This is a genomic window from Gluconobacter thailandicus F149-1 = NBRC 100600 (assembly GCF_000964465.1).
Lineage (GTDB): Bacteria > Pseudomonadota > Alphaproteobacteria > Acetobacterales > Acetobacteraceae > Gluconobacter > Gluconobacter thailandicus.
This window is the reverse complement of the sequence record NZ_BANH01000003.1, coordinates 1-57,671: the sequence shown is the minus strand read 5'-3', so window position 1 is coordinate 57,671 and position 57,671 is coordinate 1. Positions and strand designations below refer to the sequence as shown.

Genomic DNA, 57,671 nt, shown 5'->3' with positions numbered 1-57,671 from the left:
CAAAGGCACGTGCCGCCTTTGTGTCGGAACGGTTAAGACATTCGTCAGAGTGATCGAGCATGGCCTCGATCGGGATGCCTTGTCCTACCAGGCAGGCAAGACGAGACAGGTGATAAGCCCATCCTCTTCCTTCAATATAATCTACGTATCCCCGACAGTCCGCTGATCCGCGTGCGTCGGATGGCCGAGTTCGACCAGCGCACAGGCCACACACGGTCATGTTACCCCCTAGAGGGATAGTGTGACCCTATATCAGAGAAACCTTCTTTACCGGGAAACGTATCTCCCCGGTACATGCCTCGCCCCTTCAAAAATATGATGAAGGGGAGCGTAAACCGTCATAACACCACTCATCTACAAGTCTTCGTGCGGATCAAATGACGTAACCGAAAGACCTTCGAATGATGGATTTTTCCGATCTCGGGTTTCTGTCCGTTTATGGGTTTGCAATCGCTGTTCTCATAGTCTGCATGCTTCTTCTCGCTGCAGTGACCGGAACACGATCGGCTCGTTCCGCACGCCGACGCTCCCTCTTTATGCCATTTGAATCGGGTATCATTCCCACGGGATCGGCACATCTCCGCCTTCCGGTTCAATATTACCTGATCGCAATGTTTTTCGTCATTTTTGATGTTGAGGCAGCTTTTGTCTTCGCCTGGGCAACAGTTGTTACGAAGACGGGGTGGGTAGGGTACTGGTCCGTCGTGACGTTTCTGGCATTTCTGGCACTTTCTCTTGCCTATCTATGGCGGTCTGGTGCGCTCGAATGGGGGCCACATCCGCGTCAGATCTCGCCCAACTCAACTATTGAGGAGCAAGTGCAATGACGTGGTCCCTTTCGTCCAGTTCCGGGAAAACCCTATCCAAATCTTCTCTGAACGCACCGTCATTTACCGAGACCGTTCGGCGTAACCTCGTGATGGGACGTCTTCAGGATTTTGTATCCTGGGGGCAAAAACACTCTGTCTGGCCGCTCAATTTCGGCTTGTCCTGCTGTTATGTTGAAATGGCAACGGCTTTCACAAGCAAGTTCGATATTGCCAGGTTCGGATCCGAGGTTTTACGGGCCACACCGCGCGAAGCAGATCTTATTGTTATTTCCGGAACTGTATTTGTGAAAATGGCACCAATCATTCAGCATCTGTACGATCAGATGCTGGAGCCGCGTTGGGTCATTTCGATGGGTTCCTGTGCCAATTCTGGCGGAATGTACGATATTTACAGTGTTGTTCAGGGCGTTGACAGCTTTCTGCCGGTAGACGTCTATGTTCCCGGCTGCCCTCCCCGCCCCGAAGCTCTCCTCGAAGGGTTGATGCTTTTGCAGCAGTCCATCGGGACCACACGACGCCCACTGAGTTGGATGATGGGACCTCAGGGCCCAGAGCCTGTTACGCCGCCAAGTCTCCGGGATATGAAGCGGGAAGAGCGTCAGGGCGTGAAAACTCTCCGTTCTCCGGACGGAATCTGAACCCATGACATTCCCTCTCCCCGTGGAAACCACATCCCCCAAGGCAGAGGATTTTCCGGGGAGAATTCTTGGGCTGCTGCGCCATTCCGACGAGTTTTCTGCCGTTATTCAGTCGGTCCAGATCACGCGTGATAACGTGCCGACGGTTTGGCTCAAGCGTGCGGAACTGCATCACGTTCTGGCAGCGCTTAAAAACGCCGCAACCGCGCCACTCATGCTTTTCGATCTGACAGCAATTGACGAACGGGAGCGGACTTATCGCGAAGGCCAACCCGATGCTCCTTTTACGGTTCTGTATCATCTGATGCTGCTGGATCGGAATGCAGAGGAAGCACGGGTCAAGGTTGCGCTTTCCGCCGAGGACCTCAGCCTTCCGACGATTACCGACCTATGGTGCAACGCCAACTGGTACGAACGCGAAGTCTGGGATCTGTTCGGCATCCGGTTTGAGGGTCATCCCTTTCTGCGGCGTATTCTGACCCCCCCGACCTGGACAGGTCATCCCTTACGCAAGGATCATCATGCGCGCGCTACCGAAATGCCGCCATACAGCCTGACGGAAGATCAGGAAGAACATGAGCAAGCTGCCATGCGCTTTGATCCGTCCGTCTGGGGGATGAAACGACATAACGATCATAGCGATTTCATGTTTTTGAATCTTGGCCCCAATCATCCGAGCGTTCACGGCGTTTTTCGCATCGTTCTTCAGCTTGAAGGCGAACTGATTGTCGATGCGGTGCCAGATATCGGTTTCCATCACCGAGGCGCCGAGAAAATGGGGGAACGCCAGTCCTGGCATACTTATATTCCTTACACTGATCGCGTTGATTACCTCGGCGGGGTGATGAACAACTTCCCCTATGTCATGGCGGTCGAAACCCTGGGCGGCATCACCGTACCTCCAAGGGCACAGATGATCCGTGTGATGCTGGCCGAACTGTTCCGTATCGCCAGCCACCTCGTGTTCTACGGAACGATGGTTCAGGATGTTGGCCAGCTTTCTCCGGTCTTTTACATGTTCACTGACCGTGAACGTGTTTTCGGAATCATTGAGGCAATCTGCGGTTTCCGCATGCACCCTGCCTGGTTCCGGATCGGAGGTGTCGCCATGGATCTGCCAAAGGGCTGGGAAGGATTAATCCGCTCTTTTCTGGATGACCTGCCCAAGCGTCTGGACGAGTATGACGCGATGGTCATGCGCAATCCGATTTTCCAGGCGCGAACCAGAGGCGTGGGTGCCTACACGACTGCCGAAGCCGTGGAATGGGGTGTGACAGGTCCCGGGCTACGTGCCACCGGGCTGGAATGGGACTATCGCAGGCAGGCGCCATATGCCTGCTACGATCAGCTTGAATTCGATATTCCAACGGGAAACCGCGGTGACTGTTACGACCGGATTGCCGTCCATATCGAAGAGATCCGTCAAAGCCTGCGCATCATCCGCCAGTGTGTCGACAACATGCCGGAAGGCCCCATCAAAGCCGCCCATCCGCTCACCACACCGCCGCCCAAGGCCCGGACGATGCAGGACATCGAAACCCTGATCCACCATTTCCTCAGTGTGAGTTGGGGGCCGGTTCTTCCGCCCGGTGAAGCCCGCGCCTGCGTCGAGGGGACGAAAGGACTGAACAGCTATTTTCTGATCAGTGATGGAGAGACGATGTCTTACCGTACCCGCATCCGCACACCCTCGTTCGCGCATCTCCAGATGATCCCACTTCTCAGCCGCGGGATCATGATCGCCGATCTGATTGCCATCCTGGGCAGCATTGACTTCGTGATGGCTGATGTCGACCGCTGACCTCCCCCTCCCGGATGATCTGCGGCAGGAGATTTTGACTCTTGCTGGTAGCGAGCATCGTCCGCGTGCTGCCAGCGTTTCAGCACTGCGACTGGTTCAGGCCCGGTTCCGCTGGATCAGCGACAGACATCTGGCCGAAGTGGCACAGCTTCTCAACATGTCCACTGCCGATCTGGATGGTGTCGCGACATACTTCAATCTGCTGTTCCGCAAGCCGGTTGGACAGCATGTTTTCATGATATGCGACAGTGTCTGCTGCTGGATCATGGGGTGTAAAGACCTCTCCGACCATCTCTGCAAAAAACTCAATATCCGCCCCGGAGAAACCACACCTGACGGCGCCATCACACTGCTGCCCATTGTCTGTCTTGGTCACTGTGACCGCGCGCCCGTCATGCTGTTTGACGAAACCGTCCATGAAGATGTCGACACGGCAGCCCTCGACCGGCTGATCGCCGAAGCGCAGGAGACACCGCGATGAACAGCCTCTCCGAACGTCCCTTGACCGCCATGATAGACCTTGCGGGACCGCCCCCAGACTGCGCGGCTTACGGTAATGCCGGGGGATGGCAAGGCACGCGTAAGGCATTGAAAACCCTTACGCCGGATGAGGTTATTTCCATGGTGACGCGGTCCCGTCTGCGCGGTCGCGGAGGAGCCGGTTTTCCAACTGGGCTGAAATGGAGCACCGTTCCCAAAGACCCTGCATCGAAAAGGCGGAAATATCTGGTCGCGAACGCCGACGAAATGGAACCGGGAACATTCAAAGACCGGATCCTCATGGAAGGAAATCCGCTTCAGCTTGTCGAGGGGATGCTTCTGGCGGGTTACGCCATTCAGGCCTCACACGGAATTATTTTCCTGCGGGGAGAATATTTTCTTGCCCACCAGAGACTGCAACACGCCATTGACGAAGCGCGGCATCTCGGCTGGCTGGGAGAAAACATCCTCGGCACCGGTTTCAGTTTTGATATCGATCTGCATTCCAGTGGTGGTCGCTATATCTGCGGGGAAGCAACAGCACTGCTGACCGCACTGGAAGGCAGCAGGGCCGTCCCCCGCGGCAAACTCCCCCCGTCCCAGATCAGCGGCCTGTGGGGAGCACCCAGCGTAGTGAACAATGTCGAGACGCTCTGCAATATTTCCCACATCGTCACCCATGGCCCGGAATGGTTTGACGGACTGGGAACTGGAGCCGATAGCGGAACGAAGCTGTATGGGGTCAGCGGCCGTGTCTGCCGTCCCGGATTTTGGGAACTGCCAATGGGCACCCCGCTGCGTGACCTCATTGAGGTCCATGCAGGCGGCATGAAATCCGGTTACGCATTACGCGCACTGCTCCCGGGAGGGGCCTCCACCCCGTTCGTGGATGCCGCAGATATCGATATTCCGATGGATTATGATTCCATCAAGAAAGTTGGCGGCCGGCTGGGCACCGGTATGGCCATCCTTCTCGATGATCGAACCTGCCCTGTGGGAATGCTCCGCAATCTGGAGCACTTCTTTGCTCAGGAATCGTGTGGATGGTGCACCCCCTGTCGGGACGGGCTGCCATGGGTGGAACGTCTTCTGGATGCTCTGGAGGACGGTACGGGCACGGAGGACGATATTGAGCAGCTCATGCGCCATGCCCGGATCCTCGGTTCGCCAGGGCGGACCTTCTGCGCCCATGCCCCTGGAGCAATGGCTCCTCTCGCCAGTGGCCTTGCACTTTTCCGGGATGATTTCACTGCGCATCTGACCGGGCACGGTTGCCCTTTACACCACGCGGCCTAGAGAGAAGGAACAGGAAATGGTGACTTTCCATCTCGACGGAAAAGCCTGTGAGAGTCGACCCGGCCTCAATCTGCTACAGGCGTGCCTCGAAGCCGGGGCTAACCTTCCCTATTTCTGCTGGCATCCTGAACTCGGATCGGTGGGAGCCTGTCGGCAATGCGCAGTCAGGCAATTTAGCAGCCCTGAGGACCAAACGGGACGCGTCGTCATGGCATGCATGATGCCCGTAACGGAAGGGACGCGCATATCGATCAGTGATCCCGAAGCGGCAGAGCTTCGTGAAAGCGTGGTTGAATGGATGATGATCAATCATCCCCATGATTGCCCGGTCTGTGAAGAAGGTGGGGAATGCCATCTTCAGGACATGACGGTCATGACCGGCCATCACACCCGTCGTTATAGGTTTACGAAGCGCACTCACCGCAATCAGGATCTGGGTCCATTCGTAAAACATGAAATGAACCGGTGTATCGCCTGTTATCGCTGCGTAAGATTTTACCGTGACTATGCAGGGGGAAAGGACCTTGCTGCCTTTGGCTCACATGACAGTGTCTATTTTGGGCGTGCCGAAGATGGAACCCTGGAGAATGCGTTTAGCGGCAATCTGGTGGAAATCTGCCCGACAGGAGTCTTTACCGATAAACCTTTTTCGGAAGTCTATACCCGCAAATGGGATATGCGAGGCGCACCCTCTGTGTGCGTCCATTGCGCTGTAGGGTGCAACATCATTGTCAATTCACGCCAGGAAACGGTTCGCCGCGTGCTCAACCGGTATAATGGTGAAGTCAATCGATACATGCTGTGTGACCGGGGCCGGTTTGGATATGGGTTCGTCAATGCCCCGTCCCGTATCCGAACCCCTTTGCTCCGCGTGGACGGGCAACACGTGTCCGTTTCAGAACAGGATGCCATGGCTGCATTCGCCCGGTTTGTCGGTGACGGGAAAATTTTTGGAATTGCCTCTTCCCGTGCATCTCTGGAAAGCAGTTTCAGCCTGCGTGAACTGGTAGGGGAAGAGCAGTTTTCAACGGGGGAAACTCAACAGGCACAGAACTGTATGGATCTGGCCCGGACTCTTTTGCAGAGCCATCCGGGTCATATTCCCACTCTTCACAATATGGAAAGTGCGGACGCAGTCCTCGTTCTGGGCGAAGATGTCTGCGCCACAGCGCCCCGCCTGGGGCTGGCGTTACGGCAGTCCGTCAGACAGGCCTCCTTCCATGCTGCCGACGAAGCAAACGTACCTCGCTGGCTTGATGAGGCCGTTCGTACGCTGGGAACTGACTGTCCCTCCGCCCTGTATATTCTTACACCCGCACCTACCGATCTGGATGAAATTGCACTGGAAAGCTCTCGAGCTGCACCCGACACTATCGCCCGTATCGGATTTGCCGTCGCTCACCTGATTGATCCAACAGCGCCAGCCGTTCCTGATCTTTCCACATCAGATACAGGCCTGGCGCAGCGGATCGCTACCCTGCTGGGTACCGCTGAACGTCCTCTTGTCATATCGGGAATGCAATACGGCTCACCTGCACTAATGCAGGCCGCTGCCAACATTGCCGCAGCACTTGCCAGAACAAAACCCCAGGCTGGCCTGTCCCTGAGTCTGCCTGACTGTAACAGCATGGGGCTGGCGATGATCGGAGGAGTGCCCCTTGAAGCTGTAATAGACAAAGCTGTGGCAGGCGAGATTTCAACTCTTGTCATTATGGAGAATGACCTCGCCCGCCATCTTGACCCGGTATCCCTCTCAGAACTGATGAACGCAGTGCCGAATGTCGTCGTCATTGATCATACGGCTTCTTCCTGTTCCGAAAGAGCCGATCTCGTTTTGCCGGCCGCCGCCTTTACGGAATGTGTGGGCACGCTGGTGAATCAGGAGGGTAGAGCGCAGCGTTTCTTTCCTGCCGTTGTTGCAACTCCCCCGGTACGTCCTGCCTGGCGGTGGATGACCGCCATTGCACCTCATTGCGCAGAGCAGAAGCCCCGCCAGGACCTTGTAAACTGGGAGCATGAGGATGATATCATGGCCGCAATGGGGAGAGGCATTCCTGCCCTTGCGGGCGCTGTAAATGCAGCACCAGGGTCGTCCTACCGTTTCCACTCCGGGAAGATCCGCAACGAAACGTCCCGAATGAGCGGACGCACGGTCATACGCTCCCATGTCAGCGTTCGGGATCAGCCCCCTCCCCCTAGCCCGGAAACCCCATTCCGCAATTCGATGGAGGGTACCTACGGACCGGATTTGCCTGGTGCCCTGATCCCCTATTTCCGTGCCCCAGCCTGGAATTCCGTGCAGTCCCTGACGCGTTTTCAGCAGGAAATTGCCGGCCCTCTGCGTGGCGGTGACGGCGGTGTGCGTCTCCTTCGCGATCATTCGCCCAGTCAGCCCGGGATCACGGAAGACGTCACCACAGTCTATCATTACGGTGCAGACATTCCTCCCCCTTTCCTGCCAAGAAACGGTGAAATTCTTCTACTTCCGGAAACCCGACTGTTTGGAAGCGAAGAACTCAGTATGCACTCTCCTCCGGTGGTCGCGCGATCCTCTCCCGCTGTGCTGCGCCTGCCCGAGACAGATGTCAGACCTGACCGGATAGAGCTTCGCATACAGGACGTTTCTTATCTCCTGCCCGTTCAGTCCATGCCAGGGCTTGCCCATGGGGTCGCTGTGTATCCGGCGCATATGACGATACCAGCCTTCGCGTTCCCAAGGCTCGTACCATTGAACGCCATCAAGCCGGACCACACCGATGGAGGCGCATCATGACGCTTCTGGCCCTCGTGGGCATCGTCATTACGCCGCTGGTGATCCTCGGTCTTGCCACGCTTCTGACATGGGTCGAGCGGCGGCTCCTTGGGGTGTGGCAGAACCGATGTGGTCCAAACCGTGTCGGGCCGGGAGGCGTATTGCAGGCTGCGGCTGACGGCATCAAGATCCTGTTCAAGGAAGACTGGACCCCACCCTTTGCAGACAAGGGCGTATTCGTTCTTGCACCTGCAATCGGCATGATGACGGTTCTCCTGTCCTTCGCGGTCATTCCCCTCACCTTCAGTTCCAGCATAGCGGCTGGACTGAACGTCGGTCTTCTGTTTGTTCTCGCCATGATGGGGCTGGGCGTTTACGCCGTTGTGCTTGCCGGATGGGCCTCAAATAGCAAATTTGCGCTGCTTGGCGGCATGAGGGCCGCGGCCCAGATGATCAGCTACGAAGTTTTCATGGGCCTTGCGCTTATGGGTGTGGTCATGATGACCGGCTCGTTCAGCCTGCGAGACATTGTGATGGCACAGTCTGGCCTCTGGTTCGTTCTTCCCCAGTGCGTCGGATTTGTAGTGTTTCTTCTGGCCGGAATTGCCGAAACGCATCGGCTCCCTTTCGATCTTCCAGAAGGGGAAAATGAACTTGGAGCGGGCTTTCATACCGAATATTCGGGCATGAAATTCGGCATGTTTTTTATCGCGGAATATGCGGGCATCGTTCTCGTATCCGCTCTTATAACCACGCTTTATCTGGGAGGATGGCAAGGACCAATTCTTCCGGCACCGATATGGTTTACCCTTAAGACCACGGTCCTGATCGGATTTTTCATCCTGCTCCGGGCCGCTCTGCCAAGACCCCGTTACGACCAGCTCATGGCCCTTGGCTGGAAAATACTTCTGCCGCTTTCACTTCTCAATATCGTTGTGACTGGGGCCGTCCTGTTGCTTCACACGGCTGGATAGCGCCAAAAAACGAAAAGGCACATGTCATGTTAGGTAACGTCCGTACCCTGATCCTGACTTTCCTTCATGCCTTTCAATCGCGCGTAACGGTGCAATATCCGGAAGAGCGCCCTTATCTGCCGCCGCGTTACCGCGGGCGCATCATCCTGTCCCGCGATCCGGATGGAGAAGAGCGCTGCGTCGCATGCAATTTATGTGCAGTCGCCTGCCCCGTTGACTGTATCAGTCTCCAGAAAACAGAAGAGCAAGGGCGATGGTATCCGGAATATTTCCGGATCAATTTCTCGCGCTGCATTTTCTGCGGGTTCTGTGAGGAAGCATGTCCAACCTATGCCATCCAGCTCACACCTGATTTCGAGATGAGTGAATATAACCGCCAGAACCTCGTTTATGAAAAAGAGGATCTACTGATCAGCGGGACCGGGAAATATCCTGATTACAGTTTTTACCACGTTGCAGGTGTGGGCATCCCTGGCAAGGAACGCGGTACATCCGAACATGAGCGCCCTCCCGTTGATCTTCATACGCTGCTGCCGTGACGCCATGCACATCCTGGCCCTCACCTCTGCCTGTATCAGCATTCTCGGTGCCTTCATGGTTATCACGCGCCGGGTCGCTGTCCATGCTGTGCTTTATCTCGTAGTGACCCTGCTTGCCCTTGCATGCGTTCTCGCCCTTCTCGGTGCTCCGTTCGCGGCAGCGCTGGAGGTCATCATCTATGCGGGCGCCATTATGGTCTTGTTTGTTTTCGTGATCATGATGCTCAATCTTGGAAAGCCGGATCGAGACCGTGAAACGGAATGGCTCCGGCCCAGGGCCTGGGTGGGACCTGCCGCTCTGGCAAGCATTCTGGGTATGGAACTCCTATTCGGTCTTCGTACGCTCTCCGGCACGGGCATCACATTTCAGATCACCCCGAGGGAGGTCGGGTTGAGCCTGTTCGGTCCATACGTTCTCATGGTCGAACTGGCCTCATTCCTGCTCCTCACCGGGCTTGTTACAGCCTTCCATATCGGACGCCATTGGCCCGGGGAACATTGATCATGACAGTGTTTTCACTGAACGAAACGCTCCTGCTGGCCGTGCTACTTTTCGTAGTGGGCCTGGCTGGCATACTCGTCCGCCGAAATCTACTGTTCATGCTGATGTCACTCGACATCATGCTGAATGCTGCGGCGCTGGTTTTCGTCGCCGCCGGGGCAAAATGGCACGATGCGTCCGGACAGGTCATGTTCCTGATGATCCTTGCACTTGCTGCTGTAGAAACAGCAGTAGGGCTCGCTGTCATTCTCCGTCTGCACGCCAGCGGACGTCCCACCCTTGATGCCGATAGCGGCAATCTCCTGAGAGGATGAGGTCATGGCCGAGATCCTCCTTTCCCTGGTAGTTGTCATTCCACTCGCAGCTTCAGTGATCCTGTTCCTGTCTGCGGGGCGGCTTTCCGGTTTTCTGATCGGTGCGATTGCATGTGGCGCGATCAGCCTGTCCGCAATCTTCAGTGCCATTCTGGCCGGTCTGCTTCATTCCCAGCTTTCTCCATCGCTTCACGTTTTCTTCTGGGAGTGGATGCGGACTGCAGACTTCTCAACCGGGATCGGCTTCACGCTTGATCCGCTTTCTCTGGTGATGATCCTGATTGTCACCTGGGTCGGGCTGCTCATCCATCTCTATGCCACACGCTATATGGCGGGAGATCCAGGCCTTGCGCGCTTCTTTGGATGCATGACCCTTTTTGTCGCCTCCATGCTGCTACTGGTGCTGTCATCCGATCTTCTGTGCATGTTTATCGGCTGGGAGGGGGTCGGACTATGCTCTTATCTGCTCATAGGGTTCTGGTACACAGAGCCCGCAAACCTGGCTGCCGCCCGCAAAGCCTTTATCATTACAAGGGTCGGAGACGCTGCCATGCTTTGCGGCCTTCTTCTCCTTGCGACAGAAGCGTCTTCTCTACAGGTCGATACCCTTCTGCAAACCGTCACCGCGGCAAAAATTTCACAAAGTGCCCTCACTTTTTCGACCCTGCTGATCCTCGTCGGTACACTTGCCAAATCGGCGCAGCTTCCATTCCAGTCCTGGCTGCCTGACGCCATGGCAGGCCCGACGCCAACCTCCGCGCTGATTCATGCTGCTACAATGGTCACGGCCGGCATCTATCTCATTGCCCGGCTGCATGTCCTGTTCACAGCAACCCCACTCGTCCTGACCATCATGGCGGTCGTCGGTACGCTGACCCTGTTTCTGGCAGCCTGCAATGCACTGGTTCAGAGTGATCTGAAACGTATTCTTGCCTGGTCCACTGTCAGTCAACTTGGCTACATGTTTCTCGCGCTTGGAACGGGCTTATGGCAGGTCGCCCTCTTCCATTTAATGACACACGCCTTTTTCAAGGCGCTTCTGTTTCTCTGCGCGGGCGCTATCATCACACGCGTCCATCACGAACAGGATATTTTCAGGATGGGAGGATTATTCCGCACCATGCCTGGCATCGCCCTGGCCTTTCTGGCCGGAGCGACATCCCTTGCGGGGTTTCCGCTTCTGACAGCCGGTTTCTACAGTAAGGAACTCATCCTCTCGAGTGTCTGGAACGCCAGCTTCTTTCTGGCGCCCGACCTTATACTGTCAGGGCACGTCTTCTGGGTCGTGGCGCTGGCAGGCGCTTTTCTCACATCTCTTTATATCTCCCGCTGCTTTCTGCTCGTCTTTATGGGTAAAGCGAAAACCCATGAATCCGGTCAGACCCCCCTCTTGATGGCCATTCCCCTGGGCTGCCTTTCTTTTCTCGCCCTGTTCGGAGGCATGATGGAAATGCCTGATGCTCTTGCGCATGTGCATCTCTTTACCGAAATGGTTGATCCCGCTCATGCTCTTCCGTCTGCCGACGAACCGCTCTGGCTTCTTCTGGTCGGAGGTGGAATACCCGTTCTGGGCGCTTTGCTCGCATGGATTTTCTGGGGCCAGCGCAATCCTGTCCTTCATGAGACCTCAGACGAGCCGGCTCCTCCTCAGACGTCTCAACCTGTTCCGATTTTGGCAGCCTGCCTCCTACCCCTTTTCCGTATTCCAAGCTGGCTGGGCAGGTACGATTTTCCCGCTCGTCTAAGCAAAGGCGTATCCATCCTCATCAACGGTATGAATACGTTCGCACTGCAGTTCAGAGCCTGCATTTTCATGAATGTATCCCACCAAACACTCATGACGCTTCGTCAAGGCAACCTGCTTATGGCCTATACTCAGAATGGACGCGTCCGCTGGTACGCGGCCTGGATTGCCGGAGGCCTCTGTGCCTCCCTTGCGCTCGCAGGTCTGACATGAACGCTCTTCCTGCCCTTGTGTGCGTGCCCCTGGCGGGAGCCAGTATTATCTGGCTTACCGACCGGCTGCCTGCCACAAGACGGAGCGGCCCATGGGCAATTACACTCATGACACTTACTCTGGAACTACTTCTGCTTTTGTGGGCAAGCTTTCAGGGTACTTCACACCAAGGGCCGTGGCTGAACCATTTCTCGATACCCTGGGTTCCTCCATTGGGCATTGTATTTCGGCTCGACATGGATGGGCTCTCCCTCTCCATGCTCTGGCTGACCATTCTCCTGTCGCTCGCCTGCGTTCTTCTCACGACACGCCATATCCGGGACAGTTCAGGAACGTTTCATGCCCTGCTACTGGCCACGATAAGCGGGACTGTCGGGACTTTTCTTGCGACCGATCTTTTCCTGTTTTTCTTTTTCTGGGAACTCATGCTCGTCCCCGTTTTCTTTCTACTTTGCGGCTGGGGACATGAGAACAGATATCGTGCCGCGATCAAATTCTTCCTTTTTACCCAAGGAAGCGGACTTCTGATGCTGCTATCCATACTGGGTCTCGTCATTATAAATTTTCAGGAAACCGGCATCCTGACATTCGATTACTTCGTACTAGCGAACACTCCTCTGTCGCCTCTTCTATCCATGCTTCTGATGTTAGGGTTTTTCATACCATTTGCCGTGAAACTCCCAGTTGTCCCGGTGCATGTGTGGTTGCCCGATACACACACGCAGGCCCCCACAGCGGGAAGCGTCATTCTTGCCGGGATCCTTCTCAAGACCGGCGGCTACGGTATGATACGCTTTAACCTCATGCTTTTCCCGGAAGCTGTGGAACGCTTTGCGCCCTATGCAACGCTCCTTGGTCTCATCGGCATTCTGTATGGAGCCTGGCTGGCCTGCGCCCAGAGCGATATCAAACGTCTTATTGCCTATAGCAGCATCAGTCATCTTGGTTTCGTAATGCTGGGGATCTTCAGCGTATCTCCTGTCGGCCTGCAGGGTGCCATCATTCAGATGCTGGCCCACGGCCTTAGCACCGGTGGCCTTTTTATCATTGCCGGGGCCATCCAGGATCGACTGCATACGCGGGATATTGTCACGATCGGTGGCCTCTGGGAAAGCATGCCGCGTCTGTCGAGTGTAGGCCTGTTTTTTGCCATAGCGTCTCTAGGCATCCCGGGATTGGGGAATTTCGCCGGAGAATTTCTGGTCCTGTTCGCGACATGGAGCGTCAGCCCCTTTATTGCCATTCTGGCAACTGGCGGACTGATACTGGCATCAGTCTACTCGCTGAAGTTGGTCAACGGCGTGTTTCTCGCCCCTTCCTCTTCCAGGGCAGAACCGGTCAGTGATTTTCACGCTGGGCAGATGAGCATTCTCGGCATCCTGATGACTCTGCTTGTCATTCTGGGTCTTTATCCGCAACCGATCATGACATTTTCCCTTCCGTCACCAGCCACAATCACCACTTCAAACAGTGGGAAAAACGCATCATGATCATCAATGGGATTTTCCTTCCTTTCCCCCTCTTTGTCCTGTCAGTGGGGACAATGCTTCTGCTTGCATCAGTCACGCTGCATCGATCGTCCAGACTCAGTTTCTCTCTGGGGCTGCTAACGCTCGTTCTTGCAACCGTGATGACCTATTATCCTGCCCCCATCATGCCTCTTGCGGCCACGCAGACACTCTTCTTCGCAGATACATGGGCCAACTACACAGCCGCTCTGATTTTACTCTCCGCATCCTGCATCTTCATTCTTTCCTGGCAGGACGTGACCCAGCGCAGCGCCCGGTCGGCAGACGAATACGCCCTCCTCCTACTCCTTGGTGCGTTGGGGGCTACGGCCATGGTATTCAGTGTAAACTACATGCCGTTTTTCCTTGGGGTGGAAATACTCTCCATTGCATTGATTGGACTGGTGACATTCAGGAGCCGACACACCCAGAAAGGCCTGGAAGCGGCGATGAAATACCTGATCCTGTCAGGTGTTTCATCAGCCATTCTTCTCTTTGGTATCGGGTTGTCCTATTCCGTCACCGGATCCTTGGTTTTCGAATTTTCCACCGCAGGTCATGAAACGGGAACAGGGATTGCTGCCGCTGCAAGCATAATGGTTCTGAGCGGCATTTTCTTTAAGCTCTCCGCTGTACCGTTCCATATGTGGATTCTCGACGTCATGGAGGGGGCATCTGTCCCTATTGCCGGTTTCATAGCCGTCGTTCCCAAGATTGGTATATTTTCTGCGCTGGTGCGGTATTTCGGTTCTGAACCCGTCACGCCTTTCCTGCATAATACAATGTCAGCCATCATTATTCTGACCATTCTGGGTGGAAATCTGCTTGCGCTTTGCCAGACCAGTCTGATCAGACTGATGGCGTGTTCATCCATCGCCCATGTAGGCTATCTGCTCATTGCATTCTATTCACCTGGTCATTTCCAGTCTGATACAATGGTGCTCTATCTGGCTGCCTATACCGCAGCCACACTGGGTACTTTCTCGATTATCCAGGCTTTCGTAAGTCCAGAAGGGCTGCAGCGCAGCACGATTTCTGACTGGAAAGGACTGTTTTTTACCCATCCCTTTCTCGCGGTCGCAATGACTGCCATGCTGCTTTCCCTCGCAGGTATTCCTCCCACAATTGGCTTTTTTGCCAAATTTGAAATTGCCGCCTCAGGTCTGGAGCAAAGACATTATATCCTTCTCACAGCGTTAATTGTCGGAAGCATCATAGCCTTATATTATTATCTCAATATTATAAGATTAATGACAACACCAAACACTTCCTTAAATATTGGACAAAATAAGAAAACAAATTTAACAATTTACAGTACTGTGTTTATTTTAACATTAATCGTGTTTGTAGGAGGAATTTTTCCTTCATTTTTTATGAATTCCATACATCCGGCTCTTCCATCGACAAGAGCTGAATATCTTCAAAGCCACATTCCATTACCTTGAGGCTCTTAAAACGGCAGATTTTCTCCATTGATCGTCTTACGTGGCTGCAGGACACGAAAATAACACCGCCTCTACAGTTCCGGATTTGATTTCACGATGAATACGGATTTGCCCTACATGGCCCTGCACAACTCGCGCCAGCACCTGAAGGGTTCGAAAAACCCCTTTGGTTCTAAGTGGTTAACTTCGCTTCCATCTCTCATAGTTGAATAAAGGAGCCCACTTTCTTTGATGTTGAGAAGTGCATGGCTTGACTGAGTGAGATTGACGAACTGCTCGAAGCGTTTTCCCGATCTGATGTTGTTGGATCGGGTCCCGGATTGTCGGCCTGCTATATAGCGACGCCAAAACAGCGCAATACCAACGCTGAGAAGGTAAATCTACGGGCCAAACTTACTCCCGAAGACTGGAAAGATAGCCGTCAAAGCTGTCCCATAAGGACAGGCTCACTAGACACGACTTTTGGAACCTTCCAGATGTCGTTCTCAATAGCGGTATGAGGTGGCAATCTCTCGCCAGCGGTAATGCGCAGAGTGTTTCAGCGCGGTCACCCTGAAGTATTTCAGGTCAGAGATAATCCCGACACACAGCAGAAAGAAAGACTGACTATATCTTCGGGACTACGGTCGGATTTTTGACCTTCTCGAAAAGATCAACAAGAGAAATATACCGATGCAGACGTGTACAAACAAAGATTATCGCTTCCAGAAGCAGATATGTCTTCCTGATCTCAATACCCTTACCAGGAAAAATTTTATTTCCCTCGAAGAGGTATTCACCACACCACCGATCGAAGGAAGTGCTGCCATGAAAAGCTCCAATTCCTCATCCCGGCCATCGCTGGCTCAGAACTCTTCCGTGAAAAAAATTCTCTACCGCGTGTTACGTAGTGCCCCATGGATGTTTCTGGTAATGTACACGATCTCCTTTATAGTTCTTTCGATCTTCTACGGATTTAACTGATATTTTCAGACTTAATTCGTACACTCACAATATTAAGTGGTCCTATTCGTGACCAAAAGCAGGAGAGGCAAATGCCTCCCCTTTAAAAGCCCCCTTTGCAAAATCAGTTCAGCCAGAAAAAATCATTGTTCCTGTGTTTGGCAAACGACTGGCTCGGGCAAGGGCCATAATTGGGAAAAACTGCCGATAGAGATCATAGCGCAGCATAAACGCCCGGGAGAGTTCCGCTCCCTGCATCAGGCGCTTTGACAACGCGGGGTCATCGAGTTTGATTGTCTGACCGACCCCATATCCAGGAAAACCGGTGCCGGTGAACTCCTCTTCCGTCCAGCTTCCGTCTGCTTGCTGCCGGTCAATCAGATAGCGACACCCTTTGGCGATGGCCTCATAATCCTGAGGACGTGCAGCCGCAATCAGCCCCATCAAGGCCCAAGCTGTCTGGGAAGGTGTTGTTGTCCCACGCCCGATGGATGAAATGTCCATATAGGACGCACAACTCTCACCCCATCCCCCATCGTCCTGCTGGCATGAAATCAGCCAGTCGCAGGCTTTTCCGATGTAAGGCTGCGACATGTCTTCACCGATAGCAGCCAGAGCCGGCAGAACCGCGCCTGTACCATACAGGTAATTCACACCCCACCGGCCAAACCAAGGTCCCTGCGGATCCTGCTCCGCCCGAACGTAGGCAAGTGCCCTCTGAACAGCAGGCAGCTCACGCGACAGCCCCAGAAGACCAAAAGCTTCCAGAATATGCGCGGTAACATCCACCGATGGCGGATCAAGAGCTTCCCCGAAGTCACAGAACGGAATTTTCGAGAGCAGGCTCTTGTTGTTGTCCTTGTCAAACGCTCCCCAGCCTCCGCACGAACTCTGCATGGCGATCAGCCAGTTCACCGCCCGTGCGATGGCCTCATCAACCCCTTTTCGCTTCCATTCTTCACGATGGCGGCAGAATGACAATGCGATCAGTGCAACAGCCGTATCATCGGTATCCGGATATCGGTCATTTGCATATTCAAACGACCAGCCACCCGGTTCGACATCCGGCAACTTGATGGACCAATCCCCTTTAACACGCACCTGTCGATCCAGGAGCCAGCCAAGCCCCTTGTCCATTTCCGGGGTAAAACGCTCCTGGGCATTGGCATCATACAACGCCATCAGAGCCAGCATGGTGTCCCAGACAGGACTGTTCGTCGCCTGAATCCAGGAGGCCTCTCCCTTGTCATAGCGCCAGCCGGGATCATCCAGCGCAGCAAGAGCCTTGGCCATTACCGGGTGATGAAACTGGTAGCCTTCTCCGTGCAACGCCATCAGGCCATAAACCCACGGCGGCTGAATACCACCCCATCCTCCATCAGCATCCTGATGCCGGATAATCCATTCCAGCAGATGCCGGACTGCCGCTTCACGAACGGTATTGCGTTTGAGAAATTTGGACTGAAGCCAGTGTAGACCTTTGTCCGTTGTCCGGAAAAAGCTGGACCATACGTCCCTCCCTTCTTTTTTTGGAAGGGTATAATCGAACCTCTCGCGTCCCTCCGGAAACAACGCATCCAGACGATCCTGTGGACGCAAGGGACGGCTGGGGCGACGGGCAGACAAGATGGCAAGGGGTGCCAGCGTTGCACGTGCCCATTGTGCAAAATTATAAATGGAAAAAACGAAATTATTCGGAAACCAGATGATTTCCGGAGGGAGATTAGGCGTTTTTTCCCAAGGCCATTCGCCAATAAGAGCGAGCCAGTAGCGCGTAAAAACGCGAATGTTTTTCAGTCCGCCTTTTTCGGCAATCCAGGTACTGGCTTTCCGAAGAGCAGGATAATCTTCGGAATAGCCCAGTGACCGTAAAGCCGCATAAGCTTCTACCGTGGCGTTGATATCGCCATTTCCTGCCCCGAAATAAATTCCCCAGGACCCATCTTCGCGCTGCATTTCAAGAAGGGCATTGCCTAGCCGGGGGCGAAGCGGATGATCTTCAAGACCGAGAAACCACAGAGCAAGACACCACTCAGCTTCCATAGACGCATTGGACGCAACAGATCCAACCCAGTGGCCGTCCCCCTTCTGCTGCCCAATCAACCAGTCACAGGCGGAAGACACAGTATGAGCCAGACTATTACTCATACCTTTGAGTATTGGCGCATTCATCCTACAAACACCCATACAGTATATAAAATCATGCTTCTGGCAGCTTATTATCAGCCTCGCCTGAGAGCGTCAGCCTTTGAATATCAGCATAAACAGCATTCCATTCTGCTTCCTGCATATCAATGAAGCCAAAGCTGCGAAGACAGAATGCACCTTCTGCCGCGAAAATCATGGCACGTATCTTTCTGGCTTCGCTGGACTGGCACACATCGGATTTCAGCCACCCTGAATACCAGTCTCTTACTTTCTGCAAATGACCAGGAGACTGTAACAAAGTGATGAGTATTCCCACCATACGGGCGCGTGTTGCATCATCAATCTGGCTGCAGACCTGAACATAAGCCCGCGCACGGTCAACAGCACTTGCATCGGGAGGAACGTGCCTGAGCACCTCGGCATCAAAGGCAGAAATCCAACGATCGATCAACGCAGCAATCAGATCATCCTTACTCCCAAAGCAGTATTGCAAACCGCCCTTGGTAATTCCGGCTTCTTTGGAAACAGCATCAAGAGTAAGCGCCGTGGCACCTCCTTCTCGAACAAGGCGCTCCGCACATTCCATCACCTGCTCGCGATTAATGGTCCTGGGACGCGCCATAAACTTTCCTGCTGGTTTCATTCCGTCTGTATGGAATTAAACCAGCAGTTTTCTGTTGGCAAGACTACCCATGCAGAGGCTTAATGCCGAAGCAGATCACTGATTTTATTTATAGAAAAATTTGGAATCTGGAGACAGGGCAGACAACCTACATGGAGGTATCTGCGAGATCACACCTTTCCAATAAGACAGGGAATGCGCTGTAAAAGCAGCACTGTCGCATCACAGAATATATAGACTTTTTATTTCGTGTTTCAAAAAGAGGAGCCGCCACAAAAGTGGCAAGCTCCTCCTCCGGTAACGTACTTTAAGCTGGCTTGCGCGAATTGGCAGCGGCCACGAATTTACCCCACTTCACAAGTGTCTCGGTGCAATCCGTCCGATCAAGCTTGCATTCGATGAGTGTGGGTCCGCGAGTATTCTTCCGGGCCTTCTCAATAGCCTCAGCGAGTTCTGCGCCTGTGGTAGCATGCAGACCCAAGCCGTATTTCCCGCTTTCCTCACCCGGAACACCCTGGTTGAAGCAGTTGATCAGAGCAGCGTAATCCCAGTTCTGAATATAGTTATAGGGACCGTCATGGATCTTGATCTCAATGACGTAACCGTAATTGTTGATCAGGAAAATAATGACCGGCAATTCATAGCGGATCATCTGCGCCACTTCCTGCGCAGTAAGCTGGAACGACCCATCTCCGACCATCAGCACGTGCTGGCGATCCGGAGCCGCCATGGCATTGCCGAACATGGATGGCACAGACCAGCCAATGTGCCCCCACTGCATTTCAGACTCAACCTTCGCGCCTTCAGGAAGATTCATCCGAATGGCGTTGAACCAGGAATCACCTGTCTCTGCATAAAGCGTCGTATTTCCATCAACCAGGGCATTGATTTGACGCGTCATCTCATCATTGGTGAGTGGAGCGGCTGGATCATTTTCCGGCAGGGTGACGGGCTTGTATGACACCGCCAGCGACGCAGACTTCTTAGGGGCATCCTTTGTCAGAGCAACAACAAACTCTTTCAGACTAAAGCCTTCGAAAGTCTTCCCGGCAACCGTCACACGATGCGGCTCAACTTCCAGCACACGCTCACCGCGAACCAGATCACGCCAACCAACAGATGAGTAGTCGTTCCAGACAGGCGCCAGAGTAATAACCGCATCCGCCTTTTTCACAACGTCTTCGACGCCCGGGCTGCTGACCTCTCCCCAGTACACCCCTCTGAAGCCCGGATGCGTTTCAGGGAAGAAGCTCTTTGCCGCCGCCATGACCGTCACTACGCAGCCGAGCTTGTCAGCAAGGGCGATTGTCTCGTCCAATGCTTCGCTGGCACGCAGCTTGCTTCCCACGAGAATAACCACATTCTCGGCCTTCTCCAGAAAGCCAAGACTTTCCGCGAGTGCAGCCTTCAGGCTTTCCTGATCGGGCGTAAGCTGGGACAGGAGAGAAGAGACCGGCCCCGGACGTACACAGGGCTGGCTCGCTACGTTACAGGCGATCTCAAGATATGCCGGCTTCTTTTCACGCAGGGCCGTGCGAATAACGTGATCGATTTTTTCAGGCGCAGTTTCTGCGGATGTAATGCTCTCAGCGGCGCACGTGACGTGCTTCGCCATTTCCATCTGATAATTGTATTCTGTGGTTCCGATCGTGTGATGCAGAACACGTCCGGAGCCATGGTCGTTGGAATTCGGAGCCCCTGAAATCAGAATAACCGGCAGGTTTTCCGCATACGATCCTCCCAGACCGTTCATGGCGGAAATGGCTCCCACGCTGAACGTCACAACGGCAGCAGCTGCCCCATTGGCACGCGCATAACCTTCAGCGGCAAAACTGCAGTTCAGCTCATTACAGTCATAGATCTGCTTCATCCCGCCATGCTCAATCAACTGATCGAGCAGGATCAGATTATAGTCACCCGCAACAGCAAAGTGATGCTTGAGGCCAATCTGGGTCAGCCGTTCAGCAAGGTAATGTCCAACAGTAAAAGCCATGATCCGGTCCTCAGAAATTTTCTGAGGCCTAGAGTGCGCGACCTTTCTTCTGCCGTCCAATATATAGTTGAAGCCTTTTCCATATATAATTAATATGGATAAATGGATTTAAGACATTTGCGCTATTTCGTGGCGATCGCGGATCATGGAAGCTTTACGCAGGCTGCGGAGGCTCTTCATATCGAGCAGCCTCCTCTGAGCCAGCAGATCAAGGCCCTGGAAACGGAGTTGGGCCTTAAGCTCTTCACACGGTCCCGAAGGGGTGCCTCCCTGACAGATACCGGAGCCCAGCTTCTTGAGCAGGCGCGCACGATTTTAACACTGGAACGCCAGTTCCATCAGCTCGCGCAGGGATTGGCCCGGGGTGAACAGGGAAGACTGAGAATCGGCATGGCGGGTGCCGTAGCAATGTTGCCCCTGATTCCACGTGCTATCCGTGCTTTTCGCGAACGGTGGCCGGAAATTCTGATCACGCTGGAAGAAAGTAATACTCCCGCGCTGTGTGAAGCTCTGCGCGAACGTCGGGTTGATATTGCAATTGTCCGCCCCCCTGCTCCCGATCCAGGGATCTCCCTGCATCTTCTTCTGGACGAACCGACAATGATCGCCATTCCGAAAGGCCACCCTCTTTCGGAACACCACACCCTCAAGCTGTCAGACGTAGCAAAAGAACCTTTCCTGATTTTTGATCGCACAATCGGCCCAGGATTTTACGACGCCATTATCGCAGCATGTCAGCAGGCTGGCTTCACGCCCCATTTCGGACAGTCCGCCCCACAGATTGCAGCTACAGTTCCTATGGTGGCCGCTGGCCTGGGTGTCTCTGTCGTGCCAGCGTATCTTAGTCAGATCCATGCTGACGGCGCCACTTTTCACCCGATTTCCGGCCCTGCCCCACGCGCAACAATTTCACTTGCATCGCGCGATCCGGATCTGACCGGTCCCAGCTTCAACTTTTATCAGATTCTTCTCAAACTTGCCGAAGCCTCATCAAGAACCTGAAGGCCACGTTCGCCCGCCCAGATGCCCGCGGCTGACAACAGGCGTCCGCATGGACGCTCTCATAAGCAGACCACTCCGACCACTCGTGACAGCGGTCCTTCACCTCTGCGCGCCTCTGAAAAAGTGTGTCTGCTGTGCAGCAATCCGAACTTCAACGCGTTTCTCTGGTCTGCGGTACTTGCAAATGACTCGCAATACCGATACGAGCCGTTGGCCATACGCCAGCAGGAACCAGCAATGAGATCGGACATGCCTCGCAGCAGGGCTATTTATGCCATCCCTCTTTCCCTTTTTGTGAGTGGTACTGCCATTGCAGCCGATCAGACTGAAAAATCCGATCGTTCTCACCCTCAGAAAAGAACTGTCGAAACGCAGAAACCCGGAACTGCCGATACTCGTGTAACGAGTGTCGAGAACCTGAGAGTCCGTGGGCGCAAGCCGTCAACAGTGGCGTCATCCGCCACCAAATCAGATACGCCTTTGGTTGAAACAGCCCAGTCCGTCACGGTCATTACCCGCAACGAGATGGATATCCGAGGGGTTCTGAGCCTTAACCAAGCCGTTCGGTACGCTGCTGGCATTACGCCTGATCTGCGCGGCGGCGAAGGCACACGATATGACCAGTTCCTCCTGCGTGGTTTCATGATTCCGACATTCCTCGACGGCCTGAAACTGCAGGACAGCCCGACAGGTTACGCTGTTGCCCAGACCGACACGTCACGGCTGGAGCGCATCGAAATCCTCAAGGGTCCTGCCTCCGCGATCTATGGCCAATCAAGTCCGGGCGGTCTCACAGCCCTGTCCAGCAAACTCCCTACGGACCAGCGGTTCTATGGTGGAGTTAATGCAACAGGCGGCATGTTCGACCTCTACCGCGTAGACGCAGATGTCGGCGGCTTTGCGACAGATAACGGCTTCGTCCGGTATCGCATCAACGGCACTGTCAACGGTCAACATACGCAACTTGCCCGAACAGGAAGCCGACGTTTCAGCATCAGCCCGTCCTTCACCTTTGGCGGCGACGGCCCGACAACCCTGACAATCCTCGGCAACTATCAGTACGACCCAGAGAATGGTTCTTACGGTGGCGTCCCGCTGGTTGGCTCGCTCAAGCGCGCGTCCTTCGGGTATCTGCCCCGCAACTTCTACGATGGCGATGCCAACTATGAGAAGTTCAACCGCAAGCACGGTTCCATCACCTACATCCTGAACCATCGTTTCAACCAGGACTGGAGCTTCAGTACGCGCGGTCGCTACGACGACATCAAGACGCAGTACCGCAGCGTCTACAACAGCGGTTACTACACGGACGAAGCGAACGGTCTTCTCGCCCGCTCTGCTTTCGGAACGAATGAACACACACACAATCTGGAATTTGACAGCCAGTTCAAGGGACACGTCCACACGGGGCCACTAACCCACTCTCTGATGTTCGGCTTTGACTACATGCAGCAAACAGCATCCGAACTGGCCTTCTATGGCGCGGCCCCGGACCTGAACGTGTTTCATCCGAACTCCAACATGGCCATTTCGGCTGCCACCCCATACCTCAATTACAACACGACATCTCATCAGGTCGGGGCCTATGGACAGGATGAGATCCACTGGAAGCGTCTGATCCTGACCGGTAGTATCCGCAACGACTGGTATCGCTCCCATCAGGTCGAACATATCTATGGTTCGGACACAAAGCAGAGCCCAAGCCAGATCACATGGCGCGCTTCAGGCCTCTATCACTTCGACTTCGGACTGGCGCCTTACATCAGCTATTCAACGTCCTTCCAGCCTCAGAACGGTACGGTTTCGAGCAATGGAGGTGCCACCTTCCGTCAGGCCAACCCGTCCATCGGCAAACAGCTTGAAGGCGGTGTGAAATATCAGATTCCCGGCACCTCAATCCTGCTGAGCGCGGCCGGCTTCCACATTGAGCAGACAAACGTACTCGTGGCAGTCGCCAACAGTGCCTACAGCATTGAAAGCGGCAAGGTTCATTCCGACGGTTTCGAGCTTGAAGCCCATGCCGAACCCTTCAAGAACCTGATGCTCACGGCAGCCGTCAGCTTCCAGAAGGTCAAGGATGACTCAACGGGCAAGCCTCTTATCCAGTCTGGCAGAGGCAATGCTTCACTGTTCGCATTCTACACCCTGCCCTCCGGCCCGCTGAAAGGCTTCGGCTTCGGTGGCGGTATGCGCTACACGAACAAGTCTTATGGCGGCGAAGCGGATTATGGCAGCGTCTGGGTTCCTCAATATGCCGTCTTCGATGCGTCTGTCCGCTATGATCTTTCAAAGGCATCGCGCTCTCTTCGTGGTTGGAATGTCTCAGCCAGCGTCCGTAACCTGTTCGACAAGAACTTCGTTGCCAACTGCCTGAGCTACGCCTCCTATGGTCAGGAATTCTGCTACTATGGAGAGCGCCGGAACGCTCAGGCGACCATTGGCTACAGTTGGTAAGTCACCTTCTCTGAAACGCTGGGATCTGGCCTGCCGGATCCTGGCGGCCCTTCCCGGCGGCTACGCGCTTTCGGCCTTCGTTGGGATATGCCTTGCACTCTGGCTCCCTGGCCTACGGATCGAACGCGCCATGACAGGAATGCTGACCGGACTTCTGATCTGGCCTGTCGCGTTCATGGCGAGCTTCGCTTTTCCTGACGGGCGCAAGGTACTTGGCGGCACAGTTATTACTCTCCTTGCCCTCATGGGGCTGGCAGCACTCAGAGGCTGGCGCCCATGAAGGGAACATTCCGTGCTTCCATGGCGTGGCTGCATACAGGCCTCGGACTTGTCACAGGCTGGGTTCTGTTCGCCATCGCACTTTCAGGAACCCTGAGTGTCTTCAGAGAGGGTATCAGCGTCTGGATGCGACCTGAACTCAAGACGGCGCACGTCCAAACCGTCGATGCCACCGCACACGCGGTAGCATGGCTCACAGAGCATGCTGCCAAATCCTCTGCCTGGTATCTTGCAGTTCCGAACCATCGTGCGCCTTACGTCTTTGGAACCTGGGAACAGCCTGACGGACGCTACATCCAGAAAGCCCTGAACCCCCTCACCGGAAGCCCGGATGGTATCCGCGATACGCTGGGAGGCGAGTTCTTTTACCGCTTCCATTTTGAACTTCAGCTTCCATACCCCTACGGGCGCCTGATCGCCGCCCTGGCAGCTCTTGCCCTGGTCGTGGGACTGATCACCGGACTGATCAGTCATCGGCGAATCTTCGCAGACTTCTTCACATTCCGTCCGAACAAGGGACAGAGAAGCTGGCTGGATGCCCACAACTTACTGGGCGTTCTGGCTTTTCCTTTTCATCTGATGATCTCATTTACCGGTGCCGTCACCCTTGTCACGATGTTGCTGCCGTGGGGTCCGCAAGCCGTTTACAAACACGATGTAATGGCAGGATATACGGATCTCGACCCTGCCCTTGAGTCCCGACCAGCTAGCGGAAAACCCGGTCATCTCACGCCTATAACTCCCCTGCTTCAGGACGCTGAGGAACGCCTCAGAGGGGCTGGGATTTCACAGATTTACATTTACAATCCGGCAGACGCAGCTTCCCTGATCACAGTCATCGCCGGACATAACGGCACGGTTAGTACCCTATCCCATAGCCTGACATTCGATGGGACGACGGGCCGTCTCATGAGAGAACATGTCGAGACGCGCCCAGCCGTTCGCACCTATACGTTCCTGTATGGACTGCACATTGCACGGTTCACGCCAGACGTGACGCGATGGCTCTATTTTATTTCCGGATTGATGCTGACCGCCGTCATCGGAAGCGGAATGCGACTGTGGACTGTCAAACGTCTCCGCCTGCCACACCATCTTGGGCATATTCTGACAGATCGCCTGAACGTTGGCGTTCTGGCAGGCACGCCCCTCGCATTTGCATCCTATTTTTTGGCTAACAGACTATTGCCTCCGATGTCTCTGCATCGTGCGGGCCATGAAGTGCAATGCGTTTTCATTGTCTGGGGGCTGGCACTGGTGTTTGCTCTCGTGCGCCCTGCCAGACGCACGTGGCCCGAGATGCTGACAGCCTGCGCATTTGCGTGCTTTGCAATTGCCGCCGTGAGCAGTCCATGGACCAACCCCGTCACCCAAAGCACTGCCCTTGTAAGCCTGCTCTTCTCCGGGGCTTTCGCCTACGCTGCTTTCCGTGCCTTCATCAAAAAAGCAAAGCAGGCATGATGCGAGCATCCTTCCTGTGCGGGCAATTCGCGATGCTGCTACTCGCCGCTGGATCAGCCCGCGGAAGCGGTATTTTCTTCCGAAAGTCCCCGCCCGGCTCCTACCGGCTGGGGCTGCAACTCGCAGGCTTTGCGCTTCTGGTGCTGAGCCTGTTTCTGGAGCTGTATGGCAACGACTTTCCAATCGTTGCCACGGCCACCTGGATAGGACTTCTCAGTCTTGAAGTGCTATTTGCGGCACTCATTTGCACAGCTTTGAATGCCCGCAAGCGATCTGCCCGATAATCTCATTTCCTAAGATCCCGCAGAACTGTTCCTGATCGTTCGAGCGCAAGCGACGTCTTGGGCGTTCCAATGCGCTGCGCCTGATAAATTCCACTGTGGCCGGACGCCAGATAGGCGATGAAACAGCCCGCCGCGTAGTAAACGACATCTGTGGCACCGAAAAGCTCAACCGCCATGAACGTACAGGCCAGAGGCGTATTCGCCGCGCCTGCAAAGACTGCCACAAACCCCACACCTGCCAGTAGATCTGCCGGCACACCAAGTACCGGCGACAGCGCATTTCCCAGCCCGGCGCCAATGAAGAAAAGCGGCGTAACTTCCCCGCCCTTAAAACCGGACGCGAGCGCTACCAGCGTGAAGACCAGCTTCCAGAACCAGCTCCAGGGATAATACCCCTGGCCGAAAAAATTCATGATGCTGGCGCCGTCGACGTCAGGGGACGCCACACCGAGGCCGAGATAGTCCCGCGTTCCTAATAAACCGACCAGCAGAATCGTCAGAATCCCGCCCAGTGCGGGGCGCAACCATGCCTGCGGGCAGAATTTCTGAAAAATACCTGCCAGTCGGTGAACGCCCGAGGCAAAAGCACGGCTCGCAAGACCGAAGCACACGGCCGCGAAACTGACTTTTACAAGAAGCAGCGCATCGACATGAAACATCGTGCCATCGGCAGCAGGAACTCCCCGAAAGCCAACATGATAGGCGGCATGGTGAATGCCCCATGCATGGCAGGTCCAGTCAGCAACGATGGAGGCCACGGCAGCAGGAAGGAGCGCCGCATAATCCAGCCGTCCCAGCGTCAGAACTTCCAGCCCGAAAATTGCCCCAGCGACCGGAGTTCCGAACACGGCCCCGAAACCCGCAGCAATCCCCGCCATCAGCAAAAGACGCATTGCCCGGTCATTAAGGCGAAACATTCTGCCAATCGCCGCCGCAAAACTTCCTCCAATCTGAACGGCTGTGCCTTCCCGCCCAACCGAAGCCCCAAAGAGATGGCTGACGACCGTGCCGAACAGAACAAGAGGCGCCATGCAGAACGGAACGCCCCCGCCCGGCTTGTGAATTTCATCAATGATCAGATTATTGCCAGCCGCCGCCCTGCCGCCGTAGCGCTGATACAGAAGCGCTACCCCGATCCCCGCCACCGGGAGCCCGAACAACAGCGACGGATGCAAGAACCGAAGTTGCGTCACCTGATCGAGCAGCCACAGGAACAGCGCACAGATCGAGCCGACACTAACGCCCAGCAGCAACAGGATCAACCCCCAGTGAAGAGCGATCTGAGCAAGCCGTGGAAAATTCTGGAACGTGCGCATTGGATAGACGTCTCCTGCCATGCTTCCTGGGAAGCGAGTTTGACAGGAATCATCAGCATCTCGCGACGGAGAGCGGTTCGACCATTACGGTCAGGCAGAATCCATTGCCGTTATGAGAATGCTAGCGGTCAAAATTCCCACTGTCATCCCCGCCCCAAAGAAAAAACGGCTCCTCCTGCTTCCAGAAAGAGCCGCATTTCCCCTCAAGACTAGAGCTTGGGCACCGCCATTTTCTCCCGGATCAGAAACCGACGGAGATATTTCCCGTCACGCTGAATCGCGGGTAGAGATAATAGGTCGGCGTTCCGCTGGAACTGATTGTGCTGCCATAGATGCCCTTGGCTGCTTTCGCATTGGACACAAGGCTGTACGCACCCGTTCGAACAAAATCGCCTCCCAGGTTGCTGAAATTCAGTTGGAACTTCGGTGCCTTGAAACGGCCATAGGAGTTGAAGCGATAGCCGAGCGACAGGTTATCCGTAATGTAGCCTGGAATTTTCTCATCATTCATGAATGTTGAGTACTGGGACGACACATAGCTGACGCTGCCATTGGCGAAGAAATGACCGTCATCATAGGTCAGGCCTGCACTGGCATGAACATGCGGTGACTGCACCGCCGTCTTCCCCTTGGTCGGCAGCAGGTCACTGACAGTCTGACCATTCAGCTTGCCGGTCGTGAGGATGTTGGAGTCCATCGTCGCATTCAGATACTCGACGGAGACATATGGGCTGAAGTAGTGCCACGGATGAGCAGAGATCATGAAATCCACACCACGGGCTGTCTGGTTGCCCGCGTTAATGGTGGAACTGATCGCCTGATTGTTGATGTACACACTCGTGGACAGCAGACGGTTGGTGATGGAGTAGTTGAACAGCTCCAGATCCGTCATGAAGTAATCATTATCAAAGCGCCAGCCGAGTTCTTCCTTGATGGAATACTGCGGCTTCGGGTTGTACGGATTGCCGACATACCCACCGGTCTGCGCATCATAGACCTGACCCAACGATCCCGGGTCCGGCATGCGAAAGTCACCTTCCGCATTCACATAGATCAGGTTGTGCTGGTCAAGCCGATAGCTGATCCCGACCTGCGGCAGAGGCACAACCTGGTTCTGTTCGGTACGGGGCGTGGCGGAGGCCCCATTGACCGTCCAACGATTGATCATGGCAACCTTAATGCCGCCATTCAGCGTCAGACGATCATGCAGAAGCTTCGCGGTGTTCTGGAAGAACAGTGAATGGATCTTCCAACCGGCATCGCCCTGATAAGGCATGTAACGCTGGCCACTGACGTAGATGCCCTTGGAGGTGTTGTACGGGAAGTGCTGGCTGCCATTGGTCTGCAGCACGGAATACATGTTGTTGACCTGGTTATCCTGATAGTCGAACCAGTACCCCAATTCCATATGGTCCCAGCTGACCGGGTCATAATTCAGCTTGGCCACAGTCCCTGCGTGCGGGCGATATACGCTGTAATAGGAGGCCGCTGGCACGCTGCCTGTGATGGCACTTCCACTTTGCCCGATCGTTGCATTACGACCGGCTCCGTTGAAGAGGCTGCCATTGTAAGTATAGCCTCCATTATAGACGTAATACGGCTTGAAATCGAAAGAGAACTTCGCGGGCAGATGCACATGGACAGGCAGTGTCACAAAGACTTGGTCCCACATATTGCCGTTCAGCATGCCATATTTTGACGGGTTCGACGGATCATAGGACGAGGAATAATTGTACGTCCCGAGACCATCTTTCTTGTTGTAGAACTGCTTCGCGGTCGGCTTGAGCGGCTCCATCGTGAACTGATGGTTCCACGACACGAACAGATTGACGGACGAGCCATCGCTGAAGTCTTTGGCCGCGCCGAAATCCAGATGACGTCGCTCGTTGGTGCCAGGACCGTTCCAGTTCCGGGAATGGGTATGCGAGAACGATGCAAACGTACGGATACCGGAATTGCCGATATCGCCACTTTCAACCCGGATGAATTCGCGGGACAGGTTATTCGTCCCATATGAGAAGTCCATCAGGCCGCCGAATTTGTGAGACGGCGTCATGGTCTGGGAGTCCATGATACCCGCAGCCGCAGACGTCACGGGCAGGTCAATGGCAGATGATCCGGGTGTGACGGAAATCGTATTGACGTTTTCAGTGTCGACGTTCTGGTTCAGGTAATACGCAGTCGCCACAGGAACGCCATTGAGCAAAATACCCATGTCTGAATCGGTCAGGCTGCGGCTGTTGATCTTGCCACCCAGAATGCCAGAGCTGTCGACAGTCGAAACGGTAACACTCGGGAGGTTCTTGATCATGTCGAGCGCCGTGCTGGCCGGGCTCTGCATCTCGATATACTGCCGCGTCACGGTCTGGACAGAGTGAGACGCCATCTCATGGCGCATCATGCCGCCGCCGCCATTCAGAGCCTGACGGGACACGTGCACGGAAATTGCTTCCGCGTCCTGGGCATCAACGGCGGTACGATGATGAACAGGCGCTGCATGAGAATGAACTGGAGCAGAATTTTGCGAACCGCCCGTCGCAACCGGATGCCTGGCCCGAGCATGAGGAGCCGCATACCCGGCCGTGTCACAGAACACTCCCGCCAGCACTGTCGCTGTCAGCAATGTGAGACGTCTGGCACCAAAATTCATCTTCACCCGTCCTAGATGTATCATTTTCGGTGCAGAAAATATTCAGAACGTCGTTCGTGACAAGTCACTTGAAGAAATTATTTGCCACTCATTTTGATTAAATCGCACTAATTCTCTATATGTGACTTTTTTAACACACATATTACAAGATAGTATTTTAGTGAAATCGTTTCTTATCCAAGTAAATAGATAAGTATCTTAATCTATATTTCAAAATGTTTTGTCATCTATAAAAGGCATCACTCCGTTGCCTATAAGAGAACACCCCTCCCAGCGGAATATTCGTTTTCGAGAACTTTACTGTAGGCCGACCTCATTATGAGAACGGAACGACAGAGGAAACCATGAAAATTATCTCCAGTGTGCAACAAATCATGCCATGGGCATTTTCCTTAGCTTGCAGCGCTCCTCTCATCCTTGCCGGAAACCATGCAAAAGCTGCCGATAAACTTTGGGACAGCCGCGCCGTTGTGCTGACTACATACGAGATCGGGGCCGATACTGGCGATCGCGAAGGCGAGTTTCACCCCTGGATCGAGGGAGAGCATCTCACTGAAAAAGTACCTTTCCCGCTTGGGATTCACTCGATCTGTACAGATCCAGACGCAGGGCAAGAGCCATTTTGTCTCCAGCGATATGGAAGATTCAGGCATCCTTGAAGCCCTCACACGTTTGGGGCAGGCAGGACGCGTAGATAGCAACCGTGTTCTGATTCGTCGCAGCGCGTCCAACTACACCGAGCAATCTCGCAGCATGACCGCCGTCCAGTCCATGAACAGTGGTTGAGAAAAAGTCGCGCTGGATAATGGCTATCGTGTTGGATACTGGATCATTCACGAACTGTTGCAACACTGGGACCAGTTTGGCTCAAAAACGCCCTGATACGGTTTCGGGCTGCATCTTCATGAAGGACGCTGCTCGAATATTGCGAAGTCTTGCTGGAGGGTTCATACACCATGCCAGCCTCCCTTTTCCGTGAGGGAGTACGACATTGAAGCGCCCCCTCCGCTTCAGCCGGACCGGACATGTTATTTCTGACCGCGCCCCTTCCGACGGCTCCTGCCAGGACGCTTCGCGACAAGACAGGGGATCTCACATGAGCCGGGAAACCAGCGCCACCCTTTTCCTTGAAAAGCAGGGCATTCCTTTCAGCCTTCACGACTACGAATACAATCCGAATGGCGGACTGATCGGCAGGCAGGCCGCAGATGCTATCGGCGCTGACCCGAGCAGTGTTCTGAAGACGCTGGTCGTCGAAATTGACAAGAAACAGCCCGCCTGCGTCGTAGCGCCGGCTCATCAGAAGCTGAACCTGAAGAAGGTCGCCGCACTTTTCAGCGGCCGGAACGCCCGCATGATGAACCCGGAGAAAGCCCACGCGCTGACAGGATATCAGTCCGGCGGCACCAGCCCTTTCGGGCAGGCAACCTCCATTCCCATTGTTCTGTCCCAGGATGCGATGGGTCAGGACCATGTCTATATCAATGCAGGCCATCAGGGCTTTGTCGTTCGGATTTCCCCTCAGGACGCCCAGCGGATTACAGACGCCAAAGTCGCCGATGTCGCCGCAGACTGAGCAACAGGGAGGAACTCTCGCAAAAATGCCTCTCCCGCACGTCAACGCAGCCACTTCCAAGCTCTCGCCGTCCCGGCCGCTCTCCACGGAACAAACTGCCCTTCTCCAGGAAGTGCTATCGTTCTGTTCTGACCATCTGGATGACCAGAGCGCGCTTCTCGTCATTGAAGGCGCTGCGGGCACCGGCAAAAGCGTTGTGCTGAACGCCATTTTCAACACCATTCAGACACGGGCACGCTCCAGAAACCCTGCCGATCCTCTCAGCGGCACGCGCAACGCACTTCTGGTCAACCACCCCGAAATGCTGAAGCTCTATCGCAATATCGCGGCAAAAATACCCGCACTCAAAAAAGCGGATTTTGAACGACCAACAACATTCATCAACCGCCTCCATAAATCTGACAGCCACGCAGATATTGTTCTGGTCGATGAAGCACATCTGCTCCTCACCCGACCGGATCGCTACAACCATTTCAAACAGCAGAACCATCTTGAAGAGATCCTGGAACTGGCACGTGTGGTCATCATCGTCTTTGACCCGTTGCAGGTTCTGAAATTCAAGAGCCACTGGTCCACCACCATGCTGGATGAGTTCCGTAAAGGCCACCCGACCAAGACCCTGCACCTGACCACTCAATTCCGGGTTGGTTCAGGCCCAGCAGTCAGACACTGGCTGGATGCGCTGGCAGAAGGGCAAATCCTGCCATGCCCTCTTGATCCGAAGTTTGATCTGCGGATCTATGACGATTGCGCACAGCTTTACGAAGACCTGCAGACCCGCAACCGTGAGGTCGGTCTCTGCCGCCTTCTTTCCACCTACGATTATCCATATCGCCTGGATGGCGAAGACCACTTCATTAAAGAAGGACGTTTCCGCCTGCGATGGGACCGCTCCAAGCCAGACGAAAAACTGCCTTGGGCCGAACGCCCTGACACCATTGATGAGGTCGGGTCCGTCTATACCATTCAGGGTTTTGACCTGAATTATGCAGGCGTCATTCTGGGACCGTCCCTCTCCTATGACGCTGCGACCGACAGTATCCGTGTTGATCCGTCACGCTATGAGGACAGTGCTGCGTTCCAGGGCCGGGATGGCATTGCGGCCCCTGAGAAAGCGAAAGAACGTGTCATCCTGAATGCTCTGAACGTCCTTCTTACACGCGGGATGAACGGACTGTACCTCTATGCTCACGATCCTGCCCTACGAAAGCGTCTTCTGAACAGCCGGATAGACATACAGAACGACTAGCCGGACCACGCGTTCAGCCTTTACCGTTCAGAGCAATTTAAGGGTGAATTGCTGTCTGCCTCATACTCGGCCCCAATGGGGCAAGGAGATTGATTTATGACCTTTCAGTACCCCGCCATTCTTGCAGCATTTCTTGGTGCTTCTGCCCTTATCCCCAGCGCGTATGCTGCAGACACTACCGATAAGGGCTATGTCTCGTCAGGCAATGTTAAAATCATCGGTCGTTTTCAGGACGCTCAACCCTCGGGAATTGCCGCCCTTCCAGATGGCCGCCTGGTTCTGGGTTTCCCCCGGAGTGTCAAAGACCACGCGGGACCACGCCTCGCCACTTATGCGAATGATCATCTGACACCGTTCCCAGATGCCGCCACGCAAGACCAGTTCGTTTCTCCGCTTGGAATGACTGTCGATGCCAAGGGCCATCTCTGGGTGCTGGATGAAGGCATGCTGGCGAGCAAAGGAACAATTGCCGGGGCCCAGAAACTCTTCGAGATCGACCCGGGCTCAAACAAGGTGCTGAAGGTTCTGACGCTCTCCGCCCCGACACTTTTGCCAGACAGTCACGTCAACGACGTTCGTATTGATCTGACGCATGGCAAGGCAGGTACGGCCTTCATTACCGATACATCCACTGGTGTTCATCCTGCACTGATTGTCGTGGATCTCGCATCCGGCAGGCAACGCCGCATTCTGGCAGACACCAAACCGGTTATGCCGGAGACAGGTTTCGTCGCGGTCATGGACGGTCGCGCTGCACGTTATGATGCGTCCCATGCCAAGATGCCTCAGGGCGGCGCAAATGGCGTCGGTATCAGTCCGGATCAACAGACACTTTACTGGCAGCCCCAGACCAGTCGTCGTCTTTATTCTGCCCCAACCTCCGTTCTCTCAGACCGCACAGCAACCGAGAAACGGATCGAAGCCTCCGTACACGACGAAGGCGAAACAGGGATGGGCGACGGTATGGCAACCGGACCGGACGGCGCGCTCTACATCACAGACGACGAGCGCCATGCCATTCTCAAACATGCTCCGGATGGGACGATCTCCGTGATAGCGCATGATCCCCGCATGATCGAACCTGATGGCCTGACCTACGGAAAAGACGGGCTGTATTCCACCATCGGACAATGGGCACGCCTGCCAGATTTCCATGACGGAAAAGACATGCAAGAGCTTCCCTATCTCGTCGTGAAAATAACCCTGCCACAGTGACTGGACCTGATCACGCAAATCTGGTCAGACGGACAAACGAAAACCCCGGTTCGCTTCCGAACCGGGGTTCACAATGTCTTCGAACACAGAATTTTTTCTCAAGATGATCCACAAATAAATTAATAACCGAACGATCTGTCAATTTCTCCGATCATTTCCATTCCATTTTCATACTTCATAATATTTTTCGAAATCATTTCTCCTCCCGTCGACGCCCGCGAAGAACTGGCAATATGCGGCGTAAGAGCAATCAGAGAGTGGTTCCAGAAAGGATGATCTGCAGGGAGAGGTTCAGGGTTCGTTACATCAAGAACAGCCTGACTCAGCTGGCCAGTATCCAGCGCCCAGAGCAGATCATCCTGTACGAGATGCCCTCCCCTGCCACAATTGATAAGACACGCTCCTTTAGGAAGCTTTGTAAACAGTTCCCGATTCAGGATCCCTTTTGTGGCGTCCGTCAAAGGCATCAGGCACACAAGAACATCTGTGGAAGCCAGAAAAGCATCCAGTTCGTCCGATCCTGCATAGCTTCTGATACCTTGAATATCATGCCGGCTTCGGCTCCAGCCGTTACAGACATATCCAAACTGCGACAACTTCTCCAGAACAGGCGTTCCAAGCGCCCCCATGCCCATGACCCCAACCCGAAACAGGCCTGAAGACACGTTTGGCTCCCCCCGCCATACGTGCTCCCTTTTCTGGCGGGCGTAGTGAAACATATTCCGGTGATAGGAAAGAACGGCCCAGAGAACGTATTCTATCATCCCTTCAGCCAGCCCTGGCTCCATCATCCGGACGACCCGGACACTCTCAGGTATCGAGGCAAGGTTCAGTTGATCCACGCCAGCACCAACAGAAAATAGAACTTCCAGATTGGGGAAAACCTCTGCCAGATTTTCTGGCGGCTGCCACGCGGCCAGATAGCGGACTTTCTGCGGATCTCCCGTCTCCGGCCAGACATGAAAAGGCATCTCGGGCAGTTCACGGGCGAACATGGGCTTCCAAAGGCGCGCACGCTCTTCGGTGGACTTTAGAACAAACGACATGGCAGCAATCCTTAACCGAGCGCCTGACTGGTCAGGGCAAAATATTGCGGGGCATTGTCAGAAATCACGACGGGTTCGGTGGCCATTGTGTTGACCACATCCACCCGGATCAGTCCCATTTCATCCAGCCAGGCCGACAGACCTGCTGACGTCGGCGTATCGATCCGGATAAACTCCCCGCCATGAGTGCCTATCCAGTGCGAAATAAGGGCTTTCGCCTGCTCTGCGGTGGTCGCAGCGACTGGCCCAATCAACCATCCCCAGCCGAACCGACGACAAAACGAGTACCCTCGGATCCCATCTTCCGTATCAATCACCACGCCTTTGGCGTTCTGTACCAACTCTTCAACAAGAGCAGCCCGGTCCATGCCGGTGGCGGCATTATCGAACGTTATGAGGTCCTCAAGGTCGTATTGAACAACAGGACGCATCCGTTGTCCGGCGTCGAGAGCAATGATGGGAGAAGAGACACCATTTCCCTGATGCTGCTCCACAATTCCCGTCGGAACAAAGCCCAGTTTTTCATAAAGCGGCTGTCCGGCCGGGGTAGCGTTCAGGGAAATTGAGCGACCGGGAAGAAGCCTGCGAACCGTCGTCAGCAGGCTGGTGCCAATTCCGTGACCTTGCCAGGCACTATTAACGATGATCAATCCCACCGTCGCGTAACGTTCCCCAAAAGACCACCACATGATGGTGCCAATAATTTCCCCACTTTCCAGCGTCGCTACCAGACCATGACCAAGACGCAGCATGAACTCCCAGTCCTCAAGGCGATGGGGCCAGCCCAGCACTTTTGAAAGACCGGCGGCGGCTGCCAGATCTTCTTCGGTCATACTCCGCAGGTTAATAGCCGTCTGTTCACGCAGCTTCGCATTTTCCGAGGTCATAACGAACGCTCCGTGTTCCTGGTAAGATTTTCAATCAGAAATGCAGGCTTCAAGATGGGAGATTTTATAACAATATAGCTGAAATACTTCTCAATACCAATATTCTGATCGAGAAGAGATTCTATTGTTTCCTGATAATGATCAATATTCCTGACCATGAATTTCAGAAGATAGTCGTAGCCCCCGCTGATGAGATGCGCCTCTACAAGGGATTCCACTTTTTGCATTGCCGTCTCAAAGCGGAAAAAATCATCCCGCCTGTGATCGGATAGTGTTACTTCCGTAAAGACGGTCATGACGCTCGAGATTTTTTGCAGGGCAATCTGTGCCCCATACCCCACGATATAGCCCGCTGCCTCCAGCCGCTTGACGCGGATCAGACATGGACTGGCAGACAGGCCGACACGATTTGCCAGTTCCACATTGGTCAGTCGGCCGTTCTTCTGCAACTGAGCCAGAATTTTAAGATCAATACGATCGAGCTTGGGCGCGATTGCCATAAGTCAGGCCATTCTTTCTTCAACCAGGGTCATCACTCAGTCGGTAGTCCGATATGGAAGCTCTTCGTCTCGAGAAATTCTTCAAGACCGAGTGCGCCACCTTCCCGGCCAAGACCGGACTGCTTCACGCCCCCGAAAGGCGCCGACACCAAGGAGATGGATCCAGTGTTCAGTCCCACCATACCGAAATCCAGAGCCTCTCCAACCCGCCAGCCTCTGGCAATGTCATTGGTGAAGAAATAGCTCGCCAGACCATACGGAGTGGCGTTGGCCTGTTGCACGGCATCCTGCTCGTTTTCAAAGCGGAACACTGGAAGGATCGGGCCAAACGTCTCTTCCTGCGCGATCCGCATGTCGGACGTTACATCTGCCAAGAGTACGGGCGATGCAAAGCGGCCGTTGACTTCCAGTGGCTTGCCAACAATGCGCGCGCCTTTGGCCAGGGCGTCTTCCACATGCTCCCTCACTTTTGCAACAGCAGCTTCGTTGATCAGCGGCCCAATCTGCGTCTGCGGGTCAAAGCCGTCGCCCGTTCTCAGTGTCGCTACTTCTTCAGCAAGTTTCTCCAGGAACGCATCATGGATACCGGACTGAACATACACACGGTTTGCGCAGACACAGGTCTGGCCAGCATTGCGAAACTTGCTGACCATCGTTCCTGACACCGCGACAGAAAGATTAGCGTCATCAAAAACGATCAGTGGAGCATTGCCGCCCAGTTCGAGACTCAGCTTTTTAATCGTATCCGCTGACTGACGCATCAGAAGTGCACCCACTTTCGTGGAGCCCGTGAAGGACAGTTTCCGGACAACGGGGTTTGCTGTCAGTTCCGGGCCAATGTCCTGTGCATAACCTGTCACAATGGACAGTAGGCCTTTTGGAAGCCCCGCACGCTCTGCCAGAACAGCCAGAGCCAAAGCAGAATACGGCGTGAGTTCTGACGGTTTGATCACCATGCTGCACCCAGCGGCAAGAGCCGGAGCGCATTTGCGGGTAATCATTGCCAAAGGGAAGTTCCAGGGCGTGATGGCGGCTGTCACCCCCACCGGCTCTTTCAGAACAATAACACGGCGGTCCGCAGTTGGTACCAGAGCGCTCCCCTGAACATGCTCGGCTTCCGCCGCGAACCATTTCAGGAAAGACGCAGCGTAAGTGACTTCGCCCTTGGCTTCAGCCAGAGGCTTCCCCTGTTCAAGGGTCATGATCTGGGCCAGATCGTCCGCATGATCCAGCATCAACTGGTACCACGCCATCAGCAGGCCGGCACGCTCAGCAGCTGAACTTCGGCGCCATTCCAACTGTGCGATCCGAGCGCTTTCAAGGGCGGACCGGGTTTCTTCAGCCGTACAGGCCGGGATAGTCCCGATCGTCTCTCCCGTTGAGGGATTATCCACCGTTAGGCTTTTGCCACTCACGGATGTTTTCCAGTCGCCTCCGAGGAAGGCCGTCTGGCGGAAAAGATCTGGATCGTTCAGGGAAAACGTCATGATAAGAACTCCGGACGTATGGACGCAGGAAGGTGACAAAGGACGCTGGAGCCTTGTGAAACAGAAAGAACAGGAGGAGGAACCCTGTCACAGAGGCCGCCGACACGATCGGAACATCGCGCAAGAAAGCAGCATAGTTCCGGATCGGGAGAGAGAGGATTTAATGTGGTAACGGGCGTAGCTTCTGCCAGACGCCGTCTCTGTGTTGCCTCAAGCCATCCTGGCTCCATGAGAGGAACGGAATCATGCAGCAGCCGGGTATAGGGATGATGAACCCCCTTCCCCAAAGTTGATGCTGGACCGACTTCCACCGCCTGCCCCGCATAAAGCACAGCAACACGATCACAGATAGACTGAAGAGCATGCAGATCATGGGTAATGAAAATGAAAGAAAGCCCCAGATCACGCTGCAATTCCTTCATCAGATCCAGAATAGCCGCCGCAACAACCGTATCCAGAGCCGCCGTAATTTCATCACACAGTACGATCTGCGGATCTGCTGCCAAGGCGCGCGCAAAGTTGATCCTCTGCTTCTGGCCACCTGAAAGTTCCGAAGGCAGACGGGAGGCCAGAGCAGGCGAAAGCCGCACCATATCCAGCAGTTCGTTCACACGCCGCGTTGCGGCTTCTCCCTTCAAACCACTATAAAAACGAACAACACGTTCAAGGGTTTTTCCAATCGGCTTCGAAGGGTTCAACACGCTGTCCGCATTCTGGGCCACAAGCTGCAAATGACGTCGCTGCTCTGGCGTACGCTCTCTAACGCTCCCGGCCAGCGATGCTCCATTCAGAAAAAGCTCGCCGGCCGCCCAAGGCTGAAGCCCAGAAATCGCGCGCGCCAATGTGCTTTTTCCACAGCCTGATTCCCCAATCACGCCCAGCATGCCCCCTTTCGGAACACTGAAGCTGACATGATTGACAATCACTTTCTCTGGTAATCCGGCGCTCGTGGCCTGCCCATACCCCACCACCAGCTTACGTACATCCAACAGAGCAGGTTGCGCAGGCCGCTTGGCGAGGTCCGTCTGCCGTGAACGAGGTTCCGCAGCGGCAAGAAGGGCCTGACTGTACGGATCTTCAGGCTGAAACAGAATCTTCGAGACTGTTCCGGTCTCCCGGATGGCTCCATCTTTGAGAACAACGGCGTGATCAGCAATCTGGGACACAACCGACAGATCATGGGTTACATAGACGCCCGTTATGCCGCGCTCCGCAAAAACTTCCTTGAAGACGGCAAGAACTTCGATCTGGGTCGTGACATCAAGAGCAGTTGTCGGCTCATCGAAAATGACGACTTCAGGGTCCGTCATCAGAGCCATGGCCGCCATCAGGCGCTGCAGTTGGCCGCCCGAAAGTTCGCCCGGATATCTTTCCCCGATTGTTTCCGGCTCAGGAAGCGCCAAGACCCGGAACAGGGAAACAGCCCGGGCTTCCAGCTCCCTTCGTGGAAGAATACGATGAACCAGCGCTGGCTCCACCACCTGTCGCATGATGGACAACGCCGGATTGAACGCACTCCCCGCGTTCTGCGCAACATAACTGATAACTCGTCCCCGCATTGAGCGCCGCTCATGCGGGGTCAGAGCCGTCACATCATATCCCGCAACCCGGATCGTCCCCCCGGCAATACGACATCCACTCCGGATATGGCCAAGCAGCGAGAGTGCCACTGTGGTCTTGCCGGAACCGGACTCACCAATCAGAGCCAGCATTTCTCCACGCTGAACTGAAAAGCTGACGTTCCGGACGATCGGGAGTTCTTCTCCCTTCCCCCGGCGCCCAACGATCTCGAGGTTTTCAACCTGAATGGTGGCAGCCATAATCAGCGCTTCCCACTGCTGGAATCCAGCGCAAGATTGATCCCGACGGTCAGCACTGCAATCACGATAACTGGTACGATCATCGCAGGCGAACCATAGGCCATGCCCAGCATGTTCTCCCGGACCATGGAGCCCAGATCGACCTCGGGCGGCTGAACCCCAATCCCAAGAAAGCTGAGATTGCTGAGCAACAGAACCGAATAGATGAATCTTAACCCCACATCTGCAATCATCGGACCTGCCATGTTGGGCAGAATTTCCTGCAGGATGATGTAGGGCGTGCTTTCACCTCTGGCCCGCGCCACGGTCACAAAATCGAGCCGGGCGATCCTCTGGGCCAGCGCACGGCTCGTGCGGTAGGCCCCAGGCGTATAAATGATGCCCATTGTCATGATCAGTGCCCCTGTCGAAGTTCCGAACACGGCAATGACCAGCAGAGCGAACAGAAGGCTTGGGATTGAGAGAAAACCGTCCGCCAGCCTCCCCGTCACCGCTTCCACCCAGACTCTGGATGTGACCGCTGCAATCCCAAGGAACGTGCCGACGGAACAGGAAAACAGCGTGGACGCAAAGCACAGAAGAACCGTGTGGCGAATACCGTTCAGCAACCGCGCAAGCGTGTCGCGCCCGAGATAGTCTGTCCCCAAGAGATGCGCCATTGAAGGACCCGAAAAAACAGGTTGCATCCCAATTGCCCCTGGATCGTGAGATGAACACAGAGGCCCCAGAAGCGCCAGCAGGATCCAGAATGCAATCAGCAGAACCGCCCGGTCATGCTTGCTGCGGAGCTTTCCGAACATGACGATCACGCTTTCCGTCCCCTCGGAAGAGACAGGATCGTCACAATATCTGCAAAAGTTGTGAGCAAAAGATAGGTCACACAGAAAACAAGCGCACAGGCCTGCACCGTCGGAACATCCCGTGAGCTGACTGCATCCACCATCAGCCCGGCAATTCCGGGGTACGTGAACACAACTTCAATCACGACCACACCGCCAAGCAGGGAAGAGAGACTGAGCGCCACCGCATTGATGATCGGGCCAATCGCATTGGGAATGGCATGGACAAGAATTAATCGCGCAGGCCCGACGCCCTTGAGAAGCGCCATTTCGATATAGGGTGCAGACAGCGTATCCACCATCGCAGCGCGTGTCATGCGAACCATCTGCGCCAAAGTGACAAGCGCAAGGCTGGCAACTGGCATGAAAAAGGCGGCGAGAAACTGCCTCAGAGAATGAACGCTTCCCACATCTGCCAGTGCAGGCAGCAGGTGCAGACGTACCGCAAAAACATAAACCGCCGTCGTGGCGATCACAAATTCGGGGACGGATACCATTCCCAGCGTCATGATCGAAATAACACGGTCATAGACCGTATCTTTCCAGATGGCAGATGTAATCCCCAAAAAGAGCGAAACCGGAACGGAAATCGCAGCTGAAGCTCCCGCGAGAAGGAGCGAGTTGTGCAGACGTGGCCCGATAACGTCCGCAACGGACAGACCATTCAGCAGGGAATGTCCAAACTCTCCATGCAGAACACCCCAAAGCCAGACCCAGAAGCGAACAAATACTGGCTGATCGAGACCAAGATTATGCCGCATGGCCGTTATGGCCTCTGGTGTTGCTCCCTGTCCCAGAAGAGCGTCTGTTGCATCGCCTGGAAGGATATTCGTAATGGCAAAGACAGTGACGATCACGAAGGCCAGCGACGTACAGGCCGCAAGAAAGCGTCGACCGATTAGAACTGAAAGCTGACTGTTCAACCTGTCCGCCCCCCAGTTTCGTTGAGCCAGACCGAACGTGCAAAATCATAGCCCATTAATTGGCCGGCTTGGCTAGGGCGGAGTCCACAGACATGCGGAGCATACGCATCCAGACTGTTCGTGAAATTCGGAATACAAACACCGGCCCCAGATGAAACAAGCGCCTGCATGTCCCAGTAAAGCTGGCGCTTTCTGGTATCGTCCCGAGTGGATTTGGCGTCCCGCAGAAGGCCATCGAAATGCGGATTGCGCCACCGGGACTCATTCCAGGGTGATGCACTGGCAAAGCCAACTTCAAACGTCAGACTGGGAGCCGGTCTCGGATTAATGTTGCCAAAACCCAAAGGGGCCTTCATCCAGTACTGCGTCCAGTAGCCGTCTGCGGGTACACGCTGCACAGCCATTTTCTGCCCGATCCGGGATGCGGCATATTGCAGGACGACAGCAATATCGACGGACGCCAGAGCCGCAGGAGAACAGACCATAGGAATGGTTTCGTCCAGTAACCCGCTGCGCTTCAGTAGAAACCGCGCCCTGTCCGGATCGTAGGGGCGCTGGGGCAATTGATGATTGAAATACGGACTTTCAGGGGGAATAGGCTGGTCATTTCCAATTCTGGAAAACCCCAGAAAGACGGATTGACGGATCTGCTCCCGATTGAGAAGGAACTTGATACCTTCGACAAAATCTGCCGAACGTCCATATCTCTGATCAAGCCGTATGGATAAATCCGTGTAGGTTCCAACAGGACTTTCCACTACGCCAAAGCCATTTTTTTTCAGCATCGGAACAAGGCGCGGGTTCGCTGTCGCAATCAGATCCACATCTCCCGACATCAAGGCATTGTGCCGCGCCATCTCATCGGGAATAGCGATCAGTTCAACACTGTTCAGATAAGGTTTCTGCCCCCAGAATTCCGGGTTCCTGAGGGCGACAGTGCGGATGCCGGGTGTAAACGCCTCACACCGAAAAGGACCAGTGCCATTTGCAGTTCTGAAATCTGTTGTTCCGGCTTTCAAAATAGCAAAGTTACTGATCCCCAGAATGGCCGGGAAATCGGAATTGGGGGCATCGAGAACAACTTCCACCAGAAGTGGCGATATGGCCCGCACGGACTGCATGGTTCGGGCCAGCGCATATTGTTGTGAGCCTACCTCAGGTTTCTGGTGCCTCAGCAGGGAAAAAACGACATCATCTGCAGTGAGGACAGTTCCATCGTGAAACCGAACATTGCGCCGCAGAGGAATATGCCAGGTCAGAAAATCATCGCTTTCCACTGCTTCTGCGAGTGCAGGGCGAGGATTGAGCCTGTCATCCAGTGAGATCAGACCATCATAAAACAGATGCCCGCGGATATAGTCCGTGGCCATGGACTGGCGCGCCGGATCAAGGGTTTCTGAAGTCGATCCTACCGCCCCAGCGACTTTCAGATGCCCGCCAAAAATGGGGGCAGACATCCCTGGCTGCGTGGTCATTCCCGCCACCAGAAGCCCCGCCCCCTTCAGAACAGACCGCCGATCAAGGACAGATGCGACCTGCATCTCAGTTCCTCAGAAAGCGGGGCATTTGAGAATACAGACACAAGGAACAACAAAGTCGAACATCTGATCGAAAAAAGTCATTCGAATCTCCGTTGTCGTCATGCGGATTGGGCCAGCAACACTACCTTCATTTCGATAAAAGCACGATTTGGCTGAATATTTTATGCAAAATACCTATTTTTGTAGAGAAATCTGCTGAATGATTTTCTTCATGCAGCAGATTCAACGGCTTCATCAGTCAACCATAAGGAGTTCACCACGATCCGCAGCCTCTGCCAGTTCCGCAAGGGTGTGATAATGATAATCTGGGGTCGTCAGTTGCTGCACAGCAACCGTTCCCCCAAACCCCCCACCAACAGCCTTACGACGCTCGATCCAGCACACGGTGTAACCTAACTCCCGTGCAATCCCGATATCATGAAACTGACTCTGGGCCACATGCAGCACGTCGTTCTTGGTGTAACCGTCCGGCGCAAGCTGTTCCAGCACATAGGTAAAATACTGCGGATCGGGCTTTTCGCAGCCACTGTCGTCTACTGTGAAGCCCTTGAAAAAAGGGTATTCGAGTGTTTTGTCCATCCCATCAAACGCCCATCTCCGTGCATTCGTCATGGCAACAAGATGGAAATGCTTTTTCAATTTTTTCAGGGCGTCCACACTGTCACTGAAAGCAGGCCAGGACGTAGCACTTTCGACGAATGCCTTCTCTTCTCCATGACCTGTTGGAAGGTTGAATTTTTTTGCGAGGAGCAAGTAGATAGGCGCCAGATCTTCTGGAAACAGAAGTTTGTCTGGACGGTTCCGCAAAGCGCGATATTCCGTCAGGAACGCCTCAAAATCCAGCGCCTCCTCCCTGTTTTCCAAAATTTGCAGCAGGGCATTTTTCATCCCGTTTTCAAAATCGATCAGTGTGCCAACCACATCAAAGGTCAGCACTTTCGGTTTGCGCGTCATTATCTGAATTTTCCTGAAAAATCTGGTTAGAAACCGGTTGTGAAGGAAAGGACGCCCGCAAAGCCGCCGCCCACAAAATAGGTCGGGGAACTGCCGGCAATGGTGGTTCCGTAAACACCTTTCGTAGATTTAGCGTTCGTGCTGAGGCCACTCACACCAGAAAGGAAACCATTATTCCCGATATTCATCAGGTTAAGTTGAATCTGAGGGTGCTTGAGATACATATAGCTATTAAAGCGGTATCCAAAGTTGAGATTGAATGTCTCAAATGATGGAATACTTTCGTCATTCATGAATGTTGAATACTGCTTGCTGATGTAGTTCATATTGAAGGCGCCAAAAATGCTGCCATCATCATAAGACAGTCCAACAGCGACTGTGACCTTCGGGCTTTTTACAGCAATTTTTCCTGCGGAACGGACGTAATCATTACCAACCTGCAGGTTGTTGTCGGTCGTGGCATGCAGGTACTGGGCTGAAACGTAGGGGCTGAAATGATGCCAGGGGCGCAGTCCCATCTCGATCTGTGCGCCGCGAGCCGTCTGACCACCACCGTTGATGGACTCTGTAACAGGCGTACCGCTGGCATACGTTGTCGTATTAATCTGACGGTTTGTGAAGTTATAGTTGAAGAGTGCCAATGCTACGCTGACAAGACCGGTGTGACGATACCCGATTTCCTCTCCAATCGCATATTCAGCTTTGGGATTAACCGTATGAGAACGCGTCTGCGCCCCCGTGGAGACGCTGTAACGGTCTACATATGACATGATTGAAGCGGGCAAACGAAAAGATGTTGTTCCGTTGATATAAATCTGGTCATGCGGGGTAATTTTGTAGCTGATAGCGACCTGAGGCAAAGGCGCTGCGTCACTTTGCCCATTCTGATAATTCGTACCTGGAATATTTTGGGTCACCTTACGGGTAACCATCGTTTCTTTGAAGCCTGCCGTCAGCGTCAGACGATCATTTAAAGCCTTGTAAGTATCATTAATGAACAGGGAGTTTGTCTGCTGGATGAGATGAATGTCATACTGAGAAAGTAGTGATCCATTCTGCGTTCTGACGGCCCACTGTCCATACATACTGGATACCTGCCCATCCGGGCCAAGAGCCTCATAAAGGGATGGTTCAGACTGATCAAAGTAAGAATACCAATATCCAACAGCGAGTGTATTGTTTCCCTTGGCCCAAGAAAGAGTTGTGTTCAGACCGCTATAATAGAGGTTGTACTTATCGATCGAAATAGCAGAGAAAGAACTCCCGCTGTCGGTTCCAGTGTTCTGCAGGATGCCAGCAGGTTGATTGCCGTAATAGCTTCCAGTTCTGGACAGAGTAGTGCCGCCATTATCATAACCGGTCGCGTAGGTGAAATAGGGCGTCGTATTAAGGCTAAGTCCATGACCAAGGTTAAGATTGACCGGCGCTCCGAGAATGAGCGTACGATGCAGGTTTTCCTGAAGCTTGTAATAATCAGAACTGCCTTTTTTGTATTTATCTGCATAATTAAAATTGACACCGTACTGCCCCCACTGGGTCTTTGTAGGTGCGCGAAGGTAGTACTGAAGCGGGTCATTATAGGACAGAACGAAGGACGCCTTATTGCCCTCCCCCCATTCCTTCACGAATTTTCCGTCTACATGGTAACGTCGCGTCTGACCTACACCACGCCATTCATCGGCCGTTCTGGCAGAAAAAGACAGAAATCCGCGAATTCCCGTATGACCAATATCCCCCGTATCCACACGGATGAATTCCCGGCGCAGGCTGAATGAACCATAGGAGAAATTGGCAAGGCCACCGAATTTGTGAGACGGATCACGCAGGCTTTCTGTCAACTCTCCCCCCACAGCGTTGTAGAGTGGAGATGTAATGTCGGGAGACCCCTGTGTCAGGGTGATACTTTGAATATTTTCGTTATCTGCGGTGGAAGACGTATACGGCAAAAGATAGACCGGAGCTGCGGTAGGAATACCTTCATAAAGATACCCGATTTCCGTCTGATCCAAGCCACGGACACTTAATCCCTGCTGATCATCATTCGTTCCCAGAGGATCATTACTTGAATAAACGACCCCTGGGAGACTGGCGACCATAGACACAGGATTCGCCGTCGGACTCTGCTTCGCAATGAAGTCACGCGTGATGCCACTGCGGGACTTTGCCACCGTCTGGGGAGGCATAAGCCCCCCGCCTGGCGTCGTGTTCGTTACGCCTGTAGCGGAGGCGATGCCCTTGTGGACTACCATGCTTTCCGTTGCGCGGGATTCAACGTCATGATGCACTGGCACAACAGCAGGCGTATTTCCCTTAAGGGGAGGTGCGGCATGCTGTACCACCTTGCTGGCAGGACGAGCATGCCGGTGATGATTAAGCTCTGCTGCGCTGGCTTCCTGCATGGACAACCATGTTGAGAGCGTGAGGAGGGCCAGACGCCCCGGCTTCTTTGCAACCCTGGAAAGCGCTTTGAAACTGCAACATTGAAGAACGAACATTTGCGCTGTGTCTGACATGTCGGTTCCCATCGGTGGCAGGTTCTCCTCAAATTCTCAGAGAACCGTATTGGCATTCTTGCTGTCAGACAATTCGTTGCATATTCGGTTCAGTTAATTCTCCCGTTTCCCTTCACCGATCGGCAGATGATTCCGTTGTTGGAACAGTTTCCCCACGTTGATCCTCAGAGCCCATCAAATGCCTGAAGCCAGTGCTCTGGCGATGACGCTCCCGACATCTGACGTCCTGGCCTGGCCGCCCATATCCGGCGTACGAGGAGCATCGTGTTGAGACAGAACATCTGTCATGGCTTTCAAAATGAGCTCAGCGGCCTCAGACTCTCCCAGATGATCCAGCATCATGGACGCAGCCCAGATCTGGCCAATCGGATTGGCAATATTCTGGCCAAAAATATCGGGAGCCGAGCCATGAACGGGCTCAAACATTGAGGGGTATTTCTTCTCTGGATTGATGTTGGCAGAGGGAGCAACAGCAATCGTGCCCGTCATTCCGGGGCCAAGATCAGAAAGGATGTCACCGAACAGATTGCTTCCCACGACCACATCAAACCGTTCCGGAGACATGACAAAACGGGCAGCAAGAATATCAATATGGTACTGATCCATACGGACATCCGGGTATTCCTTACCGATCGCCGCAAAGCGCTCATCCCAGTATGGCATGGAATGATACAGGCCATTTGACTTCGTAGCGGATGTTACATGAGGGCGACCCATTTTCCGCGCCAGTTCAAAAGCATATCGCAGGATCCGGTCTGTACCGAGTTTCGTAAAGACCGCGCTCTGGACGACGCCCTCCGCCTCTGTCCCCTCTGCAAAGCGGCCTCCAACCTGGGAATATTCTCCTTCAACGTTTTCCCGAACGATCCAGAAGTCCACATCGCCGGGTTTCTTGTTAGCCAGAGGGCACGGAATGCCCGGCAAAAGCCGCACAGGACGCAGGTTTACATACTGATCGAACTCCCTGCGAATTTTGAGCAGAAGCCCCCACAGGGACAGGTGATCCGGAACCCCCGGATAGCCCACGGCCCCCAGTAAGATGGCATCGTTCTGAGCCAGTTGACTCATGCCATCCTCAGGCATCATCTGACCGGTTTTCAGCCAGGTTTCGCAACTCCAGTCAAAGTGGGTATAATCAAACCCGATCCCACACAGACGCCCGACACTGTCGAGCACCTTGATGGCTTCCGGCATGACTTCCTTGCCAATTCCGTCTCCCGGAAGAACAGCAATCTTGTAAATCGTCATGGTCAAATGTCCTGATTGATGCGCAGGCATGTGTGGGCGAGTGCCACCCAATACGCGATGCCCTGCGGAATGATCGTGTCATCAAAGTCGTAATCGGGCGCATGCAAAGGCGCGGAGGCCCCGTTTCCCAGCATGACAAGCGCACCGGGCCTTTTTTCCAGCATGAAGCCGAAATCCTCAGAGGCCATGCTGGGTGTCATGTCAGAAACAACCGTTCCCTGCGTGCCAATAACCTGCTTCATGGCAGCCAGAGCTAATTCTGTTTCATCCGCCGTATTCACTGTCACGGGATAAGGCTGATGAAACTGTACTGTGATGGCTACGTCATGCGCGAGCGCAAGCCCTGCAGCCAGACGGGTCATCCCCTTTTTCAGCGCTTCGAGTTCCTGCACATCGAGAGAGCGGATTGTGCCGCGAAGCGTGGCGGTCTCAGGCAAAATGTTGTCTGTTGTGCCTGCATGAAAAGTACAGATGGAAAGAACGGCCGTCGTCAGCGGGTTAGAGCGACGCGAAACCAGCAGTTGTGCTTCCTGAACGAATGCGGCTCCGATAGTTAAAGCGTCTCGCCCCAGATGAGGCTGAGCAGCATGTGATCCCTGCCCTTTTATTTCCACCAGAAACCGCCAGCCTCCAGCCATGATTGCCCCTTTGCGGGTCGCCATGGAGCCAATTGGAAGGCCGGGCCAGTTATGCATTCCAAAGACACGCCCAGCGGGAAACTGCTCCAGCAACCCCTCTTCCAGCATGACTTTGGCGCCAGCACCGCCCTCCTCTCCCGGCTGGAAAACAAAGTGGACTGTCCCGCATTCCGGCGGGTCAAGAGCCAAGGCCGCAGCGGCTCCCAGAAGCATAGTCGTATGCCCGTCATGTCCACAGGCATGCATCCGCCCCGGATGACGGGAGATATGCGCATGATCACCCCGCTCCTCGATTGGCAGGGCATCCATATCCGCACGCAAAATGATGGAGGGCCCGGGCTTCTTTCCCTGAAGAGACGCCACAACTCCGGTTTTCGCCAGCCCCCTTGAGGGGCGATACCCTAGGGATGTAAGAACTTCCGCTACGATATCAGACGTTCGAAGCTCTTCGAACCTCAGCTCTGGATGAGCATGAAGATCTTTTCGCAGGGCGACGAGATCAGCAAGATCCATGGCTTAGCCCTCAAACGCCATGAGGACACTTTTGTAGCGCAGGTTAGCCTCGACAGCCTGACGCCCAAGATCCTTGCCAATGCCTGACCCACCATAACCGCCCGTGGGAATCACGAAGTCCGATGAACGGCCATAACGATTGACCCAGACAGTCCCTGCTTTGAGGTTGCGCACAGCACGCATGGCACGTCCCAGATCGGCTGTATGCACGCCTGCCGCGAGACCGTAAGTGGCATGAGACGCCAGAGCGAACGCCTCGGCCTCGTCGTCAAATGTCTGAACTGTCAACACAGGGCCAAAGAGTTCGTCCTTAACCGCCCGTGTCTGCGGCGTAACATCGGAAAGAATACATGGAGAGAGAAATACTCCCCCAGGACTGCTCAACCGGTTCAAGGGAAGGAGTGCGGAAGCTCCTGCCTGCATACTCTCATGAACGGCAGCCTCAATGGATGCAGCCTGTCGCTCCGAAATGATGGGAGAATAGCGCGTTTCGGCCTTTTCAAGTGAACCAGATACAAAGCCCTGGGCCCGCTCGATGATCTTTTCCAGAAGAACGTCATGAACCCCCTTCTGAACGATAAGGCGCGAACCCGAAACACACACCTGTCCCGCATTTCCCGTAAAGGCTCGCAGGATACGATCAGCAACCGCATCTGCGTCGCGGATATCGTCGAAAACGATCTGAGGGCTCTTCCCGCCCAACTCGAGTGTGACAGGCTTGGGCCCGCTCTCGGCAGCAGCCTTCATGATTTCGATGCCTGTTCGCGTGGAGCCCGTGAATGTCAGCTTTCCGCAGACTGGATGTCGGGCCAGAGCGTCCCCCGTAATCGGACCTGTTCCCTGTACAACGTTGAACAGACCTGCCGGAACTCCGGCCTCGACTGCCAGTTCCGCCAGTCGAATGATTGAAAACGGCGTCATTTCTGATGGTTTGAGCACGACGCCATTTCCTGCCGCCAGTGCCGGAATAACTTTCCAGCTCCCCATGACCAAAGGAAAATTCCAGGGCGCAATAGCACCGATAACGCCATAAGGCTCAGCCAGAACCATACCCAGCAGGTCACTCTGGGTCGCAGCGACTTCCCCACCCAGCTTGTCTGCATATTCAGAGAAGAAACGGATGCCTTCTGCCGTAAAAGGAACATCCCAGGCCGTTGTCTCTGCAATCGGGCGCGTCGAACAGACTGTCTCCAGACGCGCCAGTTCCACAGCATTCTGTTCTACAAGATCAGCCCATCGCCTCAGAACACGCCCACGCTCCCGCGGAGCACAGGTTGCCCAACCGGAACGGATCTGGACATCCTGTGCAAGACAGACCGCATGATCCACCAGATCAGCTCCAGCTTCCGGCAGATGACAGAGCAACCGACCATCCGAGGGCGTATGAACAGGAGTAGCTCCCTCACCTTTCAGAAGCTTTCCACCCACAAAATGCGCGTTTGGCAGCGCCACCTGGGTCGGATCAAAGGTAATGCCTGTCATCATTCATGCCTGCGAAAGATCATTGCGGGAGGGATACAATGTGCGCAGCCGTACATGTGGAGCAAACGGCAAAATACTCCCTCAGCACATTTGAATACCCCTGCTATTCCGACCGCACCAACAGCATTTTATGCTCCGGATATTGGCTTTTCTTGCATTACATATCACGGTCTTTGCGCAATGATCGTGGTCAGGATCAGGACAGGAATCATTATGGATACGCCACGTCTCGTTTCGCTTGATCGCGAACATCTCATCCATCCCGTTTCGTCATGGCAGGGCCACGAAACCAGTGGGGCAACCATTCTCGAATCCGGCAAGGGCGTCTGGCTGACTGACAGCAAAGGAAACCGTCTTCTGGACGGTTTTTCCGGACTTTGGTGCGTCAACACCGGTTATGGCTGCGAAAGCGTGATCGAGGCCGGCCGACGTCAACTTGAGAAACTGCCCTATGCCACCGGTTATTTCGGTTTTTCAAACGAGCCCGCCATCGAACTGGCTGCACGGCTGACACGGCATGCTCCAGGGCATCTCAATCACATTTATTTCGCACTCGGTGGTTCCGATGCGGTGGACAGCACGCTCCGTTTCATCCGTTATTACCAGTACGCACGTGGCACGCCCGAAAAGCGTCATGTCATCGGCTTACAGAAGGGCTACCATGGCTCTTCTTTTGTCGGCGCCGGCCTGACCGCGCTTCCGGTCTTTCATCGTGATGCCGATGTCCCGCTTCCGTGGCAGCATCATATTCCCAGCCCCGATCCCTATCGTCATCCTGCAGGACCCGACGCTGAAGCCATTATCCGGGCCTCAGTCCAGGCATTCCATGATGAAGTCACCAAAATTGGTGGTCCACAGCATGTCGCGGCCTTCTACTGCGAACTGGTTCAGGGATCCGGGGGGGTGATTGTACCGCCAAAGGGCTGGGCAACAGCCATGCAGGCCGCATGTCGTGAACTGGATATCCTGTTCGTTGTCGATGAAGTCATCACAGGCTTCGGGCGGACTGGCCCCCTCTTTGCCTGCGCTCATGAAAATATCGAACCAGACATGATGACCGTCGCAAAGGGTCTGACGGCTGGCTACGCCCCCATGGGTGGTGTTTTCATGTCCGATACGATCTACGAGACGATCCGTGACAAGACCCCCCCAGGCGTCTCTGTCGGACATGGTCAGACCTATAGCGCCCATCCGGTCAGTGCGGCCATCGGCCTCGCCGTTCTCGACCTGTATGAAGGTGGCCTTCTTGAGAACGGAACCCGCGTCGGCGAGCATCTTGCCACACGCCTGCGCGGCCTCGGCAATCATCCATTGGTGGGAACAACCCGGTCTCTTGGAATGCTCGCCGGCATTGAGCTTGTGACCGACAAGGCAGCCAAAACCAAACCTGACGCGCAGCTTGGAATTTCCGGAAAGCTAAGCCGGTATGGCTACGAACAGGGTATTCTCTTCCGGGCCTTTGGCGATGATGTCATCGGGCTTGCACCGCCCCTGTGCAGCACAATCGCCGAGATGGATCAGCTCTGTGACGGCATTGTCTCGGTCCTGGACCGCGTCCTGGAAGACCCAGCCGTGGCCAGCGCTCTGAAGGTCTGAATGAACCATGAAAGGAAGCAGAAGGTTGCCCACTATGACATCTGACGCTTCCTCCTCCATGCCTATGACATTGGATGATCTGCCGCCCGCCGGATTTCATTCAAAACTCGCTTTGATTTCTGCCGGGGGCCCGTTCTGTGACGGCTATATCCTCGGAATCATTGGGATTGCACTTCCCTCCATCGTGCGGGAACTTCACCTCACCGGCGTAGAGACAGGCCTTGTCGGCGCGGCCGCACTCCTTGGCGTTCTGGCAGGCGGCATGCTGGGCGGAGCAGTCTCGGACCGACTTGGACGGCGACCTCTCTTCACACTAAACATTGCCGCTTTCGTGGTCTTTTCCCTGCTACAGGGTGTAGGTTCCAGCCTGTTACTGCTCGTAAGCCTCCGCTTCCTTCTCGGTGTAGCAGTCGGGGCGGATTATCCCATCGCAACGTCCTACGTCACGGAATTCATGCCTCGCAAACTCCGGGGCCCTGTCCTTTCCGGACTGATCCTTGCCTGGTGGATGGGATATACGGCAAGCTATGCCGTGGGCTACGGGCTTTCCTTCTTTCCGGACATGTCATGGCGGATCATGCTGGTCTCCAGCGCTGTTCCATCACTTGTGCTCTTCTGCCTCCGGATGGGGCTACCTGAATCTCCCCGCTGGCTGGTTCAGCAAGGACGGACCGAAGACGCGAGAAACGTTATACGGGCACACCTGAAAACGGACATTCTCCCACGCGCAGAAAGTCAGGGACAGCTCTCCCTGCTCCAGATCATTCGATCCCCTTATCGGGGTACGCTCATGTTCGTTAGCGCATTCTGGATCCTGCAGAGTGCTCCGGGGTTTGCCATTCATACGCTGCAAGCCCAGCTCCTGCACCAGTATCATGTCCAGAATGCTTTGTTGGGATCATTCTGTATTACGGGACTGACCATTCTGGGTATCCTTCCCGTAACGCTGGGACTGATCAACCTGGTCGGGCGACGCCTGTTACTGATTGGTACCTTCGCCATCAGCATGGCAGGGCTTTTACTCCTGGGAATATCGCCTCATCCTGCCAACTGGATGATCTTTTCCGGCTTCATTCTTTATTCGATATCCGAAGCAGCCGGAAGCGGACTGCAGTTTGTCTATCCCAATGAGTTGTTTCCAACTGCCATACGGGCGAGTGCAGTCGGCATGGCGTGCTCGTTCAGCAGGCTGGGGGCGGCACTTGGAACATTTCTGCTGCCGCTTGGATATGCTCGGTTTGGAATGCAACCCATGATGCTCACAGCGGCTGGTTTCATGCTGGCAGGCCTCATGATCAGCTGGATCTGGGCTCCAGAAACAAAGAATGCCTCTCTGGGAGAGCCACCCTCTTTGGCCGAACCCTCCTCTTCTTCCATCTGTGCCTCCTGACGGAGATCATCTCGTGAAACTTGTTCCCTATTGGCTGGACAGCATTGTACCTGTCTCTGGCACCGATCTTTCTGAGTTTCCTACACGTGCAGATGTCGTGATCGTAGGCGGCGGCTTTACCGGCCTTTCAGCGGCCCGAACGCTAGCCAAGGCCGGCAAGACTGTTGTCGTCCTGGAAGCAGACCAGATTGCATGCCACGCCTCCGGCCGAAATGGCGGACACGTCAACAACGGGACGGCTGGCAATTTTCAGGCCATGGCAGGAAAATATGGTCTGGAGCAGGCCATTGCATTGTACCGCTTCTTTGATGACGCTGTTGATACGGTCGAACAGATTGTTACGACCGAAGATATTAACTGTGATTTCCGTCGGTGCGGAAAGCTGAAAGTTGCCTGGACTGAAAAGCATCTGGCAGGTCTGCGTGCGGATCAGGAAGCTGTAAAGCAGCATGTTGACCCCGAAACCGATCTCCTTGACCGCGAGGAGGTTGCAGCAGAAATCGGTGGGTCGACAACCTTCGAGGGCGGCATTCTGTATCGTAAGAGTGCGCAGATGCACGTTGGAAAATTCGGAAGCGCTCTTGCAGCCAAAGCCATGTCGGCAGGTGCCAAAATCTTCGAAAACACACCTATGACTGCCCTTCGCCGTGCGGGCAGCATGTTTGAAGTTTCCTCTTCAGCAGGCGTTATTCAGGCGCAGAATGTTTTGCTGGCAACTGGAACAAGCCGGAAAGCACCAAGCTGGTTTCGACGCCGCATTATGCCGGTCGGCAGTTTCATTGTCGCCACGGCACCCATGCCTGAAGACCTGTTTTCCCGCATTCTGCCTGGGCGCCGCAATGTCGTCACGACACGCAATATCCATAACTATTTCCGAACCACCGCAGACCGACGATTGGTCTTCGGCGGACGCGCCAACTTTTCGCAGTCCGGCGAAAAATCTGACATTCAGTCAGGGCAGATCCTGCATGCCGCACTGACGGAAATCTATCCTGAGCTTGAAGGCACGGAAATCGACTATTGCTGGGGCGGCAACGTCGACATGAGCGTGGACCGCCTTCCGCATGCCGGAGAGTGGAATGGCGTCACCTACGCGATGGGCCTGAGCGGACATGGTGTTCAGATGTCCGTTCATCTTGGCCATCTGCTAGGTCGAAAGCTTGCCGGGGAACAGGTTGATATTCCTGTGTGGAACCGTCCATGGCAGCCCATCCCCGCCTACGGAATTGCTACGCATTTCATGCCAATCGTCGGGGCTTATTATCGTACCAAAGACAAATATCTCTAATTTCTTCAAGAATGCCAGCAGGAGAGCGATGCTCCTGCTGGCTGAGTGTCTTTAAAGGCCGAAGACACCGGGAAGTCCGCTGATATCCTTGATTTCTTCATATTCGTAAAAAGGGTTAGCCGGTTCATGGCCGCGGTTGACCCAGACTTTTGATCGGATCCCCAGATCATAAGCGGTCATGAGATCATAGCGGAAAGACGACGACACATGCGTGATGTCTTCCGGTCCGCAGCCCAGAACATCCAGCATGTATTCAAACCCGTTCATCTGGGGCTTGTAGGTTCCTGTTTCCTCGGCCGTAATGACCTTGTGAAACGGCGCGCCCAGCTTTTCGACATTCGACATGATCTGGCTGTTCATGGCGTTGGAAAGAATGACCAGGGGAATTTCCTTGGCAACCTTGGCAAGTCCCGCAGGCACATCAGGATGAGGCCCCCAGGTTGGAACCTCATTGTAAATCTGCAATGCGTCTTCTTCACGAAACGTCACGCCATTCTTCTTGCAGGTGCGCTCCAGAGCATTATGCACAATCTCCGCATAAGGTTTCCATGCGCCCAGCACCTCATCAAGCCGGTAAGCGGCAAAATTCTTGATGAAGAGCTGCATTGCCGGTTCGCTCAGTGTTTCACCGTAAATCCTGCGGGCTGCACCAGCCATATCGAAGAATGTCAGTGTGCCGTAGCAGTCAAAGGTAATGAACTTGGGACGGAAGGTCATACACGATTCCTTGTGAGGCCATTACTGTCTGGCATGATCGTTATGATGCCGCCTTCAGGCCAACAGTCGTTATCAGGTTTCCTTCATTCGGCGCAGGAAATTTCATATTGAAATGAGGATGCAGCACGCCCTGCTATACAGGCCTGAAAATCAGGATCAGAACCGGCGTGAAACACTGCACATTAGGTCTGCAAATTCCCATTCTATGAGACCCTCCATGAACCTGCTTCTCCCTGTCAAGACAAACCCGGACTTTACACCACGCGAATCTGCTTCGACCCCGGAACGTCTTATTTCAGGCAATCCAGCTTTCAAGACATGGGCGTTGGATACGTCACGCAACGGAAATGTTCGCACCGGTATATGGGAAGCCACTCCCGGCACGACCAAATCCATCAAGGGTGAGGCTTTCGAATTCTGCCATATCCTTGAAGGCCTTGTCAGAATTACAGAAAACCAAGGAGAGTCCTATCTCTTCAAAGCCGGAGACAGCTTCATTATGAAGCCCGGTTTCATCGGAACCTGGGAAACGATCGAGACCGTAAAAAAGATCTACGTTTTCGTGGAATGACCATACGCTTCGAGACCTGCTGAACCAAGGCTGAACTTCGAAATACCCTGCCATTCATTACAGGGTTTGCAGTGTCAAAAACTACCTGAATGCCCCTACACTCTTCCGCACACAGCACGGAGACTTTCATGCCTGCCCCACTGCACCTGATTCAGACCGATCCCAGCGTTCCAGCAGAAGCGGACGTTGTTGTTGTAGGCGCCGGAATTGTAGGGGTTTCAGCAGCCTACTGGCTGGCTAGGGCGGGAATGAAGGTCGTTCTTCTTGAAAAAGGGGCCGTCGGGGCTGAGCAGTCCAGCAGGAACTGGGGTTGGTGCCGTCAGCAAAATCGCGACGCACGTGAGTTGCCCCTGTCCACCCGGAGCCTCTCTCTCTGGGAAGAAATGACAGCTGACATCGGTGAAACTCTTGGGTTCCGCCGCTGCGGATTACTGTATCTGACGAATGATCAGCCTGAACTGGATGGATGGGCACGGTGGGGCAAATTCGCTCGAGGTGAAGGCGTTGACACCCGACTGCTGAATGCGGACGAAGCCGCACAACGAGGGAAAGCCACACACCGCAAATGGCTTGGAGGCGTATGGTCACCGACCGATGGTATTGCTGACCCCGCTCTGGCTGCCCCCGTGATTGCCAAAGGTGTCCTCAAACATGGTGGCCATGTCATTCAGAACTGCGCGGCCCGAGGCGTCGAACTGTCCGGAGGAACTATTTGCGGCGTTGTGACAGAGCGCGGAACCATTCGCACGTCACAGGTTGTCATGGCAGGGGGCGTGTGGGCTCGTTCCTTTCTGAATCAGGTGGGTGTTAGCGTTCCTCAAGCATCCGTCCGTTCGTCAATTCTCTCAGTCAAACCTGGCGCATCAGGTCTTCCAGACGCTCTTCATACTCAGGATGCATCTGTCACACGCCGTGGAGATGGCGGCTACACACTTGCCATTTCCGGAAACGGGCGCGTAGATCCAACCCCCGGAATGCTAAAGAGTGCCAGACAGTTTCTTCCGATGTTTGCACGTCGGTGGCGTCAGCTTGCTCCCGGCGGTTTACAGGCGTGGCGGTATGGTTTCGATACAAGTGCCAAATGGAAACTGGATCAACCGACGCCTATGGAGAAAACCCGTATCCTTGATCCTCGCCCAGATACTGGAACGATTCATAAGACTTTGCAGCATGCTAGAGCGCTTCTGCCCGCTCTGAAGAATGTGACGGTTCAGGCTGAATGGGCTGGGTACATTGACAGCACCCCAGATGGCGTTCCCATTATTGATCCAGACAGTGGTATTCCCGGCCTCTTTATTGCAGCGGGTTTTTCTGGACATGGTTTTGGGATTGGGCCGGGTGCAGGGCATCTTATAGCCGACATATTGCTGGGTCGGCCACCAATTACTGAAGTTGAGCAGTATAAACTTTCTCGCTTTAGAAATTCTTCTTGGGGAAAAGTTTCAGATTTTTAGGCTCAGGACCCATTGATTTTTGTAGGGAATTTTGATT

At 54.4% G+C, this 57,671-nt stretch carries 46 protein-coding genes, 1 pseudogene and 1 riboswitch; of the genes and pseudogenes, 28 read left to right on the top strand and 19 right to left on the bottom strand.

Going from position 1 to position 57,671, the window contains the following annotated elements; translation table 11 throughout:
- Positions 1-401 precede the first annotated feature (401 nt).
- The 14 genes and pseudogenes from B7444_RS01015 to B7444_RS17045 form a co-directional block, all read left to right on the top strand.
- Positions 402-827: an NADH-quinone oxidoreductase subunit A gene (locus tag B7444_RS01015; protein WP_007283630.1), complete on the top strand. Its 426-nt coding sequence runs from the start codon at positions 402-404 to the stop codon at positions 825-827.
- Positions 824-1,468 (top strand): NADH-quinone oxidoreductase subunit B, encoded by a 645-nt coding sequence (locus B7444_RS01010; protein ID WP_015073511.1) that lies wholly within the window; start codon positions 824-826, stop codon positions 1,466-1,468. Before B7444_RS01015 ends, B7444_RS01010 begins: the two co-directional genes overlap by 4 nt.
- A 4-nt stretch (positions 1,469-1,472) precedes the next feature.
- Positions 1,473-3,269, top strand: a complete 1,797-nt coding sequence (gene nuoC, locus B7444_RS01005; RefSeq protein ID WP_035730228.1) for an NADH-quinone oxidoreductase subunit C/D — start codon at positions 1,473-1,475, stop codon at positions 3,267-3,269.
- Complete coding sequence (nuoE, locus tag B7444_RS01000) at positions 3,256-3,750, top strand: NADH-quinone oxidoreductase subunit NuoE (protein ID WP_007283627.1); 495 nt, start codon at positions 3,256-3,258, stop codon at positions 3,748-3,750. Before nuoC ends, nuoE begins: the two co-directional genes overlap by 14 nt.
- Positions 3,747-5,045, top strand: coding sequence for a complex I 51 kDa subunit family protein (locus B7444_RS00995; RefSeq protein WP_007283626.1), 1,299 nt, complete (start codon positions 3,747-3,749; stop codon positions 5,043-5,045). The genes nuoE and B7444_RS00995 overlap by 4 nt, the downstream gene beginning before the upstream one ends.
- 16 nt (positions 5,046-5,061) lie before the next feature.
- Positions 5,062-7,818: an NADH-quinone oxidoreductase subunit NuoG gene (gene nuoG, locus B7444_RS00990; protein ID WP_035730226.1), complete on the top strand. Its 2,757-nt coding sequence runs from the start codon at positions 5,062-5,064 to the stop codon at positions 7,816-7,818.
- The gene (gene nuoH / locus B7444_RS00985; protein ID WP_007283624.1) at positions 7,815-8,771 is read left to right on the top strand and encodes an NADH-quinone oxidoreductase subunit NuoH; all 957 of its coding nucleotides are present in this window, start codon (positions 7,815-7,817) and stop codon (positions 8,769-8,771) included. The genes nuoG and nuoH overlap by 4 nt, the downstream gene beginning before the upstream one ends.
- A 26-nt stretch (positions 8,772-8,797) precedes the next feature.
- Complete coding sequence (gene nuoI, locus B7444_RS00980) at positions 8,798-9,310, top strand: NADH-quinone oxidoreductase subunit NuoI (protein WP_007283623.1); 513 nt, start codon at positions 8,798-8,800, stop codon at positions 9,308-9,310.
- A gap of 4 nt (positions 9,311-9,314) precedes the next feature.
- Positions 9,315-9,812, top strand: coding sequence for an NADH-quinone oxidoreductase subunit J (nuoJ, locus tag B7444_RS00975; RefSeq protein WP_007283622.1), 498 nt, complete (start codon positions 9,315-9,317; stop codon positions 9,810-9,812).
- A 2-nt stretch (positions 9,813-9,814) separates the two neighbouring features.
- Positions 9,815-10,126: an NADH-quinone oxidoreductase subunit NuoK gene (gene nuoK / locus B7444_RS00970; RefSeq protein ID WP_007283621.1), complete on the top strand. Its 312-nt coding sequence runs from the start codon at positions 9,815-9,817 to the stop codon at positions 10,124-10,126.
- Between the two features lie 4 nt (positions 10,127-10,130).
- Entirely contained in the window at positions 10,131-12,083 is a 1,953-nt protein-coding gene (nuoL, locus tag B7444_RS00965; protein ID WP_035730224.1) for an NADH-quinone oxidoreductase subunit L, read from the top strand.
- Positions 12,080-13,573, top strand: a complete 1,494-nt coding sequence (locus B7444_RS00960) for a complex I subunit 4 family protein (RefSeq protein WP_035730222.1) — start codon at positions 12,080-12,082, stop codon at positions 13,571-13,573. Before nuoL ends, B7444_RS00960 begins: the two co-directional genes overlap by 4 nt.
- Entirely contained in the window at positions 13,570-15,036 is a 1,467-nt protein-coding gene (locus B7444_RS00955; RefSeq protein ID WP_007283618.1) for an NADH-quinone oxidoreductase subunit N, read from the top strand. The genes B7444_RS00960 and B7444_RS00955 overlap by 4 nt, the downstream gene beginning before the upstream one ends.
- Positions 15,037-15,344: 308 nt before the next feature.
- A pseudogene (locus B7444_RS17045) lies at positions 15,345-15,508 on the top strand (IS5/IS1182 family transposase); the annotation flags it as partial.
- A 599-nt stretch (positions 15,509-16,107) separates the two neighbouring features.
- On the opposite strand, the gene shc reads toward B7444_RS17045, so the two are convergent.
- From shc to B7444_RS00935, 3 genes are all read right to left on the bottom strand, one after another.
- Positions 16,108-18,150 carry a squalene--hopene cyclase gene (gene shc, locus B7444_RS00945; RefSeq protein WP_007283616.1) on the bottom strand — a complete coding sequence of 681 codons (2,043 nt, stop codon included), beginning with the start codon at positions 18,148-18,150 and terminating at the stop codon, positions 16,108-16,110.
- Between the two features lie 28 nt (positions 18,151-18,178).
- On the bottom strand, positions 18,179-18,748 hold the full coding sequence (locus B7444_RS00940; RefSeq protein WP_035730220.1) for a TetR/AcrR family transcriptional regulator: 570 nt from the start codon (positions 18,746-18,748) through the stop codon (positions 18,179-18,181).
- A 307-nt stretch (positions 18,749-19,055) separates the two neighbouring features.
- A complete protein-coding gene (locus tag B7444_RS00935; protein ID WP_007283613.1) occupies positions 19,056-20,741 on the bottom strand; it encodes an alpha-keto acid decarboxylase family protein in 1,686 nt (561 codons plus the stop codon).
- 102 nt (positions 20,742-20,843) lie between these two features.
- Here B7444_RS00935 and B7444_RS00930 point away from each other — a divergent pair, with 102 nt between their 5' ends.
- The 5 genes from B7444_RS00930 (at position 20,844) to B7444_RS00910 (ending at position 26,221) form a co-directional block, all read left to right on the top strand.
- Positions 20,844-21,743, top strand: a complete 900-nt coding sequence (locus B7444_RS00930; RefSeq protein WP_007283612.1) for a LysR family transcriptional regulator — start codon at positions 20,844-20,846, stop codon at positions 21,741-21,743.
- A 249-nt stretch (positions 21,744-21,992) separates the two neighbouring features.
- Positions 21,993-24,197 (top strand): TonB-dependent siderophore receptor, encoded by a 2,205-nt coding sequence (locus B7444_RS00925; protein ID WP_007283611.1) that lies wholly within the window; start codon positions 21,993-21,995, stop codon positions 24,195-24,197.
- Positions 24,151-24,477, top strand: a complete 327-nt coding sequence (locus B7444_RS00920) for a hypothetical protein (protein WP_231502944.1) — start codon at positions 24,151-24,153, stop codon at positions 24,475-24,477. The genes B7444_RS00925 and B7444_RS00920 overlap by 47 nt, the downstream gene beginning before the upstream one ends.
- The gene (locus B7444_RS00915) at positions 24,474-25,937 is read left to right on the top strand and encodes a PepSY-associated TM helix domain-containing protein (RefSeq protein ID WP_007283609.1); all 1,464 of its coding nucleotides are present in this window, start codon (positions 24,474-24,476) and stop codon (positions 25,935-25,937) included. Before B7444_RS00920 ends, B7444_RS00915 begins: the two co-directional genes overlap by 4 nt.
- Positions 25,934-26,221: a hypothetical protein gene (locus B7444_RS00910; RefSeq protein WP_224777754.1), complete on the top strand. Its 288-nt coding sequence runs from the start codon at positions 25,934-25,936 to the stop codon at positions 26,219-26,221. Before B7444_RS00915 ends, B7444_RS00910 begins: the two co-directional genes overlap by 4 nt.
- 2 nt (positions 26,222-26,223) lie before the next feature.
- On the opposite strand, the gene B7444_RS00905 is transcribed toward B7444_RS00910, so the two are convergent.
- Together B7444_RS00905 and B7444_RS00900 are read right to left on the bottom strand one after the other, a co-directional pair.
- On the bottom strand, positions 26,224-27,558 hold the full coding sequence (locus B7444_RS00905; protein ID WP_007283607.1) for a voltage-gated chloride channel family protein: 1,335 nt from the start codon (positions 27,556-27,558) through the stop codon (positions 26,224-26,226).
- A 15-nt stretch (positions 27,559-27,573) separates the two neighbouring features.
- A riboswitch (Fluoride riboswitch) is annotated at positions 27,574-27,655 on the bottom strand.
- A gap of 123 nt (positions 27,656-27,778) precedes the next feature.
- Positions 27,779-30,187 carry a TonB-dependent receptor gene (locus B7444_RS00900; protein WP_007283605.1) on the bottom strand — a complete coding sequence of 803 codons (2,409 nt, stop codon included), beginning with the start codon at positions 30,185-30,187 and terminating at the stop codon, positions 27,779-27,781.
- A gap of 573 nt (positions 30,188-30,760) precedes the next feature.
- Between B7444_RS00900 and B7444_RS00890 the strand changes: the two genes are divergently transcribed.
- The 4 genes from B7444_RS00890 (at position 30,761) to B7444_RS00870 (ending at position 34,227) form a co-directional block, all read left to right on the top strand.
- Positions 30,761-30,973, top strand: coding sequence for a hypothetical protein (locus B7444_RS00890; RefSeq protein ID WP_007283604.1), 213 nt, complete (start codon positions 30,761-30,763; stop codon positions 30,971-30,973).
- A 310-nt stretch (positions 30,974-31,283) separates the two neighbouring features.
- Entirely contained in the window at positions 31,284-31,763 is a 480-nt protein-coding gene (gene ybaK, locus B7444_RS00880; protein ID WP_007283602.1) for a Cys-tRNA(Pro) deacylase, read from the top strand.
- Positions 31,764-31,788: 25 nt separating this feature from the next.
- Positions 31,789-33,012 carry a DUF2075 domain-containing protein gene (locus B7444_RS00875; RefSeq protein WP_007283601.1) on the top strand — a complete coding sequence of 408 codons (1,224 nt, stop codon included), beginning with the start codon at positions 31,789-31,791 and terminating at the stop codon, positions 33,010-33,012.
- Positions 33,013-33,108: 96 nt separating this feature from the next.
- Entirely contained in the window at positions 33,109-34,227 is a 1,119-nt protein-coding gene (locus B7444_RS00870) for an SMP-30/gluconolactonase/LRE family protein (protein ID WP_007283600.1), read from the top strand.
- 119 nt (positions 34,228-34,346) lie between these two features.
- On the opposite strand, the gene B7444_RS00865 is transcribed toward B7444_RS00870, so the two are convergent.
- The 13 genes from B7444_RS00865 to B7444_RS00805 form a co-directional block, all read right to left on the bottom strand.
- On the bottom strand, positions 34,347-35,273 hold the full coding sequence (locus B7444_RS00865) for a 2-hydroxyacid dehydrogenase (RefSeq protein WP_007283599.1): 927 nt from the start codon (positions 35,271-35,273) through the stop codon (positions 34,347-34,349).
- An 11-nt stretch (positions 35,274-35,284) separates the two neighbouring features.
- Complete coding sequence (locus B7444_RS00860) at positions 35,285-36,160, bottom strand: GNAT family N-acetyltransferase (protein ID WP_007283598.1); 876 nt, start codon at positions 36,158-36,160, stop codon at positions 35,285-35,287.
- Complete coding sequence (locus tag B7444_RS00855) at positions 36,157-36,660, bottom strand: Lrp/AsnC family transcriptional regulator (protein WP_007283597.1); 504 nt, start codon at positions 36,658-36,660, stop codon at positions 36,157-36,159. The genes B7444_RS00860 and B7444_RS00855 overlap by 4 nt, the downstream gene beginning before the upstream one ends.
- Before the next feature lie 32 nt (positions 36,661-36,692).
- Complete coding sequence (locus B7444_RS00850) at positions 36,693-38,147, bottom strand: NAD-dependent succinate-semialdehyde dehydrogenase (protein WP_007283596.1); 1,455 nt, start codon at positions 38,145-38,147, stop codon at positions 36,693-36,695.
- On the bottom strand, positions 38,144-39,967 hold the full coding sequence (locus B7444_RS00845; RefSeq protein ID WP_007283595.1) for an ABC transporter ATP-binding protein: 1,824 nt from the start codon (positions 39,965-39,967) through the stop codon (positions 38,144-38,146). Before B7444_RS00845 ends, B7444_RS00850 begins: the two co-directional genes overlap by 4 nt.
- Positions 39,968-39,969: 2 nt before the next feature.
- The gene (locus B7444_RS00840; protein ID WP_231502942.1) at positions 39,970-40,767 is read right to left on the bottom strand and encodes an ABC transporter permease; all 798 of its coding nucleotides are present in this window, start codon (positions 40,765-40,767) and stop codon (positions 39,970-39,972) included.
- Between the two features lie 5 nt (positions 40,768-40,772).
- Positions 40,773-41,729 (bottom strand): ABC transporter permease, encoded by a 957-nt coding sequence (locus B7444_RS00835; RefSeq protein WP_007283593.1) that lies wholly within the window; start codon positions 41,727-41,729, stop codon positions 40,773-40,775.
- Entirely contained in the window at positions 41,726-43,270 is a 1,545-nt protein-coding gene (locus tag B7444_RS00830) for an ABC transporter substrate-binding protein (protein ID WP_007283592.1), read from the bottom strand. The genes B7444_RS00835 and B7444_RS00830 overlap by 4 nt, the downstream gene beginning before the upstream one ends.
- 234 nt (positions 43,271-43,504) lie before the next feature.
- Positions 43,505-44,224 carry an HAD-IA family hydrolase gene (locus B7444_RS00825; RefSeq protein ID WP_007283591.1) on the bottom strand — a complete coding sequence of 240 codons (720 nt, stop codon included), beginning with the start codon at positions 44,222-44,224 and terminating at the stop codon, positions 43,505-43,507.
- Positions 44,225-44,250: 26 nt separating this feature from the next.
- Positions 44,251-46,737 carry a TonB-dependent receptor gene (locus tag B7444_RS00820; RefSeq protein ID WP_231502941.1) on the bottom strand — a complete coding sequence of 829 codons (2,487 nt, stop codon included), beginning with the start codon at positions 46,735-46,737 and terminating at the stop codon, positions 44,251-44,253.
- Between the two features lie 174 nt (positions 46,738-46,911).
- A complete protein-coding gene (locus tag B7444_RS00815; protein WP_007283589.1) occupies positions 46,912-47,985 on the bottom strand; it encodes a tartrate dehydrogenase in 1,074 nt (357 codons plus the stop codon).
- A 2-nt stretch (positions 47,986-47,987) separates the two neighbouring features.
- Positions 47,988-49,136: an amidohydrolase gene (locus B7444_RS00810; RefSeq protein WP_007283588.1), complete on the bottom strand. Its 1,149-nt coding sequence runs from the start codon at positions 49,134-49,136 to the stop codon at positions 47,988-47,990.
- Between the two features lie 3 nt (positions 49,137-49,139).
- Positions 49,140-50,621: an aldehyde dehydrogenase family protein gene (locus tag B7444_RS00805; protein WP_007283587.1), complete on the bottom strand. Its 1,482-nt coding sequence runs from the start codon at positions 50,619-50,621 to the stop codon at positions 49,140-49,142.
- Positions 50,622-50,831: 210 nt separating this feature from the next.
- Here B7444_RS00805 and B7444_RS00800 point away from each other — a divergent pair, with 210 nt between their 5' ends.
- The 3 genes from B7444_RS00800 to B7444_RS00790 are packed head-to-tail and all read left to right on the top strand — an operon-like array spanning position 50,832 to position 54,892.
- Positions 50,832-52,214 carry an aminotransferase class III-fold pyridoxal phosphate-dependent enzyme gene (locus B7444_RS00800; RefSeq protein WP_035730214.1) on the top strand — a complete coding sequence of 461 codons (1,383 nt, stop codon included), beginning with the start codon at positions 50,832-50,834 and terminating at the stop codon, positions 52,212-52,214.
- 34 nt (positions 52,215-52,248) lie between these two features.
- Positions 52,249-53,604 (top strand): MFS transporter, encoded by a 1,356-nt coding sequence (locus B7444_RS00795; protein WP_007283585.1) that lies wholly within the window; start codon positions 52,249-52,251, stop codon positions 53,602-53,604.
- A 13-nt stretch (positions 53,605-53,617) separates the two neighbouring features.
- Entirely contained in the window at positions 53,618-54,892 is a 1,275-nt protein-coding gene (locus tag B7444_RS00790) for an NAD(P)/FAD-dependent oxidoreductase (RefSeq protein ID WP_035730248.1), read from the top strand.
- Between the two features lie 51 nt (positions 54,893-54,943).
- Here the strand turns inward: B7444_RS00790 and B7444_RS00785 are convergent, their stop codons facing one another.
- Positions 54,944-55,609 carry a haloacid dehalogenase type II gene (locus tag B7444_RS00785; RefSeq protein WP_007283583.1) on the bottom strand — a complete coding sequence of 222 codons (666 nt, stop codon included), beginning with the start codon at positions 55,607-55,609 and terminating at the stop codon, positions 54,944-54,946.
- Positions 55,610-55,826: 217 nt separating this feature from the next.
- On the opposite strand from B7444_RS00785, the gene B7444_RS00780 reads away from it, so the two are divergent.
- Together B7444_RS00780 and B7444_RS00775 are read left to right on the top strand one after the other, a co-directional pair.
- Positions 55,827-56,180 carry a cupin domain-containing protein gene (locus tag B7444_RS00780; protein ID WP_007283582.1) on the top strand — a complete coding sequence of 118 codons (354 nt, stop codon included), beginning with the start codon at positions 55,827-55,829 and terminating at the stop codon, positions 56,178-56,180.
- Positions 56,181-56,308: 128 nt separating this feature from the next.
- Positions 56,309-57,634, top strand: coding sequence for an NAD(P)/FAD-dependent oxidoreductase (locus tag B7444_RS00775; protein ID WP_007283581.1), 1,326 nt, complete (start codon positions 56,309-56,311; stop codon positions 57,632-57,634).
- Positions 57,635-57,671: the final 37 nt, after the last annotated feature.

What these genes read in the sequence shown, in the direction of transcription:
- B7444_RS01015 (WP_007283630.1), top strand. Translation starts at nt 402, where the DNA reads ATGATGGATTTTTCCGATCTCGGGTTTCTGTCCGTTTATGGGTTTGCA.
- B7444_RS01010 (WP_015073511.1), top strand. Translation starts at nt 824, where the DNA reads ATGACGTGGTCCCTTTCGTCCAGTTCCGGGAAAACCCTATCCAAATCT.
- nuoC (WP_035730228.1), top strand. Translation starts at nt 1,473, where the DNA reads ATGACATTCCCTCTCCCCGTGGAAACCACATCCCCCAAGGCAGAGGAT.
- nuoE (WP_007283627.1), top strand. Translation starts at nt 3,256, where the DNA reads ATGTCGACCGCTGACCTCCCCCTCCCGGATGATCTGCGGCAGGAGATT.
- B7444_RS00995 (WP_007283626.1), top strand. Translation starts at nt 3,747, where the DNA reads ATGAACAGCCTCTCCGAACGTCCCTTGACCGCCATGATAGACCTTGCG.
- nuoG (WP_035730226.1), top strand. Translation starts at nt 5,062, where the DNA reads ATGGTGACTTTCCATCTCGACGGAAAAGCCTGTGAGAGTCGACCCGGC.
- nuoH (WP_007283624.1), top strand. Translation starts at nt 7,815, where the DNA reads ATGACGCTTCTGGCCCTCGTGGGCATCGTCATTACGCCGCTGGTGATC.
- nuoI (WP_007283623.1), top strand. Translation starts at nt 8,798, where the DNA reads ATGTTAGGTAACGTCCGTACCCTGATCCTGACTTTCCTTCATGCCTTT.
- nuoJ (WP_007283622.1), top strand. Translation starts at nt 9,315, where the DNA reads ATGCACATCCTGGCCCTCACCTCTGCCTGTATCAGCATTCTCGGTGCC.
- nuoK (WP_007283621.1), top strand. Translation starts at nt 9,815, where the DNA reads ATGACAGTGTTTTCACTGAACGAAACGCTCCTGCTGGCCGTGCTACTT.
- nuoL (WP_035730224.1), top strand. Translation starts at nt 10,131, where the DNA reads ATGGCCGAGATCCTCCTTTCCCTGGTAGTTGTCATTCCACTCGCAGCT.
- B7444_RS00960 (WP_035730222.1), top strand. Translation starts at nt 12,080, where the DNA reads ATGAACGCTCTTCCTGCCCTTGTGTGCGTGCCCCTGGCGGGAGCCAGT.
- B7444_RS00955 (WP_007283618.1), top strand. Translation starts at nt 13,570, where the DNA reads ATGATCATCAATGGGATTTTCCTTCCTTTCCCCCTCTTTGTCCTGTCA.
- shc (WP_007283616.1), bottom strand. Translation starts at nt 18,150, where the DNA reads ATGAATGCGCCAATACTCAAAGGTATGAGTAATAGTCTGGCTCATACT.
- B7444_RS00940 (WP_035730220.1), bottom strand. Translation starts at nt 18,748, where the DNA reads ATGGCGCGTCCCAGGACCATTAATCGCGAGCAGGTGATGGAATGTGCG.
- B7444_RS00935 (WP_007283613.1), bottom strand. Translation starts at nt 20,741, where the DNA reads ATGGCTTTTACTGTTGGACATTACCTTGCTGAACGGCTGACCCAGATT.
- B7444_RS00930 (WP_007283612.1), top strand. Translation starts at nt 20,844, where the DNA reads ATGGATTTAAGACATTTGCGCTATTTCGTGGCGATCGCGGATCATGGA.
- B7444_RS00925 (WP_007283611.1), top strand. Translation starts at nt 21,993, where the DNA reads ATGCCTCGCAGCAGGGCTATTTATGCCATCCCTCTTTCCCTTTTTGTG.
- B7444_RS00920 (WP_231502944.1), top strand. Translation starts at nt 24,151, where the DNA reads ATGGAGAGCGCCGGAACGCTCAGGCGACCATTGGCTACAGTTGGTAAG.
- B7444_RS00915 (WP_007283609.1), top strand. Translation starts at nt 24,474, where the DNA reads ATGAAGGGAACATTCCGTGCTTCCATGGCGTGGCTGCATACAGGCCTC.
- B7444_RS00910 (WP_224777754.1), top strand. Translation starts at nt 25,934, where the DNA reads ATGATGCGAGCATCCTTCCTGTGCGGGCAATTCGCGATGCTGCTACTC.
- B7444_RS00905 (WP_007283607.1), bottom strand. Translation starts at nt 27,558, where the DNA reads ATGGCAGGAGACGTCTATCCAATGCGCACGTTCCAGAATTTTCCACGG.
- B7444_RS00900 (WP_007283605.1), bottom strand. Translation starts at nt 30,187, where the DNA reads ATGAATTTTGGTGCCAGACGTCTCACATTGCTGACAGCGACAGTGCTG.
- ybaK (WP_007283602.1), top strand. Translation starts at nt 31,284, where the DNA reads ATGAGCCGGGAAACCAGCGCCACCCTTTTCCTTGAAAAGCAGGGCATT.
- B7444_RS00875 (WP_007283601.1), top strand. Translation starts at nt 31,789, where the DNA reads ATGCCTCTCCCGCACGTCAACGCAGCCACTTCCAAGCTCTCGCCGTCC.
- B7444_RS00870 (WP_007283600.1), top strand. Translation starts at nt 33,109, where the DNA reads ATGACCTTTCAGTACCCCGCCATTCTTGCAGCATTTCTTGGTGCTTCT.
- B7444_RS00865 (WP_007283599.1), bottom strand. Translation starts at nt 35,273, where the DNA reads ATGTCGTTTGTTCTAAAGTCCACCGAAGAGCGTGCGCGCCTTTGGAAG.
- B7444_RS00860 (WP_007283598.1), bottom strand. Translation starts at nt 36,160, where the DNA reads ATGACCTCGGAAAATGCGAAGCTGCGTGAACAGACGGCTATTAACCTG.
- B7444_RS00855 (WP_007283597.1), bottom strand. Translation starts at nt 36,660, where the DNA reads ATGGCAATCGCGCCCAAGCTCGATCGTATTGATCTTAAAATTCTGGCT.
- B7444_RS00850 (WP_007283596.1), bottom strand. Translation starts at nt 38,147, where the DNA reads ATGACGTTTTCCCTGAACGATCCAGATCTTTTCCGCCAGACGGCCTTC.
- B7444_RS00845 (WP_007283595.1), bottom strand. Translation starts at nt 39,967, where the DNA reads ATGGCTGCCACCATTCAGGTTGAAAACCTCGAGATCGTTGGGCGCCGG.
- B7444_RS00840 (WP_231502942.1), bottom strand. Translation starts at nt 40,767, where the DNA reads ATGTTCGGAAAGCTCCGCAGCAAGCATGACCGGGCGGTTCTGCTGATT.
- B7444_RS00830 (WP_007283592.1), bottom strand. Translation starts at nt 43,270, where the DNA reads ATGCAGGTCGCATCTGTCCTTGATCGGCGGTCTGTTCTGAAGGGGGCG.
- B7444_RS00825 (WP_007283591.1), bottom strand. Translation starts at nt 44,224, where the DNA reads ATGACGCGCAAACCGAAAGTGCTGACCTTTGATGTGGTTGGCACACTG.
- B7444_RS00820 (WP_231502941.1), bottom strand. Translation starts at nt 46,737, where the DNA reads ATGTCAGACACAGCGCAAATGTTCGTTCTTCAATGTTGCAGTTTCAAA.
- B7444_RS00815 (WP_007283589.1), bottom strand. Translation starts at nt 47,985, where the DNA reads ATGACGATTTACAAGATTGCTGTTCTTCCGGGAGACGGAATTGGCAAG.
- B7444_RS00810 (WP_007283588.1), bottom strand. Translation starts at nt 49,136, where the DNA reads ATGGATCTTGCTGATCTCGTCGCCCTGCGAAAAGATCTTCATGCTCAT.
- B7444_RS00805 (WP_007283587.1), bottom strand. Translation starts at nt 50,621, where the DNA reads ATGATGACAGGCATTACCTTTGATCCGACCCAGGTGGCGCTGCCAAAC.
- B7444_RS00800 (WP_035730214.1), top strand. Translation starts at nt 50,832, where the DNA reads ATGGATACGCCACGTCTCGTTTCGCTTGATCGCGAACATCTCATCCAT.
- B7444_RS00795 (WP_007283585.1), top strand. Translation starts at nt 52,249, where the DNA reads ATGACATCTGACGCTTCCTCCTCCATGCCTATGACATTGGATGATCTG.
- B7444_RS00785 (WP_007283583.1), bottom strand. Translation starts at nt 55,609, where the DNA reads ATGACCTTCCGTCCCAAGTTCATTACCTTTGACTGCTACGGCACACTG.
- B7444_RS00780 (WP_007283582.1), top strand. Translation starts at nt 55,827, where the DNA reads ATGAACCTGCTTCTCCCTGTCAAGACAAACCCGGACTTTACACCACGC.
- B7444_RS00775 (WP_007283581.1), top strand. Translation starts at nt 56,309, where the DNA reads ATGCCTGCCCCACTGCACCTGATTCAGACCGATCCCAGCGTTCCAGCA.